Annotated in this window: 51 protein-coding genes, 1 pseudogene and 1 riboswitch (1 of these 53 cut by a window edge); of the genes and pseudogenes, 26 read left to right on the forward strand and 26 right to left on the reverse strand. The window is 63.3% G+C overall.

Translation table 11 applies throughout. From position 1 onward, the window contains the following. Positions 1–71 precede the first annotated feature (71 nt). Complete coding sequence (locus tag WA070_RS20645) at positions 72–1,220, forward strand: M20 aminoacylase family protein (RefSeq protein ID WP_422635784.1); 1,149 nt, start codon at positions 72–74, stop codon at positions 1,218–1,220. A 3-nt stretch (positions 1,221–1,223) separates the two neighbouring features. Here the strand turns inward: WA070_RS20645 and WA070_RS20650 are convergent, their stop codons facing one another. The 6 genes from WA070_RS20650 to WA070_RS20675 all read right to left on the reverse strand — a co-directional run bounded on the left by WA070_RS20650 (position 1,224) and on the right by WA070_RS20675 (position 5,989). Continuing rightward, positions 1,224–1,727, reverse strand: coding sequence for a copper resistance protein B (locus WA070_RS20650; RefSeq protein ID WP_422635785.1), 504 nt, complete (start codon positions 1,725–1,727; stop codon positions 1,224–1,226). 325 nt (positions 1,728–2,052) lie between these two features. Then, positions 2,053–2,970, reverse strand: a complete 918-nt coding sequence (locus WA070_RS20655) for a copper resistance protein B (protein ID WP_422635905.1) — start codon at positions 2,968–2,970, stop codon at positions 2,053–2,055. Further along, entirely contained in the window at positions 2,970–4,709 is a 1,740-nt protein-coding gene (locus WA070_RS20660; RefSeq protein WP_422635786.1) for a copper resistance system multicopper oxidase, read from the reverse strand. The genes WA070_RS20655 and WA070_RS20660 overlap by 1 nt, the downstream gene beginning before the upstream one ends. A gap of 25 nt (positions 4,710–4,734) precedes the next feature. Then, positions 4,735–5,298, reverse strand: a complete 564-nt coding sequence (locus WA070_RS20665; protein ID WP_422635787.1) for an RNA polymerase sigma factor — start codon at positions 5,296–5,298, stop codon at positions 4,735–4,737. Next, the gene (locus WA070_RS20670; RefSeq protein WP_422635788.1) at positions 5,295–5,732 is read right to left on the reverse strand and encodes a periplasmic heavy metal sensor; all 438 of its coding nucleotides are present in this window, start codon (positions 5,730–5,732) and stop codon (positions 5,295–5,297) included. The genes WA070_RS20665 and WA070_RS20670 overlap by 4 nt, the downstream gene beginning before the upstream one ends. Then, on the reverse strand, positions 5,729–5,989 hold the full coding sequence (locus tag WA070_RS20675) for a hypothetical protein (protein ID WP_422635789.1): 261 nt from the start codon (positions 5,987–5,989) through the stop codon (positions 5,729–5,731). The genes WA070_RS20670 and WA070_RS20675 overlap by 4 nt, the downstream gene beginning before the upstream one ends. Positions 5,990–6,138: 149 nt before the next feature. Between WA070_RS20675 and copC the strand changes: the two genes are divergently transcribed. Together copC and copD are read left to right on the forward strand one after the other, a co-directional pair. After that, positions 6,139–6,519: a copper homeostasis periplasmic binding protein CopC gene (gene copC, locus WA070_RS20680; protein ID WP_422635790.1), complete on the forward strand. Its 381-nt coding sequence runs from the start codon at positions 6,139–6,141 to the stop codon at positions 6,517–6,519. Between the two features lie 5 nt (positions 6,520–6,524). Beyond that, complete coding sequence (copD, locus tag WA070_RS20685) at positions 6,525–7,388, forward strand: copper homeostasis membrane protein CopD (RefSeq protein ID WP_422635791.1); 864 nt, start codon at positions 6,525–6,527, stop codon at positions 7,386–7,388. 25 nt (positions 7,389–7,413) lie between these two features. On the opposite strand, the gene WA070_RS20690 is transcribed toward copD, so the two are convergent. The 3 genes from WA070_RS20690 to WA070_RS20700 all read right to left on the reverse strand — a co-directional run bounded on the left by WA070_RS20690 (position 7,414) and on the right by WA070_RS20700 (position 11,478). Continuing rightward, positions 7,414–8,139, reverse strand: a complete 726-nt coding sequence (locus tag WA070_RS20690) for a cupin domain-containing protein (RefSeq protein WP_422635792.1) — start codon at positions 8,137–8,139, stop codon at positions 7,414–7,416. A gap of 115 nt (positions 8,140–8,254) precedes the next feature. Further along, positions 8,255–10,780: an ABC transporter permease gene (locus WA070_RS20695; protein WP_422635793.1), complete on the reverse strand. Its 2,526-nt coding sequence runs from the start codon at positions 10,778–10,780 to the stop codon at positions 8,255–8,257. Next, positions 10,777–11,478: an ABC transporter ATP-binding protein gene (locus tag WA070_RS20700; RefSeq protein ID WP_422635794.1), complete on the reverse strand. Its 702-nt coding sequence runs from the start codon at positions 11,476–11,478 to the stop codon at positions 10,777–10,779. The genes WA070_RS20695 and WA070_RS20700 overlap by 4 nt, the downstream gene beginning before the upstream one ends. On the opposite strand from WA070_RS20700, the gene WA070_RS20705 reads away from it, so the two are divergent. The 5 genes from WA070_RS20705 (at position 11,477) to WA070_RS20725 (ending at position 17,163) form a co-directional block, all read left to right on the forward strand. Continuing rightward, entirely contained in the window at positions 11,477–12,199 is a 723-nt protein-coding gene (locus WA070_RS20705) for an arylesterase (protein ID WP_422635795.1), read from the forward strand. The two genes, WA070_RS20700 and WA070_RS20705, sit on opposite strands and share 2 nt — an antisense overlap. Beyond that, positions 12,192–13,241, forward strand: a complete 1,050-nt coding sequence (locus WA070_RS20710) for an oxidoreductase (RefSeq protein WP_422635796.1) — start codon at positions 12,192–12,194, stop codon at positions 13,239–13,241. The genes WA070_RS20705 and WA070_RS20710 overlap by 8 nt, the downstream gene beginning before the upstream one ends. Positions 13,242–13,614: 373 nt before the next feature. Continuing rightward, complete coding sequence (locus tag WA070_RS20715; protein WP_422635797.1) at positions 13,615–14,805, forward strand: AAA family ATPase; 1,191 nt, start codon at positions 13,615–13,617, stop codon at positions 14,803–14,805. Next, a complete protein-coding gene (locus tag WA070_RS20720; protein WP_422635798.1) occupies positions 14,802–15,824 on the forward strand; it encodes a ParB/RepB/Spo0J family partition protein in 1,023 nt (340 codons plus the stop codon). The genes WA070_RS20715 and WA070_RS20720 overlap by 4 nt, the downstream gene beginning before the upstream one ends. 148 nt (positions 15,825–15,972) lie before the next feature. Then, on the forward strand, positions 15,973–17,163 hold the full coding sequence (locus WA070_RS20725) for a replication initiator protein A (protein ID WP_422635906.1): 1,191 nt from the start codon (positions 15,973–15,975) through the stop codon (positions 17,161–17,163). 439 nt (positions 17,164–17,602) lie between these two features. Here the strand turns inward: WA070_RS20725 and WA070_RS20730 are convergent, their stop codons facing one another. Together WA070_RS20730 and WA070_RS20735 are read right to left on the reverse strand one after the other, a co-directional pair. Continuing rightward, positions 17,603–18,622, reverse strand: a complete 1,020-nt coding sequence (locus tag WA070_RS20730) for a hypothetical protein (protein ID WP_422635799.1) — start codon at positions 18,620–18,622, stop codon at positions 17,603–17,605. Positions 18,623–18,805: 183 nt separating this feature from the next. Continuing rightward, on the reverse strand, positions 18,806–19,714 hold the full coding sequence (locus WA070_RS20735) for a dienelactone hydrolase family protein (protein WP_422635800.1): 909 nt from the start codon (positions 19,712–19,714) through the stop codon (positions 18,806–18,808). 172 nt (positions 19,715–19,886) lie between these two features. Between WA070_RS20735 and WA070_RS20740 the strand changes: the two genes are divergently transcribed. Next, positions 19,887–20,900, forward strand: coding sequence for an aldo/keto reductase (locus WA070_RS20740; protein ID WP_422635801.1), 1,014 nt, complete (start codon positions 19,887–19,889; stop codon positions 20,898–20,900). A gap of 39 nt (positions 20,901–20,939) precedes the next feature. On the opposite strand, the gene WA070_RS20745 is transcribed toward WA070_RS20740, so the two are convergent. The 3 genes from WA070_RS20745 to ligK all read right to left on the reverse strand — a co-directional run bounded on the left by WA070_RS20745 (position 20,940) and on the right by ligK (position 23,663). Then, positions 20,940–21,830, reverse strand: coding sequence for an amidohydrolase family protein (locus WA070_RS20745; RefSeq protein ID WP_422635802.1), 891 nt, complete (start codon positions 21,828–21,830; stop codon positions 20,940–20,942). After that, on the reverse strand, positions 21,827–22,888 hold the full coding sequence (locus WA070_RS20750; protein WP_422635803.1) for a 4-oxalomesaconate tautomerase: 1,062 nt from the start codon (positions 22,886–22,888) through the stop codon (positions 21,827–21,829). Before WA070_RS20750 ends, WA070_RS20745 begins: the two co-directional genes overlap by 4 nt. 100 nt (positions 22,889–22,988) lie before the next feature. Then, positions 22,989–23,663 (reverse strand): 4-carboxy-4-hydroxy-2-oxoadipate aldolase/oxaloacetate decarboxylase, encoded by a 675-nt coding sequence (ligK, locus tag WA070_RS20755; protein WP_422635804.1) that lies wholly within the window; start codon positions 23,661–23,663, stop codon positions 22,989–22,991. 108 nt (positions 23,664–23,771) lie between these two features. On the opposite strand from ligK, the gene WA070_RS20760 reads away from it, so the two are divergent. The 6 genes from WA070_RS20760 (at position 23,772) to WA070_RS20785 (ending at position 29,344) form a co-directional block, all read left to right on the forward strand. Further along, entirely contained in the window at positions 23,772–24,923 is a 1,152-nt protein-coding gene (locus tag WA070_RS20760) for a LysR family transcriptional regulator (RefSeq protein WP_422635805.1), read from the forward strand. A 64-nt stretch (positions 24,924–24,987) separates the two neighbouring features. Then, on the forward strand, positions 24,988–25,875 hold the full coding sequence (locus WA070_RS20765) for a DUF1932 domain-containing protein (RefSeq protein ID WP_422635806.1): 888 nt from the start codon (positions 24,988–24,990) through the stop codon (positions 25,873–25,875). Positions 25,876–25,908: 33 nt separating this feature from the next. Beyond that, positions 25,909–26,931: an amidohydrolase family protein gene (locus WA070_RS20770; protein ID WP_422635807.1), complete on the forward strand. Its 1,023-nt coding sequence runs from the start codon at positions 25,909–25,911 to the stop codon at positions 26,929–26,931. Continuing rightward, a complete protein-coding gene (gene ligA / locus WA070_RS20775) occupies positions 26,928–27,383 on the forward strand; it encodes a protocatechuate 4,5-dioxygenase subunit alpha (protein ID WP_422635808.1) in 456 nt (151 codons plus the stop codon). Before WA070_RS20770 ends, ligA begins: the two co-directional genes overlap by 4 nt. Continuing rightward, a complete protein-coding gene (locus WA070_RS20780; RefSeq protein ID WP_422635907.1) occupies positions 27,383–28,279 on the forward strand; it encodes a class III extradiol dioxygenase subunit beta in 897 nt (298 codons plus the stop codon). Before ligA ends, WA070_RS20780 begins: the two co-directional genes overlap by 1 nt. A 126-nt stretch (positions 28,280–28,405) precedes the next feature. Then, positions 28,406–29,344 (forward strand): Gfo/Idh/MocA family oxidoreductase, encoded by a 939-nt coding sequence (locus WA070_RS20785; RefSeq protein WP_422635809.1) that lies wholly within the window; start codon positions 28,406–28,408, stop codon positions 29,342–29,344. A gap of 11 nt (positions 29,345–29,355) precedes the next feature. Here the strand turns inward: WA070_RS20785 and WA070_RS20790 are convergent, their stop codons facing one another. Then, on the reverse strand, positions 29,356–30,531 hold the full coding sequence (locus WA070_RS20790) for an AAA family ATPase (protein WP_422635810.1): 1,176 nt from the start codon (positions 30,529–30,531) through the stop codon (positions 29,356–29,358). A gap of 105 nt (positions 30,532–30,636) precedes the next feature. Here WA070_RS20790 and WA070_RS20795 point away from each other — a divergent pair, with 105 nt between their 5' ends. Together WA070_RS20795 and WA070_RS20800 are read left to right on the forward strand one after the other, a co-directional pair. Further along, the gene (locus WA070_RS20795; RefSeq protein WP_422635811.1) at positions 30,637–31,272 is read left to right on the forward strand and encodes a glutathione S-transferase; all 636 of its coding nucleotides are present in this window, start codon (positions 30,637–30,639) and stop codon (positions 31,270–31,272) included. A gap of 179 nt (positions 31,273–31,451) precedes the next feature. Then, positions 31,452–31,712 carry a hypothetical protein gene (locus WA070_RS20800; RefSeq protein WP_422635812.1) on the forward strand — a complete coding sequence of 87 codons (261 nt, stop codon included), beginning with the start codon at positions 31,452–31,454 and terminating at the stop codon, positions 31,710–31,712. 85 nt (positions 31,713–31,797) lie between these two features. Here WA070_RS20800 and WA070_RS20805 read toward each other — a convergent pair whose 3' ends face one another. Together WA070_RS20805 and WA070_RS20810 are read right to left on the reverse strand one after the other, a co-directional pair. Next, complete coding sequence (locus WA070_RS20805; protein WP_422635813.1) at positions 31,798–32,025, reverse strand: hypothetical protein; 228 nt, start codon at positions 32,023–32,025, stop codon at positions 31,798–31,800. A 32-nt stretch (positions 32,026–32,057) separates the two neighbouring features. Continuing rightward, positions 32,058–32,948: a helix-turn-helix domain-containing protein gene (locus WA070_RS20810; RefSeq protein WP_422635814.1), complete on the reverse strand. Its 891-nt coding sequence runs from the start codon at positions 32,946–32,948 to the stop codon at positions 32,058–32,060. 328 nt (positions 32,949–33,276) lie between these two features. Next, a riboswitch (TPP riboswitch) is annotated at positions 33,277–33,386 on the forward strand. A gap of 33 nt (positions 33,387–33,419) precedes the next feature. Here WA070_RS20810 and WA070_RS20815 point away from each other — a divergent pair. Genes WA070_RS20815 through pnuC form a run of 3 tightly spaced genes read left to right on the forward strand, consistent with a single transcriptional unit; the run spans position 33,420 to position 37,446 of the window. Beyond that, on the forward strand, positions 33,420–35,714 hold the full coding sequence (locus WA070_RS20815; RefSeq protein ID WP_422635815.1) for a TonB-dependent receptor: 2,295 nt from the start codon (positions 33,420–33,422) through the stop codon (positions 35,712–35,714). Positions 35,715–35,716: 2 nt separating this feature from the next. Then, positions 35,717–36,868, forward strand: coding sequence for a phosphotransferase enzyme family protein (locus WA070_RS20820; RefSeq protein ID WP_422635816.1), 1,152 nt, complete (start codon positions 35,717–35,719; stop codon positions 36,866–36,868). Then, the gene (gene pnuC / locus WA070_RS20825) at positions 36,868–37,446 is read left to right on the forward strand and encodes a nicotinamide riboside transporter PnuC (RefSeq protein ID WP_422635817.1); all 579 of its coding nucleotides are present in this window, start codon (positions 36,868–36,870) and stop codon (positions 37,444–37,446) included. The genes WA070_RS20820 and pnuC overlap by 1 nt, the downstream gene beginning before the upstream one ends. A 6-nt stretch (positions 37,447–37,452) precedes the next feature. On the opposite strand, the gene WA070_RS20830 is transcribed toward pnuC, so the two are convergent. The 5 genes from WA070_RS20830 to WA070_RS20850 form a co-directional block, all read right to left on the reverse strand. Further along, positions 37,453–38,751 carry an MFS transporter gene (locus tag WA070_RS20830; RefSeq protein WP_422635818.1) on the reverse strand — a complete coding sequence of 433 codons (1,299 nt, stop codon included), beginning with the start codon at positions 38,749–38,751 and terminating at the stop codon, positions 37,453–37,455. 80 nt (positions 38,752–38,831) lie between these two features. After that, entirely contained in the window at positions 38,832–39,401 is a 570-nt protein-coding gene (locus tag WA070_RS20835) for a DUF3237 domain-containing protein (protein ID WP_422635819.1), read from the reverse strand. Further along, a complete protein-coding gene (locus WA070_RS20840; RefSeq protein ID WP_422635820.1) occupies positions 39,398–41,560 on the reverse strand; it encodes an acetate--CoA ligase family protein in 2,163 nt (720 codons plus the stop codon). The genes WA070_RS20835 and WA070_RS20840 overlap by 4 nt, the downstream gene beginning before the upstream one ends. A 72-nt stretch (positions 41,561–41,632) precedes the next feature. Next, positions 41,633–42,478 (reverse strand): p-hydroxycinnamoyl CoA hydratase/lyase, encoded by an 846-nt coding sequence (locus tag WA070_RS20845; protein WP_422635821.1) that lies wholly within the window; start codon positions 42,476–42,478, stop codon positions 41,633–41,635. A 35-nt stretch (positions 42,479–42,513) separates the two neighbouring features. Next, on the reverse strand, positions 42,514–43,965 hold the full coding sequence (locus WA070_RS20850) for an aldehyde dehydrogenase (protein WP_422635822.1): 1,452 nt from the start codon (positions 43,963–43,965) through the stop codon (positions 42,514–42,516). Positions 43,966–44,037: 72 nt separating this feature from the next. Here WA070_RS20850 and WA070_RS20855 point away from each other — a divergent pair, with 72 nt between their 5' ends. The 4 genes from WA070_RS20855 (at position 44,038) to WA070_RS20870 (ending at position 48,608) form a co-directional block, all read left to right on the forward strand. Further along, the gene (locus tag WA070_RS20855; RefSeq protein ID WP_422635823.1) at positions 44,038–44,505 is read left to right on the forward strand and encodes a MarR family winged helix-turn-helix transcriptional regulator; all 468 of its coding nucleotides are present in this window, start codon (positions 44,038–44,040) and stop codon (positions 44,503–44,505) included. Positions 44,506–44,658: 153 nt separating this feature from the next. After that, a complete protein-coding gene (pobA, locus tag WA070_RS20860) occupies positions 44,659–45,828 on the forward strand; it encodes a 4-hydroxybenzoate 3-monooxygenase (protein WP_422635824.1) in 1,170 nt (389 codons plus the stop codon). Between the two features lie 108 nt (positions 45,829–45,936). Beyond that, complete coding sequence (locus tag WA070_RS20865; protein WP_422635825.1) at positions 45,937–47,088, forward strand: FAD-dependent monooxygenase; 1,152 nt, start codon at positions 45,937–45,939, stop codon at positions 47,086–47,088. 8 nt (positions 47,089–47,096) lie between these two features. After that, complete coding sequence (locus WA070_RS20870; protein ID WP_422635826.1) at positions 47,097–48,608, forward strand: aldehyde dehydrogenase family protein; 1,512 nt, start codon at positions 47,097–47,099, stop codon at positions 48,606–48,608. A 9-nt stretch (positions 48,609–48,617) separates the two neighbouring features. On the opposite strand, the gene WA070_RS20875 is transcribed toward WA070_RS20870, so the two are convergent. The 4 genes and pseudogenes from WA070_RS20875 to WA070_RS20890 all read right to left on the reverse strand — a co-directional run bounded on the left by WA070_RS20875 (position 48,618) and on the right by WA070_RS20890 (position 55,111). After that, positions 48,618–49,241, reverse strand: a complete 624-nt coding sequence (locus WA070_RS20875) for an isochorismatase family protein (protein ID WP_422635827.1) — start codon at positions 49,239–49,241, stop codon at positions 48,618–48,620. A gap of 3 nt (positions 49,242–49,244) precedes the next feature. After that, complete coding sequence (locus WA070_RS20880; RefSeq protein WP_422635828.1) at positions 49,245–51,128, reverse strand: hydantoinase B/oxoprolinase family protein; 1,884 nt, start codon at positions 51,126–51,128, stop codon at positions 49,245–49,247. Positions 51,129–51,139: 11 nt separating this feature from the next. Then, positions 51,140–53,197 (reverse strand): hydantoinase/oxoprolinase family protein, encoded by a 2,058-nt coding sequence (locus tag WA070_RS20885; protein ID WP_422635829.1) that lies wholly within the window; start codon positions 53,195–53,197, stop codon positions 51,140–51,142. A 405-nt stretch (positions 53,198–53,602) separates the two neighbouring features. Next, positions 53,603–55,111 (reverse strand): annotated as a pseudogene (locus tag WA070_RS20890) (aldehyde dehydrogenase family protein). Between the two features lie 245 nt (positions 55,112–55,356). Here WA070_RS20890 and WA070_RS20895 point away from each other — a divergent pair. Next, on the forward strand, positions 55,357–56,145 hold the full coding sequence (locus WA070_RS20895; protein ID WP_422635830.1) for an IclR family transcriptional regulator domain-containing protein: 789 nt from the start codon (positions 55,357–55,359) through the stop codon (positions 56,143–56,145). A gap of 87 nt (positions 56,146–56,232) precedes the next feature. Next, positions 56,233–56,959 carry the 5' portion of an alpha/beta hydrolase family protein gene (locus tag WA070_RS20900; RefSeq protein ID WP_422635831.1) on the forward strand. The gene runs 167 nt beyond the window's last position, so only the first 727 of its 894 coding nucleotides appear in the window; it begins with the start codon at positions 56,233–56,235; its stop codon lies beyond the right edge, outside the window.

A 56,959-nucleotide genomic window follows, 5' to 3' on the forward strand; every position in this document is an offset into this window, starting at 1 on the left:
CGTCAGGGCTACGCCCTGCCACCTCCCCTACAAGGGGAGGATCGATTATTGCCATAGTTTAGGGTGCTGCCATGACCGACATATCCGACCTGCTCGAACCGTTGATCGCCTTTCGCCGCGACATCCACGCGCATCCGGAACTGGGCTTTTGCGAACATCGCACGGCGGGCCGCATCGCCGAGCAACTGCGCGCGCTTGGGCTGGAAGTGCATGAAGGCATCGGACGGACCGGCGTCGTTGGCGTGCTGCGCAACGGCACGTCGGAACGCAGCATCGGGCTGCGCGCGGACATGGATGCCCTGCCGATCGAGGAACAGACCAACCTGCCCTATGCCAGCCGCACGCCCGGCACGTTTCACGGGTGCGGGCATGATGGCCATGTCGCCATGCTGCTGGGAGCAGCGCAGCACCTGACCCGCAGCCGCCATTTCGATGGTACGGTCAATTTCTTCTTCCAGCCCGCCGAAGAAGGATATGGCGGCGCGCGCGAAATGGTGGATGAGGGGCTGTTTGATCGCTTCCCCTGCGATCGCGTGTTCGGCCTGCACAATTGGCCAGACCTGCCCGCAGGCACCATCGCCACGCGCCCCGGCCCGATCATGGGCGCGGCCGACAAGTTCGAGATCAGCCTGGAAGGGCGCGGTGGCCATGCCGCCATTCCGCAGGATACGCCCGACGCCATCCTCGCCGCTGCCAGCCTCGTCACGCAACTCAATGCCATCATATCGCGCCGGATCGCCGCAACCTCGTCAGCCGTGTTGTCGATCACGCAGATTCATGGCGGCCATACGCACAATGTCATTCCTGCAATGGTGAAGGTCAGTGGCACCGTGCGCACATTCGACCCAAAGGTTCAGGACCGTATCGAACAGTCCATCCGCGACATCGCGGCGGGCGTCGGCATTGCCAGCGGCGTGACCGCGACCGTCGATTATCAGCGCTATTATCCCGCGACGATCAACGATGCGCAGGCCGCGCAGGAAGCATTGGACGCCGCCGCGACCGTCGGCATCGCGCAACTGGCCCCCGACCCTGCCTTCACGTCGGAAGATTTCGCCTTCATGCTGCAGGCGTGCCAGGGTGCCTATATCTGGCTGGGTCAGGCGAAGGCGGAAGGATCAGCGCCGCTGCACAACCCGCATTATGATTTCAACGACGATGTGCTGGGCCTTGGCATCCGGCTGCATGTGGCATTGGTCGAACGGCATTTGTCGCTCTGACCGTCACAGGCTGAAACCGAAGCCGATGGCTACCACCGTCGATTGCACCGCATCACCCTGATCGCGAACGAGACGGCGAGTGCCGCCGAGCAGCCGTTCATGGACCAGCGCGGTGTAGATGTTGGCTTTTTTGGTCAGGCGGTAACGCAGGCGCAGCGTCCCTTCCCCGGCCGTAAAGCCTGATCGCACCGCATCGGCCGCCACTGCCTGCGCCGACCAGCCAAGGCCGACGCGCGGTTCCAGATAGAGGCGGGACGTGATCGGCAGCTGATAGATGACCTGCGCCTCACCAGTCAGATCCCCTTCCTTCGACACGAAGGCATAGCTTTCCCAGCCAAGGCGCGTGCCGACATTGCCCTGCACGCCGATCACCGCATATGTGTCGCTGTGCGGCGAAATATCCTGGCGTATGCCAGCCAGCAGCGTGGCATTGCCCACCGTCCGCCCATAAACGCCCCTGCACTTCGTCGATCGGGTTCGCCAGTGCGCCGCCACCCTGCGTGACAAGCATCAGTTGGTCGGTCGCATTGCCAAGGGAGAATGTGCCGTCCAGCAGAACGGCGTCCCCGTCCCTGTCCTTGCGCAGTTCGATCAGGTCGAAGCCGCCGCTCAATGCCCAGCGTTGCGCATCGGCAGCGCGCGCCGCCGTCGGCGCAACGACAGCCCATGCGGAAAATATGCCCAGACAGGCGTAACGCGACATCGACCCTGATCCGTTTTAGTATCAGCTACAAGATTAGCCGTACAACGCGGCGCTATTACGCGAAGGATCACAGCCTCCGTCGCTTTGATGCCACATTATTGCTGAATTGCAGCAGTTCTTGCCGTCGGGTCAGAACCAGAAGCGGATACCCATGACCACACTGGTCGCCGATGCGCTATCCCCGGCCATGCGGGCATAGCGGGCCGTGTCGCCCAGCTTGCGTTCCCAGTTTACGCCGACATAGGGCGCAAATTCGCGCGCGATTTCATAGCGCAATCGCAGGCCCAGTTCGATGTCGGACAGGCCCGAACCAATCCCCAGTTCCGGCACGTCCTGCGCGGCAATGTTTACTTCGGCCGCCGGTTGCAGGATCAGGCGCTGCGTGATCCGCTGGTCATAGCTGCCCTCCACCCGCAGATGCGCGTCGCCCTTGTTAGACAGGAATGCCTGGGCATCGACCTCGAACCAATAGGGTGCCAGTCCTTCGATCCCGACGACGGCATAGGTGCGTTGCGGGTCGGGGCGGAAATCCTGCCGCACGCCGGCATGGACGTTGAACCACGGGTCGATGGCGCGGCTGTAGAGCGCCTGCACTTCGGCCTTTTCCAGCGGGCCGCCAACTTCGCCCTCCCCTTCCGTCTTGACGGCAAAGCGGTTGATGTCGCCGCCGATCCAGCCTTCCCCTTCCCACGCATAGCCGTCCGCGCCCTTTTGCGCGCGATATTCCAGCCGGTCGAGCATCCATTGCGACAGGATCATGCCGCCATGTTCCTGCGTCATCGCTGCGCGTGCGCGGGCCATGACGGCGGGGTTATACACCGCTTCGGCGGCATGGTCGGTGGGCAGCGGCGGCGCGACGCCGTTGGGCACGCCATCGTCCGCCGATGGCATGGCATGTCCGGCATGGGCATCGACGGCCGTTGCGTCAGGTGCAGGTTCGGGCGTGGACGACGTGCCATGGTCCATCTGGCTGTGGTCCATCTGCGCCAGCGCGGGAACGGACGTGCCCGCCAGCAAGAACGCAGCAACAGCAGCGATCGAACGCATCATGCCGCGTCCTCCGCATGGCGCACGGTGACGACGCGCATCATCCCGGCATGCATGTGCATCAACATATGACAATGGAACGCCCAGTCGCCGATCGCATCGGCGGTCAGGTCAAAACTGACCTTGCCGCCCGGCAGAACGTTGACCGTATGTTTGCGCGGATTATTGGCCGCATCGTCGCCGGTCAGAAGCTGGAAAAAATGGCCGTGGATGTGAATGGGGTGCGGCATCATCGTGTCGTTGATGAGCGTTACGCGCACCCGCTCCATATGGCGGAATGCGATGGGGTCCGCGCCGTCCGACAGCTTCACCCCGTCGAACGACCACATATAACGTTCCATATTGGCGGTCAGATGGATGTCGAGCGATCGCGTCGGCGCGCGCACATCGTCATTGGGTTCGAGCGACCGCAGATCTGTATAGGTCAGCACGCGATGATCGACATCCTCCAGCCCCGTTGGCCGATCCGCCGTGCGGTCCGCAGGCATGGACGAGAGCGTCGCCACCCCCGGCCCCATCGGCACGTTAGGCGCAACAGACGGGTCGAGCATCTTCATGCTATGTCCCGACATGCTCTCATTGGCCGGTTGGCTGAGGTCAATCACGCCGCCCTGCCCCATGTCCATGCCCGCCATGTCCATCCCCATGTCCTTCATGGTCAGCAGCGGGCGTGCGCGCAGCGGCGGGACAGCGGCGACCATGCCGACCTGCGGCGCCAGCGTCGCACGGACGAGGCCGGAACGGTCGATGGCTTCGGCGATCAGGGCATAGGCGGCGGCATCGGTCGGCTGGACGATCACGTCGTATGTTTCGGCGATGCCGATCTGGAACTCGTCGGTCTCGACTGGCTGAACATGCTGGCCATCGCACTGGACCACCGTCATGGGCAGGCCCGGCAAGCGCACGTTGAAATTGGTCATCGCCGACGCATTGATGATGCGCAGCCGCACCCGCTCGCCCGGCGTAAACAGACCCGTCCAGTTTTCCGCCGTGCCATGGCCGTTGACCAGATAGCTGTATGTCGATCCGGTGACGTCCGAAATATCGGTGGGGTCCATCCGCATCTTGCCCCAGTCCATCCGGTCCTTGAGCGGCTGGTCCTTGCCCTTCAGCAGACCGGCCAGCGTCTGCTTTTGCATATTATAATATCCGCCCATCTGCTTCAGGCGCTTCATCAGCACATGGGGATGGACCGGCGACCAGTCGGACAGGACGATGACATGCTCGCGCGTCGCCTGCACCGGATCGACGCCTGCTGGGTCGATGACGATGGGACCATAATGCCCCATCGCCTCCTGCATCCCCGAATGGCTGTGATACCAGTAAGTGCCGGACTGGCGGATCGGAAACTGATAATCGAACGTCTCGCCGGGGCGGATGCCCGGAAAGCTGATGCCCGGCACGCCGTCCATCTGGAACGGCAGGATCAGTCCGTGCCAGTGGATCGACGTATCCTCTTTCAGTCGATTGGTGACGGACAGACGGACATTCTGCCCTTCCTTCAGCCGAATGAGCGGGGCGGGCAACGTGCCGTTGATCGTGATGGCATGGGCCGATCGCCCTCCAGTGGAGAAATGGCTCTCTCCCACGGTCAGCGCGATACTCTCCCCCGACAGCACACCGGGCGAGGGCATCAGCCCGTGCGACCCGCTCTGCGCCCATGCGGGGAAAGCGTTGGCCAGGCCAAGCGCGGCGGCGCTTTTGAACAGGGTGCGGCGATCAAGGGAAAAAAGCGTCATGCCCCATCATACGCGGTGGACGGCATCATCCCTCAAGCATGTCCGATAATTTCCGGCGTGCGCGATACAGCCGGGTTTCGACCGCCTTTTCGCTGACGCCCAGCACCTGCGCGGTTTCCGCCTGGCTCATCCCCTCGATCGTGCGGAGCAGCAGCACCTGGCGCAGCGTCATGGGCAGCATGGCGATGGCGGCATGAATACGCGCCAGTTCCCCCTGCGACTGCAACGCCTCTTCCGGGGTTGCGCCAATATCGGCGATCGACAGCGCGTCGTCGATCGGCCGGGCAAAGGCAAAGAAGCGCCGCACCGTCCGCCGCCGTCCCCAGTCACGGCATTTGTTGAGCGCGATTCTGGCGATCCACACGCGAAACGGGCGGGCGCCGTCATAACGGGCCAGCGCGGCAAAGGCGGACACGAAAGTTTCCTGCGTGATGTCCAGCGCTTCGTCCGCATCGCTGACATGCCCCCGCGCCAGCCGCCAGACCGTATCGCGATGCCGCCGCATCAGCGCGCCATAGGCCGCCTGCCGCCCGGCCAGCGCCAGCACGGTCAGTTCCCGGTCGTCCAGATCGGGTGCGAGGGATGTCACCGGGCGGGGTCGGTCAGCGCCTTGACCACCGCCGCGTCGAACTGCCGCGCCTGATCCGGGCGCAGCACCGCCCGCATCGCAAAGATGTGCTGCAACGTCTCCTTTTGCAGCGTGCCCATCACATGATGGGTCCGGTCCACGGCCTGCGCGACTTGCGGGCCATAGCCATGTTCGGCGGCGATCGCAGCGGCGAGCCGTTCATTATCGGCCCGCATTTCGGATTCCAGCGCGGTCCGCCGGGCCGCAAAGGCGGTTTCGAGCGCATGGATGCGCCGGTCCTGATCCGCGTCGAGCGTCAACCGCTGGTGCAACAGCGCATGGACTTCGCTCTCGACGCGCGGTTCAGGGGCGAGCCAGACGCGCCCCACCAGCACCGCCGCCAGTGCTGCGGCAAAGGCGACCAGCGCAACGAGCGCATAGCGTCTGACCGTCATTGGCCAAGCAGGCGCGATGGCGCATATTGCGACATGCCCAGCGGCATGGGCGCGGCCTCCGCCGGGGTGCCCGGCACGATACTGCCTGCCCAGCCTATGCCGATGGCGACGATGCCCGCCAGCATCAGGCTGCGTCGCGCGGCCGTCCGGTCCCGGCGCTCGCCAACGCCGCGCATCACCGCCGCGTCTAGTGTGTCCAGCCGCGCATCGGTCGGCATCGCCGCCAGTCGCGCCAGCAAAGGGTCCAGATCGGTCATGTCCATAGTCTCCATCCTCATCGCCACATACGCGATTGGCAAGCGCATCCCTCATGCCAGAGCATCGTCATAAAAAATATGCCGCGATGGTGAGGGGTCGGGCAAGCCCCCGCGTAACGACGGTAACGATCACTCAAAGGAGAAACCCGATGTCCCGTTTCCTATTCGCCGCCGCCGCGCTGGCCATGACCGTCATGCCCGGCGTCGCTCTTGCCCATACCAAGCTGCTGTCGTCCAACCCGGCGGCCAACGCCACCGTCACCAAGCCCACGAAACTGTCCCTGGGCTTTTCGGAAAAATTCCTGGCCCCCATGAGCGGCGTGGAACTGACGATGACCGGGATGCCGGGCATGGCCGACCATGCGCCGATGCCGATCAAGGGTTTCAAGACCAGCGTAGCGGCCGATGGCAAGACGATGATCGTCACCCTGCCCCGCGCACTGCCAGCCGGCACCTATGACCTGAAGTATCATGTCGTGGGCGCGGACCAGCATAAGATGGAAGGCGGATACAGCTTCACCGTCAAATAAACATCATGGCCCCGTTCCTGCTTGATCTGGCGCGATTTGGCCTGATGACCGATCTTGCCCTGCTCATGGGACTGCCCCTGTTCTGGTGGTCCATGGGCATGGCGGGACGGGGTTTCGTGCTGGCGGCGCTGGCGCTGGGCGGCATCGCGCTGTCGGCGCTGTGGCTGCTGGCCAGCACGGCGATGATGACGGGCACACCGCTGCTGCCACCCGACTGGGCGAGCATGCAGATATTGCTGACCATGACGCCGATCGGCTCCGTGCTGGCGGTGCGGATCTTGGCGCTGGTCATCGTTCTGGCGGCATTACCGTTACCGGGGAGCCATCGGGTCGCACTGATCCCCGCCGCCATTGCCGCCGCAACCCTGGCATGGACCGGCCATGCCGGGGCGACCGAAGAAATGGCGGGCACGATCCACCGCGCCGCCGATGTCGCCCATATCTGGGCTGCGGCGGGGTGGATCGGCGCGCTCGCGGCGCTTTGTTACGCCGTCATGGCGCGCAATCCTGATGTGCCACGGGTTACGCACATGCTGGCGCGCTTTGCCACGTTTGGAACGATCTTCGTCGCAACGCTGATCGTCAGCGGGCTGGTCAACGGGGCGATGATCGTGGGATGGACGGACCTGCCCGCGCTGACCGGCAGCCGCTATGGCTGGCTGCTGGCGGCCAAGCTGGCGTTGTTTGGCGTAATGCTGGCCCTTGCCGCCGTCAATCGCTGGCGGCTGACCCCGGCGCTCGAACGGACAAAGGGTAACGACCCCACGGCCATCGCCCATCTGCGCCTGTCGCTGGCGGTCGAAACGGCGGCGGCGCTGGCGATATTGGGGCTGGTGTCCGTCATCGGTACGCTCGACCCGCTGACCTGAAAGCCAGCGGGCCGCGTAGCCATGTTCAGACCGGGCGGTAAATGGCGTAGATTTTCTTCACGTCGACCTGGCTGTCCCAGCTGCACGAAGCGCCCTGCTCCACCAGAAATATGTCGCCCCTGCTGAACGTCCCTTCCGCACCATCGCCATCGACGAAGGTCACGCTGCCGTCGAGCAGGTACATCAGTTCATAATGACCATAGGTCATGGGACGGCGATGATAGGGCGTGGAGTCCCAAGTGCCGGCCATATATTCGCCATCCTCCGACTTATAGTCGGTGAAGTTCCGGCACGACGGCGTCGGCCCGACCAGCAGTTCAGCCAGCGGCGCACCCGATGGCGCGAGCGGAGCGTGGATGTCGATCGGGATGATCGTGCCGTCACCAGCCGACCCGCCGGTGCGGCGCATGTAGATCAGACGGCTTTCGGACGACGCCGTCCAGCCAAAAGCCGCGCCGCCGCGCAGCACTATGCTGTCGCCTTCGGTCATCGCGATGACCCGGCCATCCTGCTCTATCTCCACGGCGCCCGATTCCACGATGACGAACTCGTCGGCGGGCATAGCATCGACCCGGCCTGTGCCAGCGGGCAGCGCGATCAGCCCGACGGTGATCGGTCCGCCAGCCAGCGGCAGCGATGCGCGTGCCGACAGGAATGCGTCGCCGCTCGCATCGGCGGCGGTCGCATCGGCGACCCACGCGCGCAGGTCGATGAAGGAACGGGTGCGCGTTGGCGCGTCGATGCTGGTCATGGCGGGCTTCCTTGTCGAATAGGCTAAGCGGTCATGGTAACCCGACCCCGCAGCAAAATGCGCCGTGCCTGCACGGACACGCCGCGCACCATGCCGTTTGCCATGCGACCGACCGCTATAACTGCCGCAGGGCAGCCGCTGGACGCACCGACATGATCGGGATCGATCCGGCCAGCCCGATGCCCAGCGTCAGCAATGCACCGCCGCCCAGCGTGGCAAGAACGATCAGCCAGTCAGGCGACCAGCTAAATTCAAACACCTGCACGATGACGAACCACGCCGCACCGGTGCCAAGACCCAGCGCCACCAGCGCCAGCATCGCAGCCAGCAAACCATATTCGATTGCCTGCCCGCCCAGCACCTGCCACCGGGTCGCACCCAGCGTTTTCAGGATCACGCTGTCATAGCTGCGCGCCTGACGCGACGCCGCGATCGCGCCGACCAGCACGGCGACCCCAGCCAGAATCGCGACCGACGCGGCGACGACGATGGCCGACGACATCTGCGTCATGATCTGCCCGACCTGATCGATCACATCGCCCACCGAGATCACCGACACGCCGGGAAAGGCCGCCAGCAGCGCGCGAGTCATGGCGCTGTCATGGCCCTTGTCCATCGTGATGGTCGCGGTCATGCTATGGGGTGCGCTCACCAGCGTGCGGGGCGAAAAGACCAGCACATAGTTGAAGCCCATCGTGTCCCAATTGACCTTGCGCAGCGACGCGACGCGCGCGGTGATTTCCCGCCCCAATATGCTGACGGTCAGGCTGTCACCGACGCCGATGCTCATGACCTTGGCTGCCGCCTCATCCAGCGAGACGAGCGGTGGCCCGGCATAATCGCGCGGCCACCATCGCCCCGCGACCAGATCGCTGCCCTGCGGCAGGACGTCGCTATAGGTCACGCCGCGTTCGCCGCGCAAAAACCATGCCCCTTCGGGCAAAGTCTTCAGGTCCGCGACGCGCTGGCTGCCATAAGCAACGATCGTCCCGCGCAGCGACGGCACGATATTGAGCTGCGCTTCGGGTGCCTGACCACGCACGACCTGACGGAACCGGTCGACCGCGCCCGATGGAATATCCAGCACGAACTGGTTGGGCGCCTTTTCCGGCACGACGTTGCGGATTTCGCTGTTCAGGCTGGTCTGGATGCCCGCCAGCGTCACGAACAGCGTGAGCGCCAGCCCCAATGCGACGATCAGCGCCGCCGTCTGCGCACCGGGGCGGTGCAGATTGGCAACGGCCAGCCGCAACAATGGACGGCGTGGGCGTGGCGCAAGGCGCGCCAGACGCGCAACCGCCCAGCCAAGACCCAGCAGGAGCAGCAGCACGCCCGCTGTCGCGCCCAACACGGCAGCCGAAAACAGCGGTTCGCGCGCCGTGAACAATGCGAGCGCGATCAACAGCGCCCCTGCCCCGCCCATCGCCGCCAGACTGCGCCGGTCGATACCGCCGCGCGTTTCCACTACCCCGCGAAAGATGGCGGCGGCAGGCTGCGTCCGCGCCCTGCCCAGCGGCGGAAAGGTGAAGAGAAAGGCGATCAGCAGGCCATAGGCCGCACTGGTCAGCAGCGGCAGGGGATAGAGCCGAAAACCGGGACTGACCGGCAGCACGTCGCCTGCCAGCGTGACGATCAGCGAGGGCAACAGCGCCCCGACGATCAGCCCCGCGACGATGCCCAGCAGCGCAACCGCACCCACCTGCATCCGATAGATGCGACCAATGTCGGCGGATGTCGCGCCCAGTACCTTCAACGTAGCGATGCCGCCGCGCTTGGCAGCAAGGTAGGAAGCGACGCCATTACTGACGCCGATCCCCGCAATCACCAGCGCGGCGAGGCCAATGAGCGAGAGAAATTGCCCCATCCGCTCTATGAAGCGGTTCGCGCCCGGCGCGGCATGATCGCGATCCTTGAATGTCCAGCCATCGGCATCATGCGCCTTATCCATATCCTTGACGACGGTGGCCGCATCATATTGCGGGGCAAGGCGTATGCGATATTTGCTGGAATAAAGGCTGCCCGGCTGGATCAGCCCGGTGCGGCGCAGCCCGTCGAGCGACACGATCGCGACTGGTCCCAGGGTAAAGCCTTCCCCCAGACGATCGGGTTCATCGGCGACGATGCCCGTTACGATGAAGCTGGCCGTGCCATAGCGCAACCTGTCGCCGCGACCCACGCCCAGCCTTTGCGCCAGCGCGTCGCCAATCACGATCTGGTTCGGATCGAGCGGGCGATAAACGCCCTCCCGCAGCGTCAGCGCGCCATAAAGCGGATAGAGCGTATCGACGCCCTTGAGTTCGGTCAGCACGGCGGGCGGCGCATCCCCTGCCCCGGTTCCGCCAATCCGCTGCGCCATCGCACGCAGCCGGATGGTTTCACTCAGCGTGCCGAGCAGGCGAAATGCTTCCTTGTCCCCAAAACGCGCTTCCCGCTGCGTCATCGCGATTTCGATGTCACCGCCCAGCAGCGCTTGTCCCCGGCGGCTCAATTCCTTCGTGATCGCAGCCGTCAGGCTGCCGATCGCCGCCAATGTCGCCACGCCCAGAAACAGGCACAGGAACAGCAACCGCAATCCCCGGAAACCGGCATGCAGGTCACGCCGGGCGATGCGCCAGCTTTGCGCCCAGCCCAGATCGTTCATGCCGCGCGATCCGATATGATTTGGCCGTCGCGCATTTCAACGATACGCCCGCATCGGTCGGCCAGCACCGGATCATGGGTAATGACGACCAATGTCGCCCCCGCCGCCTGCTGGCGGTCGAACAACAGGTCCATGATGGTAACGCCGGTGGTCGCGTCCAGATTGCCGGTGGGTTCGTCAGCGAACAATATCGTCGGGCGCGGCGCGACTGCGCGGGCGATGGCGACCCGTTGCTGCTCTCCGCCCGACAACTGGGTGGGATAATGGTCGATCCGGTGGCCCAGCCCGACCGCGCGCAATTCCTCCGCCGCCCGGTCGAACGCATCCGCCTCGCCCGCCAGCTCCAGCGGCACGGCGACATTTTCCAACGCCGTCATGGTTGGCAGCAGGTGGAAACTTTGCAGCACGATGCCGATCCGCCCCCGCCGCGCGCGCGCCAGCGCATCCTCGTCCAGCGCCCCGAAATCGACGCCGCCCACGCTGACCGTACCGCTACTCGCGCGCTCCAGCCCGCACAACACCGCCATCAGCGATGATTTGCCCGATCCCGAAGCGCCCAATATGGCGATGCTTTCGCCCCGCGCGATGGACAGGTCCACCCCTTTGAGGATCTGCACGGGCGCCTCGCGCGTTCCGAGCGAAAGCGTGACATCGCGCGCGCGGATCGCGATAGTGGCGTTATCTATGGGTCGATGCATGAAAAAGGAGCGCTCCTTGGCGGGCAAGTGGAAGCAATATGGGGCGTTGACGCTGATTGTCCAACTGGTCGTCGCCTGTTCGGGGCAAGGCACCGCCCCGCCCCCCGCAGACAATGGCGCGCAGGCGACCAAAGCCAGCGCCGCGACGACGCCGGTTACGGACGGAAAGCTGATCGTCGCATTCGGCGACAGCCTCTATGCCGGTTATAATCTGGACCAGGGCAAGGGGCTCGCCCCAGTGCTGGAACAACTGCTCAATGCACAAGGCCTCAAGGCGCAGGTCGTCAATGCCGGAGTGTCCGGCGACACGACGGCGGCGGGGCTTGCCCGGCTGGCCTTCACGCTGGACGGATTGCCGCGCAAGCCCGACCTCATGCTCGTGGGCCTTGGCGGCAACGACATGCTGCGCGGCCTGGCACCCAAGGAGACACGCGCCAATCTTGATGCGATCCTGACCGAACTGAAGAAGCGCGGCATTCCCGTCCTGCTGACGGGCATGATGGCATCACCCAATATGGGGCCGGACTATGCCAGCGCGTTTAACGCCATCTATCCCGACCTCGCCAGAAAATATGACGCAACGCTTTATCCGTTCATGCTGGACGGGGTGATCGGCAATCGCGCCTTACAGTTACCCGACGGCATCCATCCCAATGATAAGGGTGTGGCGATCATTGCCGCGCGGATCGCGCCGCTGGTCGAGGCACGGCTGGATGAGTGATCGTCTCCGTGTCGGGCTGATCGGCTATGGCATGGCCGGTCGCGTCTTTCATGCGCCGCTGGTTCGCGCAGTGCCGGACCTCGATCTGGTCGCGATCGCCACCAGCCGACATGACGAAGTGGCCGCGCTTGATCCGGCAATTGGCTGTGTAGCCGACCCACAGGACATATTCGCCGACCCCACCATCGATCTGGTCGTCATCGCCACGCCCAGCGCAACGCATGCCCCCCTCGCCGCGCAGGCCTTGCAAGCAGGCAAGCATGTCGTGGTGGACAAGCCCTTTGCCCTGACACTTGCAGATGCACGCAGCCTTGCCACGCTGGCCAAAGCGCACGGCCGCCATCTTGCCGTCTTCCACAACCGTCGCTTCGACAGCGACTATCTCAGCATCGCGCATCATATCGCCAACGGCGCGATAGGCCGCGTCACACATTTCGAATCGCACTTCGACCGTTTCCGCCCGGAAATCCGCGACCGCTGGCGCGAAGACGGGTCGGCTGGGTCGGGCGTGTGGTTCGATCTTGGCCCCCATCTGGTCGATCAGGCGATCGCCCTGTTCGGAACCCCTTTGGGCGTGAGCGCGGATATAGCCGGATTGCGCGCCGGGTCGGCATCCGACGACTGGGCGCATGTCATCCTGCGCTACCCCGATCTGCGCGTCATATTGCACGCCAGCCTGAATGCCCCTGACGGCACAGCCGGGGGAAGCCCCCGCTTTGCCGTCCACGGCACCGGGGGCAGCCTCATCAAACAGGCGCTCGACCTGCAGGAAGCGCAACTGATCGCTGGCCTGCGCCCCGGTGACGCAGGCTGGGGCCATGACCCCGATCCCGTCCGACTATTCGACGGCAATGGCGCGATGCGGGAGTGTCCAGCCCTTGCGGGATGCCAGGACCGTTTCTACCGCCAACTCGCAAGCACCATCCGTTCCGGCACCGCCCTCCCCGTCCCGATCAATGATGCCTTGGCCGTGCAGGCGGTGATCGATGCAGCCATGACATCCAGTCAAAAGGGGCGATATATCGATATGATGGGGGACTGATCGGCGCTGCAATCCATCGTGTTATCACTCTGTGTTCAACGTGGTTTCAAACCGCTCCGATCGTGTTTTCGCACCGATTTGATCGTGTGATCACTTTTGGCCCTGATGCTCCGAATCGGTGATTTCGCGTGCGTTCGCTCAGGCAAACGCCGCCCTAACAATCCTAATCCATGGAATAAAATCACTAAGCGCCGCTAGGGGCAGGGCAGACGAGAAACAGGCTGCTCCCATCACCCGGTTATAGTCCTCCTTCCAACGGGGCGTTCAGAAGGCTATCAGCAGCGGTAAGGCGGCATGGTTTGACTTTAATGCAAAAATAAGCGCATTAAACACCAACTTTGAAAACAGCATCTGATTCGGCCATGGGGGCGTCATGTCGTTTACCGTCAACACATTGCGTAACGTCACGACCGCGTGTCAGCAAATGCGCGATCATATCAAGGCGATCGTCTTCCGGCCCGACGATCACAAGCGACTGGACATCAGCTTTGGCCCGACCGTCGCGGCTCAACTGATCGGTCGTACGCCTGAAGCGCTTGCCAAGGCGGAAGCCAAGGGCAGGCTGGCGCAGCCCAAGCAACTTCCCAATGGCCGCCGCTACTATAATCTTGAGGATTTGACCAAGATCCGCGAGGCTTTGGGCATCCATGTCGGCAAGCAGCCCGACGAGGACGCCGTCGTTCTGGCTGTCCAGAATTTCAAGGGCGGCGTCGGCAAAAGCACGATCACCAAGCATCTGGCGGATTATCTCGCCTTGCATGGCTATCGCGTGCTGGTGATCGATTGCGACCCACAGGCATCGACCACGACAATGTTCGACATCCAGCCCGAAACGCTGATCGACGACGAACAAACGCTCGGCGCCTTTCTCTCTCCGCGCAGCACGTTCAGCGATTTTGCCCTGACTATCCGCGACACCCCATGGCCGACGGTCAAGATCGTACCGTCCAGCCTTGGCCTTCAGGACGCGGAATGGGACTTGACCTCCACCCTGCGCGAAGGCGGGCAAGCCGTGCGCGAAAGTCTGCAGGCATTGCGCATCGGTATCGCCAGCGTGACCAAGGATTTCGACGTCATCCTGCTTGATCCCCCGCCAGCCATGGGCTTTCTGGGCCTCAACGTCATGGCTGCGGCGACCGGCCTGCTCATTCCCGTGCCCGCGCGCCAGCTCGACTATCTCTCCACCATTCATTTCATGGATACGATCGCCGACAATATCGAGATTCTCGAACAGAATGGCACGCCTGTCCAATATGGCTTCATCCGCGTCGTGTGTTCGGCTTTCTCGCCCAGCAAACCAGGCGAGAATGACATGTGGCGCATCATGCAGGCCACCTATGCCGGGCTATTGCTGGGCCAGCCCATCCTTGCGTCTGAAGAGATCAAGAACGCCACGCAGGCGTTCCGATCCATCTATGAATCCAAGCCCTCGGCTTCTCACCAGACCTATACGCGCTGCCGCGACAATCTGGACGCTGTGTTCGCGGAGGTCGAACAACAGATCCGCCAGCAATGGCCCTCCACCAGTCTGACCGCGGACATCAGTGTGAGTGCTGCAGCATGAGCCGGCGCTCCCTGATCAGCGAAGCGCTGGCGGCGGTTCAGAACGAACCGGCCCCCGCTCCGCCCCTTCCCTTGGACGAGCAGGCCACGCCTGCCCCCCCGCGCACCAATTACACCAACAAGCGACTGGAGGCTTTTGGTGAGGCCGCGCGTATCGTCAAGCGACCCACCATCCGTTTGAAGCCTGCGGAATGTTCGGTCTGGCCTGGCAATGCGCGCGACTATACTTTGCTCGACGAATATCGCCTGCGCAGTCTGATCGATTCCATTCTCGCTGAGGGCGGCAATCGTATCCCCGCAGTCGTACGGCGAACACCACAGGGCGAACTCCCCTACGAACTGGTGACCGGCACGCGCCGTCACTGGGCGATTGCCTGGCTCAACGCCAATCATTACCCCGACATCGAACTCGTCGCGATCATCGAAGACCTGGATGACGAAGCGGCCTTTCGTCTCGCAGACATCGAAAATCGCGAGCGCGAGGATATCTCCGATCTTGAGCGCGGCGCGAATTATAAGGCCGCGGTGGACCGCTTCTATGGCGGCGTGCAGTTACGGATGGCCGAGCGGCTTAAAATCTCCAAATCGCAACTCTCCCGCTATATCGCCCTCACCGAAATTCCGCCCCTGCTCGTCAGCGCTTTTCATTCGCCGATGGATATGCAGGCGAAATATGCCGAAAAGCTGCTGCCCCTGCTGCGTGATCCCGCCGCGCGCGCAAAGCTGGAAGCTGTTGCCGACGAAATCGCATCGGAACAAAGTTTTCGCCGGTCAGGTGACGAACAGCCGATCAGCGGCGCCGAGGTCATGGCGCGGATGATCAAGGCGACCACCGTCAAAGGTCGTGTTCAGAAAACCCGGATTGCCGCATCCAGTGGCGCCTCGCTAGGGCAGGTGGACAAGGATCAGCAAAAGATGCTGACGCTTTCCCTGGTCCCATCGGATCTGTCGACCGATGCAATCCTCGAAGCCTTGCGCCCAATCATCGAACAGGCGCGGATCATGCGTGCGCGACGATGATTGAAAAGCTGAAAATAGCGTAATTATCGTTATATTTCATACGCTTATACTGATTTTCCCCTCGGAGGGAATGCAAGGATGGGATGATTAGGTGGAGACTGAGGGCGAACTCAAGGCGACGCTGAAAGAGCGTAAAGTCCAGTTCGAGATGTTCTTCACCCTGCCTGATTTCAGCGACATCTCCCTGCGTGACTATCAGGAAACGATGCAGCGCCCCTTCTTCAGCCTCTCGAAGCGCAAGCGCATCAAACCCATAGACTATGTCAGTCCTGACAAGTCCGTCAGCGTCCATGTCTCCCCCAACCCGGCCTATGGGATGGCAACGATCTGGGACGCCGACATCATGATCTATCTCGCCTCTCATCTAAATGAGTTGCGCGAGCGCGGGGAGAATGACCTGTCCACGGTCATCCGCCTGCAACCGGGCGATCTGCTAAAGCGGATATGCTGGGGCACGAGCGGTCGCGCCTATGAGCGACTAGTCAGCGCGCTTGACCGGCTGCAGGCCACCACCATCAAGACCAATATCCGCGCCAGTTCCAAAACCCGCGAGACGACCTTCTCCTGGATAGACAGCTATACCCATCTGGTCGATGAACGCACTCAACGGTCGTTGGGTATGGAAATCACTTTGTCGAAATGGTTCTTCGACGGGGTAATGGACAAGCGCAACGTGTTATCGATTTCACCGCTTTATTTCGAAATCACCAGCGGCCTTGGCAAATGGCTGTATCGGGCATCGCGTAAACATGCCGGTGGCAATGGCGCGGAAGGCTTCACGATCGGGTTCGAAACGCTGCATCAGAAGAGCGGCAGCGAAAGCCTCTATCCTGTCTTCAAGCGCAAGCTGCTCGACCTTGCGCGTGCCAATGATCTGCCGGACATCAGCCTCCAGGTTCTGGACCGCGACGGACCGCGCCCAAAGATGAAGATGGTTATGCGCCGTCATCTGGTTGAGGGGGCAAAGCCACGTCGCACTCCCCTCCCCTCCCCCGCGTCCCCATCCGCACCGGACGATATGATCGATCCGGCGATCGCATTGAACATGATATCTGGCCTGTCCAGATCAATGCGAGCGGGCGCGCCATCGATGGCGGCTTCCTCAAACCCGCCTCCCCTGCGAGAACGGTCCGTCCGGCGCGTTACAGCGGCAGCGGTTCTGGACGCCGACGTCTATGCATCGATCCGTTCGGATTTTCCGGGATGGGATTATGACGAACTCATCCGCCGCTTTGATGCCTTCCTTGGCTCCAACCCAAGCGAACTGCCGCGTAACTATTCCAAACGCTTCTATGGCTTCGTTAAAGAGCATCACCGTCGGAATAAATATCGGCTGTAGGCCGCTCCCACATATTGCAGCTCACCTATAACGCCCTGCGAACGTGTTTTCAGAATCAGTCTTACCTTAGCGTTTTATCCGACGTTCTTGGTTGCGCGCCGGACGTGACGGATCGACCTCGCTTTCAAACATCAATGTTTTGGGGGCGTCGGATCGGGATATGGCTCGTTCCAACGCCCGAGCCGCTATATCGCCGGATCAACGACCCGAAAACTACGTGATTCTGAAAACACGTTGCCGACATGTTTTCCGCAAATGGCTGACATCTTTGTGAGCGCCCTGCCCTCGCGCTTTTAGAGTCACTGCGGTCCCCTGCTCGATCGCGACGTGCTTTCAAAAATGGAACAAACCACGAAATCGCATCAGGGCCTCATAGCGGGCTTCTCACGCGCATAGGCTCGCCGACGATGATTAGTATGGCGCAGGGCTGAAATGGCGCTCAGGAAGCCAATTTCGGACCCGAAATTTGCGCGTCGTCGCACCAAAAATTGGGATCATCGGTGCCAGCCATGCCGATATCGTGGCCTGCGCGGGTCATGGCGACGGGAATCGCATAACTGCGGTAGCTGGCCTGGCCTGACTGTTCGATCAACAGGCCTTCCTCCACTGCGATCGTGAGCAGCTTGATGGCGCCTGCCGATGTCAGGCTCAACATCTTTGCCACCCTATTGCTCGTCAATCGCGGATGGATCATCGCCAGCATGATGACATCCTTCAAACGACCCGGCCGACGCCGTTCCGCAATCCTGTGCGCTGCTCTTCCGGCATAGGCCCGCAGCCGCATTTCCAAATCCAGATGGCTGCGTGCGCCTGCGATGATGGCATCCAGCCACAGGCGGGAAAAGGCCTCCTGCCCGGCACCTTTCCAGGCTGCTTTGCGATGTTCGAAGCCCAGCGCGACCAGCCCACCTGTAGGAACATGCCAGCGTCCGGGTCCCCAGCGCCCCCCGATCAGCATAGCTGCCACCCGGTCGCCCTCGCCTATAGGCGCAATCTGGAGCCACGAATGTGTCAACAGCGCGCTGTGCAGCAGCGGCGGGGCAGGGGGGGCTGCTGTCACTGCCTGCCGCCACGCGCCGATCGCAGCGATGATGTCTGGCCTTGGGCGATGCGGACGCGTCAGGACGCCTTCGTCAGGCATATCCAAATCTATGCCAAGCCACGCCAGCAGCGCCGCGCTGTCGTTCAACAAGGCGTCGAGCGTAATGCGCTCGCTCAGCGCATGGCTCCAGCGTGTCAGGTCGAATGGGGACGGGATAATCGTTCCCCGACCATCGATCCTGATGTCCGCATCATCGATGCTGGTGCCGTCCAGTCTGGCCAGAGCCTGCCGCTCGACAATCGCCATTCGCTTTAACCAGGGCTGGCGTATCGGGCTGAGCCGCGCCCGCTCCGACAATTGCACAAGCCCTGACTGCGCATCGGCATAAGCAGCAATCAGCGCAAAATCAGGGGTCATAACGGGCCAATATGAAAATTATCTTTAAACTCGAAAGACCGTCTAATATCATAGATATAGCCGCTATAATTCAATGATAAATATAATATAGAAAGCCAGCTTATATATATTTCTCGTCTTCAAGGCAAATGGTGCGGCAGGCCGTCGTTATCGCCCCGCCGCATTCTCATTCTCGAACCCTTTTTACACCAGCGTCCGCCGAAACAGCGCCATCGTTCGCGCCCACGCCAGATCTGCGGCAGGCTTGTTGAAACGCGGAGTGGTGTCGTTGTTGAACCCATGCTCCGCGCCTTCGTAAATATAGGCTTTGTAGCGCGTCCCAGCCTTCTTCAACGCCGCTTCATAATCGGGCCATGCCGCATTGGTTCGCGTGTCGTTGCCGCCATAATGGATCAGCAGTTCCGCCTTGATCTTTGGCACATCGGCCAGCATTGGCGGGCTGCCATAGAAAGGCACCGCCGCACGCAGGTCCGGCACGCGGGTCGCCAGCATATTGGCGATCCATCCGCCAAAACAGAAACCCACGGTCGCGATCTTGCCATTCCCGCCCGCCATCGTGCGCGCATGGTTGGTCGCCGCGACGAAATCCTCACCGATCCTGTTGCGATCCAGCGTGGCGAAAGCGGCCCGTGCCTTGTCCTCGTCACCGGGATAGCCGCCCAACGTTGTCAGCGCATCAGGCGCCACCGCCATATAGCCCGCCACGGCCAGACGTCGGGCAATATCCTCGATATGCGGGTTCAGCCCGCGATTTTCATGCGCGACGATGATGATCGGCAGCCTGGCGCTGGTCTTGCCAGCGGGGCGGGCGACATAGGCGCGGATCGTGCCGTTGCCAGCGGGGGAAGCGATATCGACATGGCTGATCGTGATCCGCTTGTCTTCCGGCTTGATGACCTGCCCGCGCGCGAAATCGGGGCTGAGCGCGGCCAGCGTTGCCGTAGCAGCCACCGTCCCGCCTACCAGCAACGCGCACTGGCTGACGAACCCGCGCCGGTCGATCGCGCCATGGACATAGGCGTCGAACAGTTCGAGCACAGCGCGGGGATGGGTCACGCTCTGCTGCGCGTCGATTTCCTTCTCATTCGTCATCGGCTCGTCCCTTCCAAAAATATCGATGTGGACAATCTATCGGCCGCTTCACCGTCAACGCCACCATAATCGACGGGATGATGGATGGGGCAGGGGGCTGCGACTGGCGTCGATGCGCACGGGGCGTTAGGGAAGGCGCATCCAAGGACCAATCAAGGATCACCGCTCGCCCATGACTGCAAAGCTGTCACCCCGCACCATCGGCCCCTTCACCGTGTCGCCAATCGGCCTTGGCTGCATGAACTTGAGCCACGCCTATCTGCCGCGCCCAACGCCGGACCAGGCCGAACGGCTGTTGCGCCATGCGCTCGATCAGGGCGTCGATTTCTTCGACACCGCCGCGCTCTACGGCTTTGGCGCGAATGAGGAGTTGCTGGGCCGCACGATCATGGACCGGCGCGATGCGTTCGTGCTGGCCAGCAAATGCGTGCTGGGCGGCCAGAACGGCCAGCGCGGCATCGACGGCTCACCAGAGGCGATCACCGCAACGCTGGAAGATTCGCTGCGCCGGCTCAAGGTCGATCATATCGACCTTTATTATCTCCACCGCCTCGACCCCAAAGTCCCGATCGAAGATTCGGTCGGTGCGCTCTCCCGCGCAGTGGAGGCGGGCAAGATCGGCGCGATCGGCCTGTCGGAAATGTCCGCCGCGACGCTGCGCCGCGCCCATGCCGTGCATCCGATCGCCGCGATGCAGACCGAATATTCACCCTGGAGCCGCAATGCGGAAGTCGCGGTGCTCGACGCCTGCGGCGACCTGGGCGTCGGCTTCGTCGCCTTCTCTCCCGTCGCGCGCGGGGTGCTGGCGGGCGGGGTAGGGCCGCAGGGCGTGGACAGGGAGGATGTGCGTTCGGGCATGCCCCGCTTCCACAATCCGCATCTCGACCATAATCTTGGCCTGGCTGCCCAATTCCGCGCCATCGCGCAGGATGCAGGCTGCACCATGGCGCAACTCAGCCTTGCCTGGGTGCTGTCACGGCGGCCTTTTGTCACGGCCATTCCCGGCACGACCAGCATCGCGCATCTCGATGAGAATATGGCGACCCTGTCGCTCGACTTCACCGATGCGACCTTTGCAAAGGTCGATGCGCTCTTCGCCTTTGGAGCCGTATCCGGCCCGCGTTATAGCAAGGCCGCGCAAGCGCAGATCGATACGGAAACCTGGGACGGCGAACCGCTGGAATGAAGCAAGAGGGGCGGGCGGCCTTCACCGTCCGCCCGCTCGTCAGCCCGCTTCTTCGGGCCAGTAAAGCCGCATCGGATTGTCGATCAGCAATTTGCGTTGCAGCTCGGCGGTCGGCGCAATGCGGGGGATCATGTCGACCAGATGGCCGTCATCGGGGATCGCATCCTGCATATTGGGATGTGGCCAGTCAGTGCCCCACAGCACGCGATCCTGATAATCGGCTACCAAGGGCGCAACCGTATCGGCAAAGGCGTTCCAGGGATCGCCTGTCGGATCCAGGCGGTCGGGGCAGGTCGCCTTGAACCAGATGTCGTCCCGGCTGTCGAGGAAGGCGCGAAATGCCTTCATATCCGCGCCGTCCGGTCCCTGTGTCACATCCGGGCGGCCCATATGGTCAATCACCAGCGGCACGGGAATCGCATCCATGAACGGGCGCAACTCGTCGAGAATATCCGCTTCGAAATAGATGACGACATGCCATCCGGCGGGCAACCGTTTCGCCACGTCCAGAAACTTGTCTTTGGGCGCATCATCGACCAGACGTTTCAGGAAATTGAAGCGGATACCGCGCATCCCGCCTTCATGCAGCGCGGCGAGGTCCGCATCCGAAATCGCCGGATCGACCACCGCGACGCCGCGCGCCTTGCCCTGCGATTTGGCGATGGCGTCCAGCGTGGCGGCATTGTCGGTGCCATGGCAACTGGCCTGCACGATGACGTTGCGTGCAAAGCCCAGATGATCGCGCAGCGCGAACAGCTTTTCCGGCCCAGCATCCTCCGGAAGATATTTCGCCTTCGCGCTGAACGGAAAATCCGCCATCGGCCCAAACACATGGCAATGCGCATCGATCGCGCCTGCTGGCGGGGTGTAGCGTGGCTTGGACGGATTGCCGTGCCAGCTTGTGATGCGCGGGTTGCCAACGTCACTCATGCGAAAATCACTCCATCCATCAACTTGCGCGCCGTGCGCAGCATCGCGGCGCTGACGACCGCGCCGCTCTCGTCCAGTTCCATGACGCAGGTCGTTTCCCCGGTGGGATGTTCGACGGACAGCGTCTTGCGCGCGCCATCGGGGATCGACGCGACTTCGGCTGCGGGCGATCCATCGACCAGACAGGCAGTGGCGACGCTGACCGCGCCCAGCACGCCGATCGACGCATGGGCGCGATGCGGGATGAAACTGCGCACCGTCACCGCGCCGCCGTCGCGGGGTGGGGCGACCAGCATCATCTTTGGCACCGACTTTTCGCGCACATCACCCAGGTTCATGCGCTCGCCCACGGCCAGACGAATGGCTTCGATCCGCGCCTTCAACGCCATATCCTTGTCCAGCGTATCGCGATCCTCATAACCGGTGACGCCAACGTCGCTCGCCTTCATCACGACGCAGGGCATGCCATTGTCGATCAGTGTGACGCGCACCCCCTCCACTTCGTCAAAGGCGTTGCCCGTGGGCAGCAGCGCGCCGCAGGAAGACCCCGCAGTATCGCGAAATTCCAACGGAATGGGCGCGGCGCTGCCCGGCACGCCGTCGATCTTCGCGTCCCCGTCATAGCGAACGATGCCACCCGCCGTCTGGACCGACGCGATGGCGATCTGACCGGTATTTTCCATGAAGATGGCCACGCGCGTTTCGTCGCCCGTTGCCGTCACCAGCCCGCGCTCGAGCGCGAATGGGCCGATCCCGGCCAGAATATTGCCGCAATTCTGCGCATCGCTGACGATGGCCTGATCCACGAACACCTGCAGGAACAGATAGTCGACATCCACGCCCTCGCGCTCCGACTTTCTGACCACCGCGACCTTGCTCGTCAGCGGGTCCGCGCCGCCCATCCCGTCGATCTGGCGCGGATCGGGCGACCCCATGACCCGCAGCAAAAATGCGTCGCGCGCGGCCGTGTCCGACGGCAGGTCTTCGGCAAGGAAATAGCCCCCCTTCGACGTGCCGCCGCGCATCCACATGACGGGCGATTGGGTATAGGCTGTCATTGGAAACCTCCGTTCGCTTCGAGCGAAGTCGAGAAGCGGTTAGGGTAGTTCATGCGTTTCTCGACTTCGCTCGAAACGAACGGTCGTTGATGATGGACCATCAAATATATTTCAGCCCCATCTCTTCCAGACGCGGCCGCATATTATAGATGTCCAGCCCCAGCTCGCCCGCCGCCAGACGCACCCGCTTGGCTTCTTCGGCCGCCTCGCGCGCCTGCGCTTTTGCCAGCACGGCAGCGGCATCCGCGCGCGGCACGATGCACACGCCGTCATCGTCGGCGATCACCACGTCGCCCGGATTGACCAGCGCGTTGGCGCAGATCACGGGGATGTTGACCGAACCGATGGTGTTCTTGACCGTACCCTGCGCATGGACGGCCTTCGACCATACCGGAAAGTTCATCTGCGTCAGGTCGCGCACGTCGCGCACGCCTGCGTCGATGATAAGCCCGCGACATTTACGCGCCTGCGCCGATGTGGCCAGCAGATCGCCGAAATAACCGTCGGTGCAGGGGCTGGTGGGGGCCAGCAGCAGCACATCGCCTTCCTGCAACTGTTCGATCGCGACATGGATCATCCAGTTATCGCCCGGCGCGGCAGATATGGTGACGGCATTGCCCGCGATGCGCGCGCCCGCATAAATGGGGCGCATATAGGATGCCAGCAGGCCGGTGCGCCCCTGCGCTTCATGCACGGTGGCGACGCCGCATTGGGCGAGGCCATCGACGACGGACAAGTCCGCCCGTTCGATATTCTGGACGACGATGCCGGACATGGCGCTGCTCCTGCTCCTGAAAATATGATCCTATGCCCATGACGGACGCAGTGCCACTACGCCAATCCGAACTGGCGCTGACCCATAATTTTTTGCTAAGTGTCATTGATGCAGGCCGACCAGTTCAATATCCGGCATCTGGCTGCTCTGGCGGCAGTGGTCGATCAGGGCAGCGTCAGCCTGGCCGCGCGCGCCGTCAACCTGACGCAGCCCGCCGTGACGCAGGGCATTGCCAAGCTGGAGGCGCAACTGGACGTCAGCCTGTTCGACAGGCGACCCGGTGGCATGGTCCCCACGGAGGCTGCGCTGCGCCTGAAGCCCCGCGTGGACGTGGCGCTACGCCTGATCGGCAGCAACCGCGTGACCGCCGCGCAGATTCGCGCCTTCGTCGCGCTGGCGCAGGCGGGCAGTTATGGCGGGGCGGCGGCATTGGCTGGCGTCGCCGAACCCTCGCTGCACCGCGCGGTCGGCGATCTGGGGCTGGCGCTGGGCGTGCGGCTGGCGGAGCGGCGGGGCAGGGGGCTGGTCCTCACCCGCTCCGGCCTCGCCCTCGCGCGACGCCTGCGGCTGGCGCTCGCCGAACTGCGGCAGGGGCTGGCCGAAGTCGCCGCGCTGCGTGGCGAGGAAAGCGGACGTATCGTCGTGGGCGCCATGCCGCTCAGCCGCGCACGCCTGCTGCCGATGGCGATCACTGCCTTTCGCCGCGATTTTCCGCTGGTCGATATCTCGGTGGTGGAAGGATCGCATGCCGAACTGGTCGGCCCGGTGCGCGATGGCGAAATCGACATGATGGTCGGCGCGTTGCGCGACCCCGCGATCGAACAGGATCTGACCCAGACGCCCCTGTTCGAGGATCGTCCGACCATCTTCGCCCGCGCGGGTCATCCGCTGCGCGCCGGGTGGGACGGCGACGCGCTGCGCCGCTACCCATGGATACTGCCACCCGAAGGCACGCCGCTGCGCCAGCTATGGCGCGCGATGTTTGCGGAGGTCGGCGGTGATCTGCCTGCCGTGCCGATCGAGTGCGGTTCCGTGATGACGCTGCGCCAATTGCTGATGAGCGACGATTATCTGACGCTCCTGTCGGTGGATCAACTGCGCGTCGAGATGGAAAGCGGACTATTGGCCGATATCGGTCCCGCGCCCGGTGCGATCAGCCGGACGATCGGCATCACCAGTCGCGCCGACTGGCGGCCCACCCGCTCGCAACAGCAGTTCATGGCAGCCATCGGGCAGGCGGCACAGGACATGAATTCGTAAATTCTTATACACCGCCCCCGGATTCGATTGGCGGGCGTCGGCCCCCTTCGCCATGTCTTTGCGCATGGAGCAGGAAGTTGGTCTGATCGGGTTTGGCGAAGCAGGGTCCACCTTTGCACTGGCAGGGGACTGGGCGGAGGCCGCTCATGTCTTTGACAGCAGCACGGACAGCCCCGCCACGCGCGCGGAGATGCTGGCGGCCTATGCGCAGGCGGGCGTGTTGCCAGCCCGTTTTCTGGAAGATGCGCTGGACGGCGTGCCGATCATCCTGTCGCTGGTCACGGCGGATCAGGCCTTGGCCGTCGCGCAATCCGCCGCCGCGCTGATAGCGCCCGGCGCGCTCTATTGCGACATGAACAGCGTTGCGCCCGGAACCAAGCAGGCGGCGGCCCGCGCGATCGAAGCGGCGGGCGGCCATTATGTCGATGTCGCGGTGATGGCCCCGGTCGATCCTGCACGCCTCAACGTGCCGCTGTTGCTGAGCGGGGGCAGGGCAGGGCAGGCGCAGGACCGTCTCGCTGCGCTGGGCTTCGCCAATATCCGCGTCGTCGGCCCCGATGTAGGCCGCGCCTCTTCGATCAAGATGATCCGATCTGTGATGGTCAAGGGGATGGAGGCGCTGACCGCCGAATGCGTCCTGGCCGCCGGGCAGGCCGACGTGCTGGACGAAGTGCTTTCATCCTTGGATGCCAGCGAAAAGGCCAAGCCCTGGACCGCGCGCGCCGACTATAATCTCGACCGCATGATGGTCCACGGCCTGCGCCGCGCCGCCGAGATGGAGGAAGTTGTCAAGACGCTCGAAACGCTCGGCACGGGTGCCGCCATGACCCGCGGCACGGTCGAGCGCCAGCGCGCGATCGGCGCATTGGGCGCAAAGACACCGCCCGATGGCCTGACCAGCAAAATAGCCGCGATCGTTGACGCCGCCCGCCCGGCCCAAGCGGCGGAATAGCCAAAATATGTGGTCCTCACTCAGGAAATTGCGATGAGTCTGATTATCGATTGCCATGGTCATTACACTGTCCTGCCCAAGGGGCATGACGCCTGGCGAGAAGAGCAGAAGGCGGCGTTCAAGGCCGGTGTGTCGGCGCCACCCTATCCCGATATCACGGACGCGGAAATCCGCGAGACGATCGAGGCGAACCAGTTGCGTCTGATCAAGGAACGCGGCGCGGACCTCACCATCTTCTCTCCCCGTGCGTCCGCCATGGCCCCCCATGTCGGCGACGCCGCGATGGCGCGCGAATGGGCGATGCGCTGCAACGACCTGATCGCGCGGGTCGTGGGCCTGTTCCCCGACATTTTTGTGGGCGTGTGCATGTTGCCGCAATCGCCCAAGGCCGACATGGCCGCCAGCATCGCCGAACTGGAACGCTGCGTGGGCATGGGCTTTATCGGCTGCAACCTTAATCCCGATCCGGGTGGCGGGCATTTCACCCATCCACCGCTGACCGACAAATATTGGTATCCCTTCTACGAAAAGATGGTCGAGCTGGACGTCCCGGCGATGATCCATGTGTCGGGCAGCTGCAATCCGGCGATGCACGCGACCGGCGGCTATTATATCGCGGCCGACACCATCGCCTTCATGCAACTGCTGGAGGGCGATCTGTTCAAGGATTTTCCGACCCTGCGCTTCATCATCCCGCATGGCGGCGGCGCGGTGCCCTATCATTGGGGGCGCTATCGCGGCCTGGCCGACATGCTCAAAAAGCCTGACCTGTCGACCCATCTGATGAACAACATCTTCTTCGACACCTGCGTCTATCATCAGCCGGGCGTCGATCTGCTGGCCGATGTCATCGACAACAAGAATATCCTGTTCGGTTCGGAAATGGTTGGCGCGGTGCGCGGGATCGATCCGACCACCGGCCATTATTTCGACGACACCAAACGCTATGTCGATGCGCTGGATATCAGCGATGCCGAACGCGCCGCGATCTTCGAAGGCAATGCTCGCCGCGTCTTCCCGCGCCTGGACACGCAGCTAAAGGACCGGGGATTATGATTACTGAAGATCCCAGACATCAGGACATTCACGAATATCTCGCCGAGCTGGAGGATATTCCCGGCACCCGCATCTTCACCGCCAAGCGGGCGCGGCAGGGCTATCATATGAACCAGTTCGCCATGAGCCTGATGACCGACGAAAGCCGCGCCCGGTTCAAGGCGGACGAGCGCGCCTATATGGACGAATGGCCGCTGACCGAGGATCAGAAGCAGGCCTTGTTGGCGCGTGACTATAATCGCTGCATGGAACTGGGCGGCAACGTCTATTTCCTCTCCAAACTCTTCTCGACCGACGGCATCCCCTTCGCCGAAGCGGTCAGCACCATGACCGACATGGCCTTCCCCGAATATCGCGAAATGATGATGCGGGGCGGTCGTTCGCCTGAGGGGCTTCGTTCGATCAAGGCGAATGCCGCCGCGCGCGATGCAACTGATAAAGGAGCGCAATGATGGCGCGGATTACCGCTGGCGTGGCGTCGAGCCATGTTCCGCTGCTGGGCGTGGCGTCGGATTTCAACAAGGATCGCGACGATTATTTCGGGCCGATCTTTGCCGGGTACGACTGGACCCGCGCATGGGAAAAGGCGGAAAAGCCCGATGTCGTGATTTTGGTCTATAACGACCATGCCTCCGCCTTCGACATGAAGATCATTCCCACCTTCGCGATCGGCTGCGGCGAACGCTACAAATCTGCCGACGAAGGCTGGGGACCACGCGCGGTGCCGGATGTGGAGGGGCATCCCGACCTCGCCTGGCATATGGCGCAAAGCCTGATCCTCGACGAATTCGACATGACCATCATCAACGAGATGGACGTCGATCATGGTCTGACCGTGCCGCTCAGCATGATGTTCGGCAAGCCCGACGTCTGGCCATGCAAGGTAGTTCCGCTGGCCGTCAACGTCGTCACCTATCCCCCGCCAACGGGCAACCGCTGCTGGGCGCTGGGCGAGGCGATTGCCAAGGCTGTGGCGAGCTACCCTGAGGATCTCAACGTCCAGATCTGGGGCACCGGCGGGATGAGCCATCAGTTGCAGGGACCGCGCGCTGGCCTGATCAATCGCGAATGGGACAACCGCTTTCTCGACGGGCTGATCGGCGACAGCGACCATCTGCGCCGTATCCCCCATATCGAATATCTGCGCGAAACGGGCAGCGAAGGCATAGAGATGGTGATGTGGCTCATCATGCGCGGCGCGCTGGGCAAGGCGACCCGTGCCCTGCACCGCCATTATCACGTCCCCTGCTCCAACACTGCGATTGGCCATCTGGTCCTGCGCCCTGACAATGGCGAAGGGCTGGACATGACTGGCAGCGATGCAGGCATGCCTGTGGCAGCGGAATAGAAACATAAGCCCCTCCCGTTCAGGGGAGGGGTTGGGGTGGGGGCTGTCCTTCAACAACCATATGGGTCGGCGCGAGAGACAGCCCCTCTCCCCGACTCTCTCCCCAAGGGGAGAGGGAGATTATATATGCGTATTGCACTCGCGGGCGCGGGCGCCTTTGGCGAAAAGCATCTTGATGGCCTCAAGAATATCGACGGCGTGACCGTAACGTCGCTGATCGGCCGCAATCTGGAACCGACGCAGGCGATCGCGGCGAAATATGGTATTGGTCATGCGACCACGGACCTTGCCGAAACGCTGGCCCGCGACGATGTCGATGCGGTGATCCTTTGCACACCCACGCAAATGCACGCGGATCAGGCGATCGCCTGCATGAACGCGGGCAAGCATGTGCAGGTCGAAATCCCGCTGGCCGACAGCTGGGCCGATGCGCAGGCGGTACTGGCCAAGCAACAGGAAACCGGCCTTACCTGCATGGTCGGCCATACGCGGCGGTTCAATCCCAGCCATCAATATGTCCATAACCTGATCACGGCTGGCGAGCTCAACATCAGCCAGATGGACGTTCAAACCTATTTCTTCCGCCGCAAGAATATCAATGCCAAGGGCGAAGCGCGGTCCTGGACAGATCATCTGCTGTGGCACCACGCCGCGCACACGGTCGACCTCTTCGCCTATCAGGCGGGGAAGATCGTGTCGGCCAATGCGATGCAGGGACCGATCCACCCCGAACTGGGCATCGCGATGGACATGTCGATCCAGCTAAAGAGCGAAAGCGGCGCGATCTGCACCCTGTCGCTCTCCTTCAACAATGATGGGCCGCTTGGCACCTTCTTCCGCTATATCGGCGACACCGGCACCTATATCGCCCGCTATGACGATCTGGTGAACGGCAAGGAAGAGGCGATCGACGTCAGCCAGGTGGCGGTGTCGATGAACGGCATCGAATTGCAGGACCGCGAATTTATCAGCGCAATCCGCGAAGGCCGCGAACCCAATAGCAGCGTTGCCAAGGTGTTCGACTGCTACCGCGTGCTGGGCGAACTGGAACAGCAACTGGCCTGACGCGCGGCGCATCAGTCAGCGGGCATGACCCGGCGCATGAACGCGTCGAACAGCGGCACGGTGAAAGCCGTGTCGCCATGTGCTGGGCTGTAGAGCATGCCCTTGGCGATCAAACTATTGCGCGTGGGCGCGACGCTCGACACCTTGACGCCCAGTGCATCGGCCACGTCGCCCGACCGGTGCGGCCCCGGCCCGATCCCGGCCATGGCGCGCAGATAACGTTTTTCCGCCGGGGTTAGTCGATCGAAACGCACGCGAAAAAAGCTGGCGTCCAATTCCGCCAGCGCGCTGCGGGTCGCCGCTTCTATATCGTCGGCGCTGATCGGCGACGCATCGGCCGCGTCCCATCCATGCTTGCCCCATTCCTGCAGGAAATAGGGATAGCCCTGCGTCTGCACGATGATGGCGTCCAGCGCCGCTTCGTCTATGGCTTCCTCCTCCCGCTCTATGGGCAGGCGGATGGCGTCGCGCGCCGCCGCTTCGTCCAGCGGACCGACGCTGACGAATTCGAACAATCGTTCGGCATAGGATTTGGCGCGCCCCATCTGGCCCAGCAATTGCGGCAGGCCTGCGGCCAACATGGTGATCGGCAATTGCTTCTGGGCCGCACGGTGTAGCGCGCTGATCAACGCGGCCAACTGTTCCTCCGGCACATATTGCAGTTCGTCGATGACGAGGATGACTGCGCTATGTCGTTCTTTCGCTGCCTCCCCTACTGCGACGATCAGGTCGGCCAGATCCGCTTCCAGATCGCCGCTGTCGGCCAGGCCCGGTTCCGGGTCGAAATCCAGCGCGACCTCCAGATCGTCATATTTGACCTTGAGCTTGGCAAAGCCCGCCAGCGCTGCAAGCGCGCGCCGCACCCCGGCGGACGCCTGCTTCATCCGGTCGAGCCGCAGCAGCGCAGCGCGCAGGGCAGGCACCAATATCCCCGGCAGCGACCGGTTCTCCGGCGCTTCGATCGCGACGATCGTCATGCCCTCGCCCTCCGCCGCATCGCGCATGGTGGACAACAGCACCGTCTTGCCGACCCCGCGCAGGCCATAGAGAATGCTGGGCCGCGCCGCCCGGCCCATGCGGATGCGATCAAGCGCGACGGCATTGCGTTCTAGCAGGGCATCACGACCGGCCAGTTCGGGCGGTGGCGTCCCGGCACCGGGGGCGAAGGGGTTTCTACGAGCATCCATAGCAATGTTATGGCAGTTTAGCATTTTCTTGTAAACTTGCTAACTTCGCTTGATATGGGCCACGCACAATCGACTTGACGCTTTGATTGCAGATAAGGGAGATGCATGCCCATACTCCCCATCCTCTATAGTTTCCGCCGTTGCCCCTACGCCATCCGCGCCCGGCTGGCGCTGCTGATCAGCGGGCAGGGCGTCGAACTGCGCGAAGTCGTTTTGCGCGCCAAGCCCGACGCCATGCTGCATGCCTCGCCCAAGGGCACGGTGCCAGTGTTGGTGCTGCCCAACGGGCAGGTGATCGACCAGAGTCTGGACATCATGCGATGGGCACTGGCGGCATCCGACCCGGAAGGGTGGCTGACGCGGCGGGACGACGCGCTGATCGCTGCCAATGACGGCCCGTTCAAACATCATCTCGACCGCACCAAATATCCCGACCGCCATGGCAGCGACCCCGCCACGCATCGCGAACAGGCGCTCGCCCTGCTGCAGGGGCTGGACGCGCGGCTGCGCGACAGCGATCAACTCTGCGGCGCTCGTCGGGGGCTGACCGACATGGCGATCTTTCCCTTCGTGCGTCAGTTTGCCGCGATCGACCCCCCATGGTTCGCGGCGCAGCCCGTTCCAGCCCTGCGTCGCTGGCTCGCCGGTCATCTGAAAAGCGATCTCTTCGCTCAGGCAATGCGAAGGGTCTCACCATGGCGCGAAAGTGACACGCCAAAGCCATTCAGGCACGATACATGATATATTTCCCGCTAAGTCGGGAAATATCCCAATCTTCGGCGAAAATCCTATTTCGATAAATAGTTCCACATCCAAAATCGCCGATTTTCCGGGCTTTCTGCAAACTGGCACGGTCCCTGCAATGCTGTCGGCATGATCCACAACGGATCGCCAGACACATTCAGGGAAGGACCAACATCATGAAGACCATCGCATTTGCCGCCGCCGTCATCGCCGCCACCGTCGCCGTTTCGGCTGCTGCCACCCCCGCCTTCGCCCAGTCGCACGGCAGCTTCGGCAAGGCCCATGTGACCTACAATCAGAAGACCGACCGCTACTGCTTCCGCGAAACCGTCCCCTCGTCCCTGGTCCCGGTCGTTCAGTGCCGCTCGAAGGATGAATGGGCGCGCAACGGCCTGACCATCACCCACAAGACGAGCGTGCAACTCGCCCAGCGTTGATCCGCTCAGCCAGCCCCTGCGCTGCCGCCCAACCGCGATCCCAAGGCCGCCCTTCAAGGGCGCTGCGGGACGCGGTTTTGCGCGTTCAGGCCGTGAGCAAAGGGTGACGCATGCGCAGATCGTCGAGCAGATTTTCAATCAGTGCGACGTCCTGAAAACTACCCGTGGGATTGGCGTTCCAGTTACAATGCGGGTGGGTGGCCGGGCTGTAGAGCCGCAACGTGCCGATCGCCTTGCGCCAGTGATGCTTGCTCTTGCCATGGTCGCGCAGCAATCGCGCGACGAGCAGGTCGATGAGCTTTTCGGCGGTCATGGCGTCCCGCATAGGCGGGGTCGTGCGCGCCTTCAACCCTCACCCTTCATCATGCCGCGCGTCTGACCGGCGCGGTAGGCGCGGGGTGGCTGGCCAACATGACGGGTGAAGAAGCGGGAGAAATAGGCCGGATCTTCGAACCCCACGGCATAAGCGATATCAGCCACGGTCATCTGCGAATACAGCAGCAAACGCCGCGCCTCCAGCAGCGCACGGTCGTCCAGCATCTGCGCAGGCGCGCTGTCGGCGACATGGACGCACGCCTGCCGCAGCGCCGTCAGGCTGACGCCCAGCGCGCGCGCATGGACCGAGACCGGCTCGCGCAGGCGAAAGCGCTGCTCGATCCGCTCCCGCAACCGTGCGACGATCGCGGCCTGGCGGGTGGTGCCGGGGCTGGCTTCCCGATTCAGCGAGGCGTGGCGCAGGGCCAGCACCATCAGTTGCAACAGCGCGGATTCGATCGCCGCGCGCTGGCCCGGCCCGACCCAGCCCAGTTCCTGCGTCACGCGAGCGATGGCGGATTGCGCGGCGTCGCTATCGTCTGCCAGCGGGACGGCGTGCGGGCGGGCAAAGAGGGACGCAAGGTCTGCGTCGCGGGCCATAAGATGGCGCAGGTAGCTGTCGGATATGGTGGCGACATGCCCCGACGATTCGCGATGCCACAGGAAGCCGTGGACGATACCCGCCGGGATCAGCAGCAGGCAGGGCGCGTCGAACGCAACATGGCTGCCCTCCACCTGCATCGCCCCGCCGCCGTTGGCGATCAGGATGATGTGGTTCAGGTCGCGGTGAACGTGTGGGCGGATCGTCCATTCGCTGGGGCGGGACCGATCGTCCAGGCTTTCGACATGCACGAACCCCTCCGCCACGCTGCGCTGTGGTTCGCCATAGAGATAGAAGCTGGGGACGGCCGCGTTCGACATGATGGATCATCCATCTACGAACTCAGATCAACGCCGTAAACCCTGTTGAAATTCGGGGATTTCCGTTAACGTGGACATTCGCCCGGCTTGTTTTTCTGGCGCAAGATAAATCGCGATAAACAGACTTTTCCGATCCTGACGATAGTGTTGGGGGAAACCACTTCAGCCATGCCGTCTGCGAACATAAGGGGCGCTATCGGGACATGGCGGCAGTAATCTTGAATCCCATCTCAACCGGGCAGGCTTTGGCTGATCCGCCTGGACCGCCATAAAAGCTGATATCTTGTCTCGATAATGCTTCCCACCACCCGGTTGACCGCCTAGAGGCTCCTGATCCCCGGGGGGCCGCTTGTGCGCGGCTGAGAGGTGGTCTGCAGACCACGACCCGCTGAACCTGATCCGGCTGACACCGGCGTAGGGAGGGCATGGCGGCCTGTCCGTTGTCCCTCCGTGTGGAGTGGACGAGAGACGATGACGATTGCTTTGATCTGGGTTGCGCGCGCCGCAATGGCTGCTCCGCTTTTGCTTTTTACATCCCCGGCTGATGCGAGGGAAGGCGACGATGGGGATCGCCCAACCATCCAGGTGACTGGCCATCCCGATCCCGAAGGGCTGCTGCCCGATCAGACCGCACCCAAGGCCGTCAGCGCCATTTCGGCTGACTTCATCATCAAGCAGGCGCCTACGCTCAACGCGTTCCAGCTGGTCAACCTTCTACCGGGCGCGAATGTCTCGTCGAGCGATCCTTATGGCCTGTCCGCGACGTCTAGTCTTACGCTGCGCGGCCTGGGCCAGGATCAGATCGGCGTCCTGCTGGAAGGCGCGCCCCAGAACGACATCGGCTATTATTACGCCTATCCCTCGCAGTTCGCCGATGCCGAAAATGTGCGGCAGATCGACCTTGCGCAGGGATCGGCAGACATCGACGCGCCGGTCGTGGCCGCCGCAGGCGGTGTGCTGTCGTTGAAGCTGGATGATCCCAAGGCCGAACGGAGCGCACTCGTCAATCTTTCGGCTGGCAGCTATAATGAACGTCGCCTTTTCGCGCGCCTCGACACCGGCACTCTTGGGGCGAGCGGGATGAAGGCCTTTGTCTCCTATTCGAACAACCGCGCGGACAATTGGCGCGGGGCCGGATACGACAAACGTCAGCATGTCGACGCCAAGCTGCTGCACGAATGGGGAGCGGGTAACCGCGCCAGCATCGCCGTCTCCTACAATGATGCGATCACATCGACCTATCCCAGTCCCACGCGCGCCGATTGGCAGGCCAATGGGCGCGGCTTCAACTTCGACAAAGACTATAGTGCGGGCAATACCAACTATTGGCGCCTCTATCGCGGCCCGTTCCGCAGCCTGTATTTTGCCGCCCCCGTGCATCTCAACCTCAACGATCGGCTGACGTTCGACAGCACGGCCTATCTCCAGTTCGGCCATGGCAACTCGCCCTACGGCACGCAATTGGCCACGACCGGCAATTATCTGGGCACGGAAGAACTGGCCCGGCCGATCGCGCTGCCCGGTGCCGTGGACGGGGTGGCTACCGTGCTCGGCAACTATACCGGCAAGCAGGTGCGCCTGGGCGATGTGGGCAAGCTGACGTTTCAGGCGGGCGTCCACCGCATCACCGCCGGCCTCTGGTTGGATTACGGGACCGATCGCGTCACTCAATCCTACACGTCGATCAATGCCGATGGTCGCCCGTTCGACAAATGGGGCTATCAGGACGAGGCTATCCATACAGCCGATGGCCGATTGCTCGCTTATGAAAACCAGCGCACGGTCACGGTCACCAAGGGCTTTTTCTTCGCCGACAGTATCGCGGTCACGCCACGTCTGGGCGTCGATATTGGGTTCAAGGGCGTGAATGTGCTGCGTCGCGGGCGCAATTATCTGCCAGGTCCGCAATCGGACGTGCGCCGGAGCAGCTATGCCGCACTGCCCCGAGCGGCGGTGCATTATCAACTGGACGACCGGCAACAACTCTTCGCCAATGTCACGACCAATTTCCGCACGCCAAACGAATTTACGCTCTACAACAGCTATTATGGTGGCGCGCTGGTCAGCCAGGGGACGAGCGGGATCAAGAATGAATATTCGGTCTCGCAGGAACTGGGCTATCGCTATATCGGCCCCAGCCTCTCCTTCTCGCTGACCGCCTTTCATTATCATTTCCGTAATCGCCAGGTCGGGACCGTGATCGACAGCGGCGGCGCATTGGTCAACTCCACCATCAACGCTGGCAGCCAGACTTCCTACGGGCTGGATGGTGAAATCGACTATCGGCCGGCAAAGGGTGTCAGCATCTATGTTTCGGGCGAATATCTGCATGCGCGGCTCAATGACGATCTTGCCGTCAATGGCGATTATCTGCCGACCCGAGGCAAGCATGCCGTGTCCAGCCCGACTTTCCAGTTCGGTGCAGGCAGCACCTATGATGACGGGCGACTGTTTGGCAGCACCGCCCTTAAATATGTCGGTCGCCAATATGCGACCTTTATGAACGACGAGAGCATCAAGGGCTATGCCACGCTGGACCTGTCGATCGGCGTACACCTGGCCGGACTGATCGATGCGCAGCGTATGGATGTGCGTCTCAACGCCATCAACGTCACCAATCCGCATGTGCTGTCCGGCGTTCAGGCGATCAGCAGCAACGCCGTGGATAGCATCGGCACAAACGGCACGGTCATTCCCGGCGCGGCACCGACCTATTATATCGGGAGCGGGCGTGCCGTCGTGGCGACGCTATCGCGCGCTTTCTGAACATGACGGGCGCGGCATCCCCTGACCGACATCTGGTCCACGGCATGGGCACCGCGCTCGAAGCGCCGACATGGCCCGCGATCACGGCCGCAGAAGCCGGGCAGGTCATTGCCTGCTTTCCGGCTGCAGGGCATCTGTCCGCCCTGCAATGGCATTCACCGCGCCCTTTTTCCGCCGCGACGCTGGTCGAAACGGATCGTGGAGCTTTTATCCTCAAGCGCCATCACCGGTCTGTCCGCACACAAGCGGCGCTGGCGGAGGAGCATGGCTTCATCGCGCATTTGCGGCGCGCGGGACTGACTGTGCCAGAAATAGTGATGGCGACGGATGGTACAGGCGTCGTCGCACAGGGCGAATGGAGTTATGAACTGCATAGCCTGGGCATTGGCCTGGATCTCTATCGCGACAGACTGTCGTGGACGCCTTTCCTGTCGCATCATCATGCCTTTCAGGCTGGCACAGCGATCGCGCGGCTGCATCTGGCGGCACGGGGCTTCACCGCTGCCCCGCGTGGCCCCCATCCGCTTGTGGGCAGCTTCACTATCCTGCCGTCGCGCGATCCCATCGCTGCAGCGGGCGCCTATGTCGCCGCTCATCCCGCGCTCGCTGCTTTCCTGGTCGACAGGCCGTGGCGGACGGAACTGGCCGAACTGTTCGCATCGCTCGACGACAGTTTGTCCGAACGGCTGGAAAGCCAGCCGCCCCTGTGGACGCATAACGACTGGCATCCCTCGAACCTCCTCTGGTCAGCTGATGGCACGGTCAGCACGATCTTCGACTTCGGGCTGGCGACGCGGACTTGCGCGCTTCACGATCTTGCCACCGCGATCGAGCGGACCGCCATTGCCTGGCTGGATTTGGGGGAGGGGCGTGATGATGCGCCGGCTGACGCGGACGCGGCTCTGGCGCTGCTTGCTGGGTATCGCACGCTGATCCCGCTTTCGCGGGCCGATGTCGAAACCCTCATCTGCCTCCTTCCGCTGGTCCATATCGAATTTGCGCTGTCGGAGATCGACTATTTCGCGGGCATCCTGAATGACCGCGATCAGGCGGACCTTGCGTGGAACGCCTATCTCATTGACCATGCCCGCTGGTTTCTTTCCCCGCCCGGACAGGCCTTTCTCCGGTGCCTTGAAAGGGGATCGTCGGTGTGATGTCGAGTTTGGAAATCATCGCCGTCACCATCAGCTTCCTCGGCATCTGGCTGACCGCACAGCGCAAGCTATTGTGTTGGCCCGTCAATTTCCTGGCGTGCGCGCTCTACTTCAAACTGTTCCTTGATGTACGGCTATATTCCGACATGATGCTTCAGGCGTTGTTTGGTATTGCCATCATCTATGGGTGGATCATTTGGGCGCGGGGTAAGGACGATGCCGGGGAAGTCGTCGTCAGGCCATTGTCACCCGTGCAGGCGGGGGCTGGTCTGGGCGGCGGCGTTGTCGGCGCCGTCACCATCGGTTGGTTCACCAGCCACTATACCGACGCAGCGCTGCCATGGATGGACGCGACCCTGAGCAGCTTTAGCCTCGTCGCCCAATATTGGACGGCCCGTCGACATGCGGCCAGTTGGCTGCTGTGGATCGTGGTGGATACATTGTACGTCGGCATGTTTGCCTTCAAGGGACTGTGGCTGACCGGCGGGCTTTACGCCGCGATGATTGTGCTGGCTGTAGTCGGCTATAGGCGTTGGCTACGGGCGCAACAGGAAGTTGAGAGTGGGCCGACGCTCTAAAAGCGATCAGGCGGCTCTGCCGGGCCGTAGCATCAGCAGCAGTCCCGCGCCCAACAGCGAACCGCTCGCCATCGCCAGCGCAACGATGGGCAGGCCAAAGTCGAGAGAGAAAAGAAAGCCGGCCAATATGGGGCCAAGCGCCGCGCCGCCCCGGCCCACGCCAATGACGATCCCGGTGCCGCCCGCGCGCACGGCGGTCGGAAAGGATTGGGCGATCAGCGCATAGATGCCGACCACCGCCGCATTGGTGCAAAAACCGCCCGCTGCCGCGATGAGGCTAAGCCCTGCCAGCGTCGTTTGCGCCTGTCCGAACATCGTGACCATGACGGTCGACAACAGCATCGCGCCAACCACCAGCGTGCGGACCGGAATGCGCAGGCTCAGGACGCTGAGCAATAGTGCGCCGATCAGGCCGCCCACATTGGCCCACACCAGCACGCCGCCTGCCGCCGATGGCGCGAAGCCCATGTCCACGACGATTTTCGGCACCCACTTCAGGATGAAGTAAAAGGTCATGATGTGGCAGAAATAGGCGAGCGTCAGCACGATCGTGGTGCGGGCAAGGCCCGGCGCGAACAGCGCGGCGAAGCTGGGCTTGGGCGCGGCGCTGTCCAGCGGGGGCAGGGCGTCGGCAGGCGCATGACCCATGCGGCTAAGCAGGCGATTGACCCGCACGAGCGCATCGGCTGGCCGTTTTTGCAGCAGGAAGCCAATCGATTCGGGCAGCAGGACCAGCGCCAGCGGCAGGAAGATCGCCGTGACGATGCCACCGAACAGAAATATGTCGCGCCAGTCGCCCGCGACCAGAAGATAGGACGCGACTGATCCGCCCAAAATCGCGCCGACCGGATACCCCGCCGCCATGATCGCGACCGCCAGGCTGCGGGATCGGGCATTGGCGAGTTCGGCGACCATCGCATTGGTGCAGGCCAGCATACCCCCGATGCCAAGACCGGTAATCAGGCGTATGGCAGAGAGCGACAGGACGCTCCACGCCTGCGTCGCGGCCGCCATGCCGGTTGCCATGACGACGAGGCACAGGATGATGGTCGGGCGGCGTCCGATCCGGTCGGCCAGATTGCCCAGCAGCACCGACCCCACTGCCATGCCGATCAGTTCCATCGACAGGACGAGGCCCAGCGCCGCGCGATCGATCCCCCATTCCTTTGCGATGCCGGGCGAGGCAAAGCTGATCGCCAGCACGTCGAACCCGTCGAGCGCGTTGAGCAGCACGCACAGAATGATCGCGGCGATCTGCAGCCGACCCATCGGTGCATCATCCAGCCTTTGCCTGATGTCGGTCATCGGTGCGATCCTGTCCTGGACGATTATGAATATGAGCCGGGTTGGCATGGGACGGAGGAAGAGGGAAGGGGGCAGGCCAATTATCCGACCGCGAAAATGTCCAGTGCGACATGATCGGCAAAGCGGGCGGCGGTGCAGAGAAAGATGGTTTGGCCCAGCCACGCGTGCGGACCATCGCTCGCTACCTCGAACCGGGGCGTCGTACGGAAATAATAAAGCGCAGGATCGACCATCTCACCCTTGGCGATCCGCGCCAGCACCGGGGCGGGGCCATGGCGGTATCCGCGATTGACGATGGAAATCAGCGCGCCGTCGCTCGCCTGTATCGTGTAGCGCGCCAATATGTCGGCGGTGCCATCCGCGCGGATCGATTGCCAGTCTGCCCCGCCGGGCAGGATCGTGCCGGACAGGCGCGGGCCGGAAACCGTGCCGCCGGTGATGGGAATGACGCGCTTGCGCACCCCATCCACCATGCCGAGTTCCTGCGGCGCGCCGATCAGCACGCGCACATGCATGGCGAGCGTCAGGGACGGGACCGCCAGCGCCGGATCGTCCGGCTGTTGCGCTGCCTTCGTCGGCGTCGCCGCGCCCGCCAGCGCGAGCAATGGCATGGCCTTGAGCAGGCTGCGGCGGCGCAGGTCGTCGGTCATGCCGCGTCCGATGCCGCAGTCAGCATCAACGCGTCGAGCGCGACTGCGCCCTGCCCCTGCGGATAGACGATGACGGGGTTCAGGTCGATTTCGCGGATGGCGGGTTCGGCGATCATGATCCGGCCCAGCGTGGCGATGATCCGCGCGGCGGCCTCCACGTCCAGCGCAGGCGATCCGCGAAAGCCGCGCAGCAGCGGCGCGCCCTTCAGCTTATACAGTTCCGCGACAATCGCATCGATCGTCAGGTCGGGGGTCAGCAGCCGGACATCCTGATGAATTTCCGCCGTAACGCCGCCAAAGCCCGCCAGAATGACCGGACCCCATTCAGGATCGCTCTTTGCCCCGATGATGAGTTCGACGCCGCGCGCGCCCATCCCTTCGAGAAGTACGCCGTCGAGCGCAAGGCCCGCATCATAAGCCGCGACATTGGCGTACAGCCGGTCCCATCCCGCGCGCAGTTGATCCGCATCGCCCAGATGGAGGACCACGCCACCCGCATCGCTCTTGTGGCTAAGGTCGGGGGACTGCGCCTTGAGGGCGACGGGATAGCCGATGCTGTCGGCAGCAGCGATTGCCTGTTCTACCGTGACGCAGAACGCGCCGGTGGGAAAGGCTATGCCCAGAGGGGCCAGAATTGCCTTTGCCCGATATTCGGGAATGACGCCGCCGTCTTCGGGCAGGCCCGTCGCGGGCAGGGGTGTAACGTCCCCTTCCGCAAAATTGCGCCGCGCATGGTCGTTCAGCCGCTTGAGCGCACGCAGGGCGCGCTCGGTCGATGGAAAATAGGGAATCCCGAAACTGCGTAACTGGTCGATATAGGCGCGCGAAATATCCGCGCCTTCGTCCAGCCCCGCGAAAATGACGGGCTTTGTCGGCTGCAACTCGCCGACTGCGCGCAATATGGGGGGCAGCTTGATGCCGACCGTCACCGGATCGGTCTGAATGATCCCCGCCACGATGCTGCCGAAGCGGACGTCATCGAACAGCGCGGTGAGCGTGCGATAATAAAGGTCGGGATCGACCAGCCCCTGCGCGGTGATGTCGAGCGGATTGGATACGCCAACGAAGTCGGGCAGTGCGGCGCGCAATGCAGGCGCATTGCCATCGTCCACCTGCGGCAGGTCGAGGTCGAGCGCTTCGCACAGGTCCAGCGTCAGCGCCTTGAACGCGCCGGATTCGCCCAGCACTGCGACCCCGCCCGCCGGAATGGCCGGGCATCGCAGCGCGATTTCCGCGATGTCGCCCAATTCTTCCAGTGTTTCGGCAAAGACCACGCCCGCGCGCTCCACCTTGACCCGCATCAACTGATAATCGCCCGCCATCGCGCCGGTATGGGTGGCTGCGGATTCGCGTGCGGCGCTGCTCTTGCCGGGATGCAGCAGGACGATGGCCTTGCCCAGCGCCCGCGCGCGGCGTGCGGCGGCCAGGAAGCGGGCGGGCTTGCGGAATTGCTCGACGATCATCGCGATCACCTGCGTCGATGCGTCATCCAGCAGATAATCGACATAATCCTCGACCCCGCTGGCGGCCTCGTTGCCGGTCGATACGGAAAAGGAGAGGCCAAGATCGCGCGAGGCAAGCGTGGTGGACAGCACACAGGCCATCGCACCGCTTTGCGACACGATGCCGATGCCGGCCCGATCGTCCAGCGCCTTCGCGTCGGTCTCCACGAAGGTCAGCGGCACCCGGTCGATATAGTTGGTGAGGCCCAGACAATTTGGCCCTTCGACCACCATGCCAGATGCCGCCGCGATGCGGCCGATCTCACGCTGTTCCGCCAGCCCCTCTTCGCCGCCTTCGGCAAAGCCTGCGGAAAAAATGATCGCCGCGCCCACCTTGCGCGCGGCCAGCGCCCGCACCGTATCCAGCACTGCGACGCGCGGGATGGCCAGAACGGCGACATCGACGTCGTCAGGCAGGGCATCGACCGATGGCAAACACGGGCGCCCGCCAATCTCCGCCCGCTTGGGGTTGATGAGGTGGATGTCGCCGGCAAAGCCGTTGCGCGCCAGGTTGGACAGCACCGACGCCCCCAGAGCGCCGGGCTTGTCGGACGCGCCGACGATCGCAACCGACCGGGGACGCAACAGCCGGTCGAGCGCCGCACGCGTCGGCGCGGCTGACGGCATGGAAGGGGGTGTCATGGTATCGACCGTCATGCTGCGGCTCCGTGGGGCGTCGTCAGTGGAAATGGCATGGGCCGCTGCACTGCAACGGCCCGGCAGTGGCTGTCAGGCGCCGTGCTTCGACTTGTCATATGCGCCGAGGCCCGGCTTGTACGTCTTGTCGTCGATGAACTGCTTGATGCCTTCCTTGCGCCCTACATTGTCGAAGCTGTTGGCCGCTTCCTGCGCGCGGATCAGATAATCCTCGGCATTGTCGTAGGTCATTTCGCGCACGCGGCGGATCGAATCCTTGGTTGCCTTCAGCGCGACCGCGTTCTTCTTGAGCAGGACGTTGGCGACCTCGGTCACACGCGCCTTCAGGTCAGCCAGCGGCAGGGATTCGTTGACGAAGCCCCATTGTGCGGCAGTCTTGCCATCGACATTCTCGCCCATCATCGCGTGATACATGGCGTTGCGGAATCCGGTCAGTTCGGTCGCAACCTTGGCCGCGCCGCCGCCCGGCAGGATGCCCCAGTTGATTTCCGACAGGCCGAACTGCGCTTCATCGGCGGCAAAGGCGAGGTCGCAGCCGAACAGCGGGCCATAGCCGCCGCCAAAGCACCAGCCATTGACCATCGCGATCGTTGGCTTCTGATACCAGCGCAGGCGCCGCCACCAGCCATAGCTTTCGCGCTGCGCGCCACGCGTCCCGCGGAGGCCCTGCGATTCGGTTTCGCGGAAATATTCCTTCAAATCCATGCCCGCCGACCAGGCGGTGCATTCGCCCGAAAGGACCAGGACGCCGACATCGTCGCGAAATTCCAGCTCGTCCAGCACGCGCATCATCTGCCGATTAAGGCGCGGCGACATGCAGTTGCGCTTGTCGGGGCGGTTGAAACTGACCCAGGCGATGCCGTTTTCGACTGTGCAGGCAACGGTGGCGAGTTCGACGGGATCGATGTCGGTGGTCATAGTGCGGTATCCTGAATGTTGGGAATGAAGATAAATCAGATCGGATAATGGCCCGGCTGCGTTTCGATGGTGATCCAGCGCAGGTCGGTGAAGCTGTCGATCCCCGCCTTGCCGCCGAACTTGCCGTAGCCCGATGCCTTGGTGCCGCCGAAGGGCATCTGCGCCTCGTCATGTACGGTAGGGCCGTTGATATGGCAGATGCCCGACTGGATCTGCCGCGCGACGCGCAGTCCGCGCGCGGTGTCGCGCGTGAAGACGGATGCGGACAGGCCATATTCGGTGTCGTTGGCGAGGGTAATCGCATGCGCTTCGTCCCACGCACGGATGATGCCGACGACCGGGCCGAAACTTTCGTCGCGGAACAGCTTCATGTCCGCCGTCACGCCGTCGATGACATGGGCGGGCATCAGCACGCCGTTGGCGGTGCCGCCATTGACCTGCGTCGCGCCGTTGGCGATCGCATCGTCGATCAGCGACTGGACATGGCCGACGGTCTTGGCATCCACCACAGCGCCGAGCGGCGTTTTGCCTTCACGCGGATCGCCCACGGCCATGGTGGCGACCTTCGCCTGAAATTTGGCGACGAAGGCATCGGCGATGGCATCGACCACGATGATCCGCTCGGTCGACATGCAGATCTGCCCTTGATTCATGAACGCCCCGAACGCGGCGGCCTTGACCGCTTCGTCCAGATCCGCGTCGTCCAGCACGATGAGCGGCGCCTTGCCGCCCAATTCCAGCAGCACGGGCTTGAGATGTTCGGCGCAGCGTTTGGCGATGATGCGCCCGACGGCGGTCGATCCGGTGAAGTTCACGCGGCGGACGGCCGGATGATCGATCATCGCGCCGACGACATCGGCGGCATCCTGCGGCGCATTGGTGATGAGGTTGACGATCCCGCCGCCCAGCCCGGACTCCACGAACGCCTCGACAATCAAAGCGTGGGTGCGCGGGCATTGTTCCGACGCCTTGAGCACGACGGTATTGCCGCATGCCAGCGGCACGGCGATGGCGCGGGTGGCCAGGATGATCGGCGCGTTCCACGGCGCCATCGACAGCACGACTCCCGCAGCCTCGCGCACGGCCATGGCGATGCAGCCGGGCTTGTCGGACGGAATGACTTCACCGCTGATCTGCGTGGTCAGCGATGCGGCTTCGCGCACCATCGAACTGGACAGCATCAGGTTGAAGCGCGCCCATCCTTCAGTCGCGCCGATTTCGCTCATCATCGCGTCGATGAAATCGTTCGCCTTCGCGTCGAGCGCATCGGCGGCCTTCATCAGCGCGGCACGGCGGGCATTGGGACCAAGCGCGGACCAGGCGGGGAAGGCGGCCTTCGCCGCTTCGACAGCAGCAATGGCATCGGCGGTGCTGGCCGCAGCGGCCTGAGTCGCGATCGTGCCGGTGACGGGATCGATACGATCGAAAGTGGCTTCAGCGCGCTTTTGCGCTCCGCCGATGGACAGGAGGACTTCTGATGCAGGCATGTTCCAACTCCTATTATTGTTATGACGCATAGCAATGTTGATTGTGCCGCGCAAGGGCGATAGGCTTGGGCCATGTCCGATGCTGCAAAAACCCTCGCCCCGACCGGCCCGCTGACCGATCCGATCGCCTCGCGCCTGGGCTATCTCCTGCGCCGCGCCTCATCTGTCATGATGGGCAATCTGGGCGCGTCGCTGGCGCAGATGGGCTTGCGCCCGGTGGAGGCGACGATTCTGATCGTGGTGGCAGCTAACCCCGATTGCAGCCAGAGCGACATTGGCCGCATGCTGGGCATCAAGCGCGCGAACATGGTGCCGCTGATCGCCGGGCTGATCGGCAAGGATTATGTGCGCAAGGCACGTGTGGATGGCCGGTCGCAGGCCTTGTCGCTGACCGACGCCGGGCAGGCGATATGTCATCAGGCCGATGCAGTGATGACCGCGCATGAAGAACGGTGGGAGGAATTGCTCGACGAATTCGACCTCACCCGCCTGCGCGCCACGCTGGCGGAGATTGCCGGGCAGGGGAATGCGGACGGATAATCCATCCCTTCAGCCCGATTGTCTCTGCATCTTTGACATCGATCCCATATTGACCTGTTCGATCGTCCAACTCTTCGGTTGGTCCAGCCATATCGCAATCGCCCGCCGTTCCCCATGATCGCTCCAAAGCTGTCAATGTTGGAGAGGCATGTCATGAAAACGCAGGTTGCCATTATCGGTGCCGGTCCCGCCGGTCTGCTGCTGGGCCATCTTCTGCGCGCCGAGGGCGTGGACGTCGTCGTTGTTGAGCGCGCCGCGCCCGATTATGTGCTGGGGCGTATCCGGGCCGGCGTGCTGGAACGCACCACGACCGATCTGATGGACCGGCTGGGGCTGGGCGCGCGCATGCATGCCGAAGGGCTGCCGCATGACGGCTTTCACCTGGCTGACGGCGAACGGTTGATCCACATCGACATCGGCGCGCTGACCGGGCGGAAAGTGATGGTCTATGGCCAGACAGAACTGACCCGCGACCTGATGGAGGCCGCGCCCGAACGCGGGCTGGAGGTTATCTATGAAGCGAGCGACGTCGCCCTGCACGACGTCGATAGCGACGCCCCCTATGTCACCTATGGCAAGGATGGCGCGACCCACCGCATCGACGCGCAATTCCTCTGCGGTTGCGACGGTTTCCACGGTCCCTCGCGCAAGGCGATCCCCGCGTCGGTCGCCACCGCTTATGAAAAAGTCTATCCGTTCGGCTGGCTCGGCATCCTGGCCGACGTGCCGCCCTGCAATCATGAACTCATCTACGCCAATCACGACCGGGGTTTTGCGCTCGCGTCGATGCGTTCGGAAACGCGCAGCCGCTATTATATTCAGGTGCCGCTCGATGAAAAGGTCGAGGAATGGCCCGACGATCGTCTGTGGGATGAACTGGCCGTCCGCTTGGGGCCAGAGGCTGCAGCGAACATCACGCGCGGCCCTGCGCTGGAAAAATCAATCGCGCCGCTGCGTTCCTATGTGTTCGAACCGATGCGGCACGGGCGGCTGATGCTGGCAGGCGACAGCGCGCACATTGTTCCGCCGACCGGGGCCAAGGGGCTGAACCTGGCGGCGTCCGACGTCTATTATCTGTCCGAAGCGCTGATCGGCTATTTCCGCAGTGGCGATGCCGATGCAGTCGCGGGCTATTCCGACCGGGCGCTGGCTCGCGTGTGGAAGGCGGAGCGCTTTTCCTGGCAACTCACCCGCCTGATGCATCGCTTCCCCGATGGCGATGCGTTCGACCGGCGCATGCAACTCGCCGAACTCGACTATATCGCCTCATCGGAAGCGGCGCGCACGGCGATCGCCGAAAATTATGTGGGCCTGCCGCTCTGATCCGGACGGGCCGCCATTAACCGCATGCCGGATAGTATCTCGTCCATCATCGTGGCACTGGAAAACAGCGTTCAAATGGCGTCTGATCCTCTGCTATATTGGTGAGAAATGGTTGCTTCCAAACATGTCGTGATCGTCGGTGGCGGGATCGGCGGCATGACCGCCGCCACCGCCATCGCCCAGGCGGGCCTGCCCGTCACTCTGCTGGAAGCCGCACCGCAGTTCGGTGAGATCGGTGCGGACGTCACTCTGTCGCCCAACGCGATGAAGGGGCTGGACCATATCGGCGTGTGCGAAGCCGTTGCCGCCGTGGGCATCGAACCTTCGCGCCAGCGCATCCAGCACTGGCAGGACGGACGCACGCTGATCCCCATCAACCGGGAAAGCCAGCGGGACAAATATGGCGCGCCTTACGTCACCGTTCACCGCGCCGACCTGCACATGCTATTGCTGGACGCCGCCCGTGCGGCTGGTGTGACGCTGCGCACCAATGCCGCCGCCGTGGCGACTGAAGGCACCAGCGTCATCCTGAAGGATGGCAGCCGGATCGATGGCGACGTGATCGTCGGCGCGGACGGCGTGAAGTCGGTGGTGCGCGAACGGTTCGAAACGAAACCTGCCCAGTTCACCGGCCATGTCGCCTGGCGCGCGCTCGTCCCGGCGGAGGGCGCGGTCAAGCCGCTCGCTGATTATCCGGGCATCCACATCGGGCCGGGACGGATGGTGACGCGCTACCCGGTGCGCGGCGGCACCTTGCTCAACATCGTCTTCTTCGCGCGCCAGTCTGGCTGGACCGACGAAGGCTGGGCCATCCCCGCCGACGCCGCCGATCTTGGCGCAATCTATGCCGACTGGTGCGACGACGTACAGGCGCTGATCGGCGCAGCGGCGCAGGTGCCCCTGTTCAAATGGGCGATCAATGCGCGACAGGCTCTGCCGGACTGGGTCGTGGACGGCAATGTGACGCTGCTGGGCGATGCGGCCCATGCGATGACGCCGTTTCTGGGCCATGGCGCCGCCTGCGCGATCGAGGATGCGATCATATTGTCCCGCGCGCTGGTCGCGGGCGATAATGTGGAGGACGGCCTGCGCCGCTATGTCACCGCACGCCATGATCGGGCCAGCTTCATCCAGGCAGAATCCAACGCCAATGCCGATCGCATGCAGGGGCAGGAAACCAACAGCTTTGGTCTGGGTGAAATGCGCGACGAGGAATCGCTGGGATTGTTCGACTATGATTGCCGGACGGTGCCGGTATGAACGCAGTCATGAATGATAGCGTGAAGCCCTTCGATGGCCATGCGACCGCGCCGGAAACGGCGGCGTTCCTGAACGGGCCGCACCGGCTGCTGATCGATGGCGCATGGGTGGATGGCCATGGCGGCACGCGCGTGACCACCGATCCCGCCACCGGCCTGCCGCTCGCAACCGTGCAGATGGGCGACGCATCGGACATCGACCTGGCCGTCGCCGCCGCACGCCGCGCGTTTGACGGGCCATGGCGGCGCATGACCGTCTCGGAACGTACCGCGCTGCTGTTCCGCCTTGCCCGCATCATGGAGCGTAACAGCCAGTTGCTCGCCGAACTGGACGTGCTCGACAATGGCATGCCGATGTTCATCGCGGGCCTGACCGTCGCCAACTGCGTCGAGATGGTCGATTATTATGCCGGCGCAATCATGCGGATAGAGGGCACGACCATTGCCCCGCCGCGCCATGTCGCCGCGCAAGCCGAGGCGCTGACCTATACGCTGCGCGAACCTGTCGGCGTTGCGGGCCAGATCGTGCCGTGGAACGTGCCGTTGTCCACCGCCATCCTGAAACTCGCGCCTGCGCTGGCCGCCGGATGCACCGTGGTCATCAAGCCGTCGGAGGAAACCCCGCTGTCGGTCCTGGCGCTGGGCGCGATGATCGTGGAGGCGGGCTTCCCCGCTGGCGTCGTCAACATCGTCAATGGCCTGGGCACTACCGCAGGCGCGCGGTTGGCCGAACATCCCGACGTCGACAAAATCAGCTTCACCGGCTCCACCGCGACCGGCAGGCGAATCGTGCAGGCGGCGCTGGGCAACCTCAAGAAAGTGTCGCTGGAACTGGGCGGCAAATCGCCGGTCGTCGTCATGCCCGACGCGGACCTGTCGCTCGCCATCCCCGGCGTCGCACTCGCGACTTTCTTCCTGCAGGGTCAGAACTGCATGGCCGGCACGCGCATCTTCGTCCACGATGCGATCCACGACCAACTGGTCGAGGGGCTGGCCGCCTTTGCCGGTTCGATGGCGACAGGCCATGGCCTGTCGCTGGCGACGCAGCAGGGACCGATGATCTCCGACGCGCACACGGCCAAGGTGATGTCCTATATCGACGGCGCCGTCGCGGCGGGCGCCACGCTGGTAGCGGGCGGCGAGCGCATCGACCGGCCCGGCAACTTCATCCAACCGACCATCTTCACCAACACCACCCCCGACATGGCGGTGGTACGGGAAGAGATTTTTGGCCCCGTCATGACCGTGCAGCGCTTCGCCACCGACGATCTGGACGCGATCGCCGCGCTGGCCAACGACACGCCTTTTGGCCTGTCGGGCAGCGTCTGGACCCGCGACCTGTCCACCGCGCACCGTCTGGTGGCGCGCATCCGCGCGGGCCATGTGTCGATCAACTGCCATGGCGCGGTTGGCACCAACATCCCCTTCGGCGGCTATGGCCAGTCCGGCTGGGGCCGCGAATTTGGCAAGGAAGGGCTGGACGCCTATCTGGAGACGAAGGCCGTCACGGCGCGGCTGTAACGTTTCACATCACCCGCCGATCAGCGCGATCGCCTTCGCCTCACTCACCACCTCGGCATATTTCGCCTGAAGGTCGAACAGATTGGCTTCGTGCGGTGCGGGATGCCGGTCGCCGCATGCTTCGCGCACCACGAACGGCACGAACCCGTGCTGAAGCGCATCGAGCGCCGTCGCGCGGACGCAGCCCGATGTCGAAAAGCCGGTAATCAACAAGGTATCGATCCCCTGTGCCGCCAACGTGGACCCCAGCGACGTGCCGAAAAAGGCCGACGCATATTGTTTCGACACGATCGTATCGGCCTCGCCCGGTTGCAGCGTATCGGGGAAAGCCCCCATCGCCGACCCGCGCTGAAAGGCGGACAGGGCAGGCACCTTGCGGTAGAACAGCCCGCCATCCGCGCCGCCCGGCTGATAGACGACATTGGTGAAGATCACCGGCAGCCCGACAGCACGCGCCGCTGTCACCAGCCGCTCGTTGGATTCCAGCGCACCCTGAAACGCCGGGTCGTACAGCGGTGATCCCGGCGTCAGATAGGCGACGACCACGTCCACGATCAGCAGCGCAGGCCTGGCCCCGAACCGGAGCGCGCCATCGAACGCACCCCGATAATTGTCAGTAAGATCCTGCGCCATCGCTTATTCCGCAGCGATGGCGTCGGGCGTCGCCCACAGCCGCTGGTGCGGCGCAGGCAGGCCGGTTTCCGCTTCGCAATTGGCGCGCAGCGTTTCGATGTCCGGGCCGAAATCGAACACCATGTCGGGATCGCGCACGCTGGATGCGACCATGCTGGCGCGCAGTGCGGCGGTCGCGCCTTCGTCGACGCACCCATCGACGATCACCACGCCATAGGATCGCGCACCCTGCACCGTCACCAGCCCCTGGCGGATTTCCGTGGCCACCAGCGCCGGATCACGCTTGAGCGGATCGCCCCAACCGCCCCCGCCCCAGGTGATGAAGTGCAGCACGTCACCGGCCTCGACCTCATAATCTTCCAGCTTGTTGCCCACGATCGTCTGGGTGCCGTTGGGTTTTTCCAGTATCTTGCGCGCCCGCGCACCCGGATGCCCGCCATTGACGCCCCATGGCGGCACGAACCAGCGATCGTCATGGATGGCGATCGCGCCGGCTTCCAGAAAACGATAGGACACCTTGATCCCGTTCCCTCCGCGATGCAGCCCCGCGCCGCCCGAATCCGCTACCGTTTCATAGGCTTCGATGACCAGCGGGAAATAGCGTTCCAGAAACTCGTTGGGTACGTTGGTGAAGCCGGGGAACAGCGAATGACCATCGGGTCCGTCGCCCATCGGCCGACCCGGTATGCCGCCAAAGCCGATCTGGAACAGCTGGAAATATTTACCGTTCCGGTCCGTCCCCGAATAGAAAAGATGCGGCGAGGAAGAGAAGCCCGCCGCGTTCAGAAACTCGGGCGTCTTCTGCCCCAGCAGACCGCCCAATATGTCGAAGATACGGCCCAGCGCATGGGTGCGCCCCGACAGCGCGGCAGGGAAGTCGGGCTTGAGCAGCGACCCTTGCGGAATCCGCACGTCGATAAGGTCATAAAAGCCGTCGTTGAACAGGATCTGGGGGTCGAACACCATGATCATGTAGATGCCAAAAAACATCTTGAGCATGTTTTCATTGAGGAAGAAGTTGATCGACGCGGGGCTTTGCGGGTCCGTCCCGTCGAAGTCGAGGATCACCTTCTCGCCCTCGCGCCGCATGGTGCAGCGGATGCGATAGGGACCATAGCCCATGCCATCGTCGCAGATATAATCCTGGAAACTAACCGGCTCCTCGCCGACCGACGTCGCGATCAGATGCTTCATCGCGCGATAGTTGCGCGCCAGCAGTTCGTTGGTCGCCGACACGAACACATCGTCGCCAAAGCGCTGCGCCATTTCTACCACGCGGCGGGCAGCCACGCGGCACGCCGCGATCAATGCGTTCAAATCGGCCGAACACCATTGCGGCGTGCGCAACTGCGTCATGATCAGCTTTACCAGATCGGTGTTATACACGCCCTGTTTGTACAGCTTGATCGGCGGAATCCGCACGCCTTCCTGAAAGATCGACGTTGCGTCGATCGGCATCGATCCGGGCACCTTGCCGCCGATGTCGCTCATATGACCGAACATCGATGTATAGGCGATCAGGCGGCCGTCCTTGAACACGGGCAGCAGCACCAGCCAGTCGTTGCAATGGCTGACCGCGCCGCCGACCGAATAGGGGTCGGACAGCATGATCATGTCGCCTTCCTCGACCGTGCCTTCATAGCCTTCGAGGAAGGGGCCGATATAGGAGCCGAACTGGCCGACGATCATGCGGCCCTTATGATCGGCGATCAGGGGAAAGGCGTCCCCCTGTTCGCGGATGCCGGGCGACATGGCGGTCCGGACCAGCGTGGCGTCCATTTCGACGCGGGCGTTGCGCAGGGCGTTCTCGATCACCTCCAGCGTGACCGGATCGATCGCGCTGGGGTTGAAGGGGGCGTCGTTGCTCTGAATGATGGTTGCGGGCATCGCTAAGTCCTTCAGGCCTGAATGGTCGGGTTGATGAGGATGTTGCCGACACGGTCGACAAGTCCGGTGCAGTCCGCTTCGATCAGTGTCGTCGAATCCATTTCGATGACGATCGCGGGTCCGGGGATGATGTCGCCCTGGCACAGTTTGGCCCGGTCGTAGATGACGGCGGCGCGCAGCGCCCCGTCGATCCACAATTGATGGTCGCGGATCCTGGCGTTGACCGGATCGCCATTGCCTATGGGCAGGTCGGCGGCGGGCAGGTCGGGCGCCTGACCCAGCGCCACGGCGCGCAGGTTCACCAGTTCATGTGCGGACTCCATGTTGAACGTGAACAGCCGCTTATGCTCCGTATCGAAACGGGCGGTGATCCCGGCCAGCCCGTCCTTCGCCAGTGTTTCGGGGTCGATCGACAGCGGCACTTCGAACGCCTGGCCTTCATAGCGCACGTCGATTTCGAACAGGCTGGTGATCTCCGCTTCCGGCACGCCATCGGCGATCAGCGCGTCGCGCGTATGCTTGGCCATCTCGTCCAATATGCCGCGCACTTCGGACTCTTCCGTTTCGCTGAACCGGCGAGAGAAGGAGCGGGCGGTTTCGGCGCGCATCTGCGTGGTTGCATCACCCAGCGCGCACAGCACGCCGGGGCTGACCGGCGATACGGCAGGCCAGCTTCCCATCAGGCGCGCGACCGCATTGACGTGCAGCGGACCTGCCCCGCCAAAGCCCATCAGCGCGAAGTCGCGGGGATCATAACCCTGTTGCACCGAAATCATCCGCAGCGCGCCGAACATATTTTCGTTCACGATGTCGATGATGCCGCGCGCCGCTTCATACAGGCCGATGCCCAGCGCGTCGGCGATGGTCTGCACCGCCTTTTCCGCGCCTGGCTTGTCCAGCTTGAACGTGCCGCCCAGCAAGGCTTCGGGCAGATAGCCCAGAACGACATTGGCGTCGGTCACGGTCGGCAACGTGCCGCCCTTGCCATAGGCGACCGGTCCCGGCACCGCGCCGGCCGATTGCGGCCCGACCCGCAACGCCTTGGTCAGTTCCGGCACATAGGCGATGGACCCGCCGCCCGCGCCCACCGTCTTGACGTCCAGCGCCGACGCGCGAACCGACAGATGCCCCACTTCCGTGGTGCGCACCCGCCGCGCTTCCAGATTTTCGATCAGCGCGACATCGGTCGATGTACCACCCACGTCCAGCGTCAGGATATTGCGGATACCGGCATTCTTGCCGACCCACAAAGCCCCGGTCACGCCGCCCGCCGGACCCGACATCAACAGCGCCACCGGCTGTTCTTCAGAACTTTCCGACGACATCAGTCCGCCGTCGGATCGCAGCAGCGACAATTGCCCGTTCATCCCGGCGTCGCGCAGGCGGCTGCGCAGGTTGCTGACATAGCGGCTGACGATCGGGCGGACGGATGCGTTGGCGACGGTGGTCAGCGTGCGCTCATATTCCTGCATTTCGGGCAGCACGACATGGCTCAATGAAATGGGGATGCCGGGCAGAATTTCTGCGGCCAGTTCGCCGACCCGCTGTTCATGCGCGCCGTTGATATAGCCGTTGATCAGGCTGACCGTCAGCGCCTCGACGCCACGCGCCTTCAATGTTTCCAGAACGGTGCGGATGTCGGCATCGTCGATCGGCCGCAACTCACGGCCTTGCGCGTCCATCCGCCCCTTGATCTCGAACGTATCCTCCAGCGCGGCGAGCGGGACGGGCTTGGGCCATACGATCCACCCGGCAAGGCCACCGGGCACGAAGCTGCGCGCAATCTGCATGACCTGACGATAGCCCTGCGTGACGATCAGGCCGACGCGCGCGCCTTTGCCTTCCAAGATGGCGTTGGTTGCAACCGTGGTGCCGTGCAGGAAAATCTCGATATCGGCAGGCGTGATGTCCGCCTTTTCGCAAATGGCGGTCACACCATTGAGAATGCCCTCGGAACTGTCATGCGGGGTCGACGGCGTCTTGTGACGCCAGAACGACCCGCTTTCCTGTTCGAACAGCAGCAGGTCCGTGAAAGTCCCGCCAACGTCAACGCCCAACCGATAGGCCATAAGCACCCCATGTCCAACGGCCACCGGGCATGCGCGCCTCCATCGGGGGAGGGGCCGCAATGCCGCAGGGCCAGATTACCGAAATATCGTCGCGGTCCCGCGGGACCATCGCCTGACCCCAACCCACCGCATTGCCCGCCCCGGAACCAGTCCCCGCCACCATTTGACCGCCATGCGAGCAAGCAGGGCTTTTTGGCAGGGGGGAGAGTATAGCCGAGGTCTCTCACCCACCCCGTTCGTTTCGAGCAAAGTCGAGAAACCCAGGCCCAGCGCTATCCGCTTCTCGACACGCTCGAAGCGAACGGATCCTGGTAGTCAGGTTTTAGGACGCGCCAAACAACAACGGCCCGCGCCTCCCTTCCAAAGAAGCGCGGGCCGCAAAGGCCGATCAGCCCAGATTGCCGATCAAATCACTGCGCAGACCGTCTTCCATTCCAGATAGCTGTCGAGCGCCTGCTTGCCGCTGTCCCGGCCCCAGCCCGATTGCTTGACCCCGCCGATCGGCAGGCTGGCGTCATACATGGCGTGACAATTGATCCACACCGTCCCGGCGTGAATGGCGCTGCTCATCCGATGGGCAGTGGACAGCGATTCCGTCCACACGCTCGCGGCCAGGCCATATTGACTGTCATTGGCGGCGGCGATCACCTCGTCTGCATCGTCGAAACTTTGCGCGACCAGCACCGGGCCGAACACTTCCTCCTGCACGATTGCCATGTCCTGCCGCACGTCGGTGACCAGCGTCGGCGTGATGAACGTGCCTGCCTCGCCCAGCCGTTCGCCGCCGGTGACGATGGTTGCGCCATCCGCGCGTGCGCCCTCGATAAAGCCCGCCACCCGTTCGGCATGACGCGCCGATACCAGCGGCCCCATCTGCGTCGCGGCGTCCAGCCCATGGCCCAGCGCCAGTCCCTGCGCATAGGCGGCGACGCCCTCGATCACCTGATCGCGGATGCTGCTATGCACATAAAGGCGCGATCCTGCGATGCACACCTGCCCGCCGTTGAAGAAGATCGCATTGGCGACGCCGGCTATGGCGAGGCTCAGGTCCGCGTCGGGCATCACGATCGTTGGCGACTTGCCGCCCAGTTCCAGCGTCACCCGCTTGAAGTCGATCTTGGCGGCGTCCAATATGGCGCGGCCCGTGGTGGTGGAGCCGGTAAAGGCGATCTTGTCGACGCCGCGATGGGCGGCCAGCGCCGCACCGGTCTTGGCACCCAATCCGGTGACGATGTTTAGCACGCCTGCGGGCAACCCCGCTTCCTGCATCAGCTCGCCCAGACGCAGCGCGGACAGCGACGTATCTTCGGCGGGTTTCAGGACGAGGGTGCATCCCGCTGCCAGCGCCGGGGCCAGCTTCATCGCCGTCAGCACCAGCGGGGAGTTCCACGGCACGATGGCCGCGACAACGCCCACCGATTCGCGCAATGTCTATGTCGATACCTGCTTGCCCTGCGGCTGATAGTCGATCGAGCTGTTGAGCGTCTGCCCCTCGATCGCCATCGCCTGCCCCGCATAGAAGCGGAACTGGTTAACCGCGCCGGGAATCTCGGCCCAGCGGCCTACGAACAGCGGCTTGCCCTGGTCCAGCGTTTCCAGTTCGGCCAGCTCATCGATATGCGCTTCGATCAGGTCGGCGATCGCCCACAGGATGCGGGCGCGGGCCACCGGGGTCGTCGCGCGCCAGCCGGGCAGCGCCCTGCGCGCGGCCGCCACCGCATCATCCACGTCTGCCGTCGACGCATCACTGATTCGCGCCAGTTCGACGCCCGTCGCCGGGTCCAGCGTGGCGAGCGTCGCGCCATCCTGCGCCTCGCGCCATGCGCCGTCGATCAGCAGGCCGCTGCCCGCGCCGCGCCGCGCGATGAACGCCTGCGTATCGGGGCGAAGAGGTGGGCGGTTAATGTGCAGCATGGGCATGTCCTTGCAGATAAAGCGAAAAGAGCGCGGGTCGGGCCATAGCCGCGACAGGCACGCACTCGTCCGTAGGGGGCCGAGCGTTACGAAGCCGCGTGCGACCAACAACCCCCTTGGTTCCCAGATGACCGAAAAAAGAGCAAAACTATCCGACAGGCGGATAAACATTGCCGCACTATCCGATCCATGAGAATTTCATGGTCCCTTATCCGCAACGCAAATGTCACGAGGGAGTCGCAATCATGGAAAAGGGCGTACCTATCCGGTCGATCAGCCGATCGATCTCTGCACTGCGGGCCATCAACCAGCATGGTTCTCTGTCGATGATGGAAATTTCCCGTGCATCGAAAGTGCCTTACCCCACCGCCTGCCGCATCGTGCAGACATTATTATATGAAGGCCTGATCGAGCAGGAGCCATCGCGCAAGCGCTACCGGGCCACTGCCATGGTGCAGACGCTGGCGCAGGGGTTCCAGCATGGCGACCATCTGGTCAACATCGCACGGCCACATATATTGGCGCTCACTCAGGAAGTCGGCTGGCCTATCTCCATCGCCATCCGCGTCGGCCGCCGCATGATGCTGCGCGACAGCACCCATGCCAACACCTCGCTGACCTTCGAAAACTATTATCCCGGCTTCACCCTGCCAATCCTCGACAGCGCATCGGGCAAGCTGTCCCTGGCCTTCGCGCCTGATGAAGATCGCGACATGATCCTCAACTGGATGCGCGTATCGCAGGATATCGACCTCGATTATCTGACCACGGCGGAAGCCAGCCTGGACGTGGAAAAGATCCGCCAGAACGGCTTTGCCGTGCAGGGCCGTAACCATTTCAACCGCACGCCGGGCAAGACCAGTTCGATCGCCGTCCCCATATTTTGCGACGGCATATTCGAAGCGGCGATGACGATGGTCTTCTTCGTTACCGCGATGAAGATCGACGCCGCGCTGGAAAAATATCTGCCCGTCCTCAAATCCTATGCCGCCGCCATCAGCCGCGACCTGAGCGAACCTGCGGGGCAGGCTTAAAGCCTAAGGTGCGCGGCCCATGCTCGCCTGCCGGACAAGCATTGCGTCCCGCTATGGTCGATCGGTCCGCCCGATAGGCTGTCGGGCATGAGCTTCACCCTTTCCCGGCGCGCGATGCTGGCGGTGACCACCGCTGGTCTCGTCTGCACTCTCCCCGCTTTTGCGGCATCGAAAGCCGCGTCCACGCAACTGACGCTGACCACGCCGGAGGGGCGTCCGGTACAGGTGTGGCGCTGGACGCCGCGCGGTCGCCCGATCGGCACCATTGCCTTTTCCCATGGCGCAGCGTCCGCTCCATGGAAATATGATCGTCTGATCGGTCCCTGGGTAAAGGCGGGCTATGCCGTGCTGGCCCCGCTTCATGTCGATTCGACCGATCATCCCCGCACTGCGGATTTCAAGGGTCTGGCCAGCTGGAAAGCGCGGATCGAAGATATGCGTGCGCTCTCGCAGCATATCGGCGGCCCCTATATCGCGGCGGGTCACAGCTATGGCGCACTGACCGCCCTGATGCTGGGCGGCTCGGAAGCGGTCGTGCCCGACGGCGTAGTTGCACCGTTGCGCGATCCAGAAGTGATCGCCGTTGTCGCCTTTTCCCCGCCCGCACCCATTCCCGTCCTCATCCCGGCGGCGGGTTACGGCACGCTCGCCACGCCTGCCCTTATCCAGAGCGGCACGGCGGATTTCCTGCCCGGCATGGACCAAAAGGGTGACGGCTGGCGCGCGCATCTGGCGGCCTATGATGCCGCCGCGCCGGGGGGCGATCGCTATGCGATGGTGCTCGACGGGGTCGATCATTATTTCGGTGGCGCGA

Source organism: Sphingobium sp. (assembly GCF_049304695.1).
In the GTDB taxonomy this organism is placed as follows: domain Bacteria; phylum Pseudomonadota; class Alphaproteobacteria; order Sphingomonadales; family Sphingomonadaceae; genus Sphingobium.

Excerpts from the sequence above, each read along its gene's own strand:
- pobA (WP_422635824.1), top strand. The coding sequence starts at position 44,659 with ATGAAAACGCAGGTTGCCATTATCGGTGCCGGTCCCGCCGGTCTGCTG.
- ligA (WP_422635808.1), top strand. The coding sequence starts at position 26,928 with ATGATTACTGAAGATCCCAGACATCAGGACATTCACGAATATCTCGCC.
- WA070_RS20780 (WP_422635907.1), top strand. The coding sequence starts at position 27,383 with ATGGCGCGGATTACCGCTGGCGTGGCGTCGAGCCATGTTCCGCTGCTG.
- WA070_RS20710 (WP_422635796.1), top strand. The coding sequence starts at position 12,192 with ATGAGTGATCGTCTCCGTGTCGGGCTGATCGGCTATGGCATGGCCGGT.
- WA070_RS20690 (WP_422635792.1), bottom strand. The coding sequence starts at position 8,139 with ATGACCAGCATCGACGCGCCAACGCGCACCCGTTCCTTCATCGACCTG.
- WA070_RS20735 (WP_422635800.1), bottom strand. The coding sequence starts at position 19,714 with ATGACGAATGAGAAGGAAATCGACGCGCAGCAGAGCGTGACCCATCCC.
- WA070_RS20715 (WP_422635797.1), top strand. The coding sequence starts at position 13,615 with ATGTCGTTTACCGTCAACACATTGCGTAACGTCACGACCGCGTGTCAG.
- WA070_RS20805 (WP_422635813.1), bottom strand. The coding sequence starts at position 32,025 with ATGACCGCCGAAAAGCTCATCGACCTGCTCGTCGCGCGATTGCTGCGC.
- WA070_RS20700 (WP_422635794.1), bottom strand. The coding sequence starts at position 11,478 with ATGCATCGACCCATAGATAACGCCACTATCGCGATCCGCGCGCGCGAT.
- WA070_RS20800 (WP_422635812.1), top strand. The coding sequence starts at position 31,452 with ATGAAGACCATCGCATTTGCCGCCGCCGTCATCGCCGCCACCGTCGCC.
- WA070_RS20730 (WP_422635799.1), bottom strand. The coding sequence starts at position 18,622 with ATGACCCCTGATTTTGCGCTGATTGCTGCTTATGCCGATGCGCAGTCA.
- WA070_RS20880 (WP_422635828.1), bottom strand. The coding sequence starts at position 51,128 with ATGCCCGCAACCATCATTCAGAGCAACGACGCCCCCTTCAACCCCAGC.
- WA070_RS20885 (WP_422635829.1), bottom strand. The coding sequence starts at position 53,197 with ATGGCCTATCGGTTGGGCGTTGACGTTGGCGGGACTTTCACGGACCTG.
- WA070_RS20765 (WP_422635806.1), top strand. The coding sequence starts at position 24,988 with ATGGAGCAGGAAGTTGGTCTGATCGGGTTTGGCGAAGCAGGGTCCACC.
- WA070_RS20675 (WP_422635789.1), bottom strand. The coding sequence starts at position 5,989 with ATGACCGATCTGGACCCTTTGCTGGCGCGACTGGCGGCGATGCCGACC.
- WA070_RS20895 (WP_422635830.1), top strand. The coding sequence starts at position 55,357 with ATGGAAAAGGGCGTACCTATCCGGTCGATCAGCCGATCGATCTCTGCA.
- WA070_RS20655 (WP_422635905.1), bottom strand. The coding sequence starts at position 2,970 with ATGCGTTCGATCGCTGCTGTTGCTGCGTTCTTGCTGGCGGGCACGTCC.
- WA070_RS20770 (WP_422635807.1), top strand. The coding sequence starts at position 25,909 with ATGAGTCTGATTATCGATTGCCATGGTCATTACACTGTCCTGCCCAAG.
- WA070_RS20835 (WP_422635819.1), bottom strand. The coding sequence starts at position 39,401 with ATGACCGACGACCTGCGCCGCCGCAGCCTGCTCAAGGCCATGCCATTG.
- WA070_RS20810 (WP_422635814.1), bottom strand. The coding sequence starts at position 32,948 with ATGTCGAACGCGGCCGTCCCCAGCTTCTATCTCTATGGCGAACCACAG.
- WA070_RS20760 (WP_422635805.1), top strand. The coding sequence starts at position 23,772 with ATGCAGGCCGACCAGTTCAATATCCGGCATCTGGCTGCTCTGGCGGCA.
- WA070_RS20695 (WP_422635793.1), bottom strand. The coding sequence starts at position 10,780 with ATGAACGATCTGGGCTGGGCGCAAAGCTGGCGCATCGCCCGGCGTGAC.
- WA070_RS20795 (WP_422635811.1), top strand. The coding sequence starts at position 30,637 with ATGCCCATACTCCCCATCCTCTATAGTTTCCGCCGTTGCCCCTACGCC.
- pnuC (WP_422635817.1), top strand. The coding sequence starts at position 36,868 with ATGTCGAGTTTGGAAATCATCGCCGTCACCATCAGCTTCCTCGGCATC.
- WA070_RS20840 (WP_422635820.1), bottom strand. The coding sequence starts at position 41,560 with ATGACGGTCGATACCATGACACCCCCTTCCATGCCGTCAGCCGCGCCG.
- copD (WP_422635791.1), top strand. The coding sequence starts at position 6,525 with ATGGCCCCGTTCCTGCTTGATCTGGCGCGATTTGGCCTGATGACCGAT.
- WA070_RS20850 (WP_422635822.1), bottom strand. The coding sequence starts at position 43,965 with ATGCCTGCATCAGAAGTCCTCCTGTCCATCGGCGGAGCGCAAAAGCGC.
- WA070_RS20725 (WP_422635906.1), top strand. The coding sequence starts at position 15,973 with ATGTTCTTCACCCTGCCTGATTTCAGCGACATCTCCCTGCGTGACTAT.
- WA070_RS20660 (WP_422635786.1), bottom strand. The coding sequence starts at position 4,709 with ATGACGCTTTTTTCCCTTGATCGCCGCACCCTGTTCAAAAGCGCCGCC.
- ligK (WP_422635804.1), bottom strand. The coding sequence starts at position 23,663 with ATGTCCGGCATCGTCGTCCAGAATATCGAACGGGCGGACTTGTCCGTC.
- WA070_RS20705 (WP_422635795.1), top strand. The coding sequence starts at position 11,477 with ATGAAAAAGGAGCGCTCCTTGGCGGGCAAGTGGAAGCAATATGGGGCG.
- WA070_RS20865 (WP_422635825.1), top strand. The coding sequence starts at position 45,937 with ATGGTTGCTTCCAAACATGTCGTGATCGTCGGTGGCGGGATCGGCGGC.
- WA070_RS20820 (WP_422635816.1), top strand. The coding sequence starts at position 35,717 with ATGACGGGCGCGGCATCCCCTGACCGACATCTGGTCCACGGCATGGGC.
- WA070_RS20875 (WP_422635827.1), bottom strand. The coding sequence starts at position 49,241 with ATGGCGCAGGATCTTACTGACAATTATCGGGGTGCGTTCGATGGCGCG.
- WA070_RS20670 (WP_422635788.1), bottom strand. The coding sequence starts at position 5,732 with ATGACGGTCAGACGCTATGCGCTCGTTGCGCTGGTCGCCTTTGCCGCA.
- WA070_RS20720 (WP_422635798.1), top strand. The coding sequence starts at position 14,802 with ATGAGCCGGCGCTCCCTGATCAGCGAAGCGCTGGCGGCGGTTCAGAAC.
- WA070_RS20815 (WP_422635815.1), top strand. The coding sequence starts at position 33,420 with ATGACGATTGCTTTGATCTGGGTTGCGCGCGCCGCAATGGCTGCTCCG.
- WA070_RS20830 (WP_422635818.1), bottom strand. The coding sequence starts at position 38,751 with ATGACCGACATCAGGCAAAGGCTGGATGATGCACCGATGGGTCGGCTG.
- WA070_RS20740 (WP_422635801.1), top strand. The coding sequence starts at position 19,887 with ATGACTGCAAAGCTGTCACCCCGCACCATCGGCCCCTTCACCGTGTCG.
- copC (WP_422635790.1), top strand. The coding sequence starts at position 6,139 with ATGTCCCGTTTCCTATTCGCCGCCGCCGCGCTGGCCATGACCGTCATG.
- WA070_RS20645 (WP_422635784.1), top strand. The coding sequence starts at position 72 with ATGACCGACATATCCGACCTGCTCGAACCGTTGATCGCCTTTCGCCGC.
- WA070_RS20785 (WP_422635809.1), top strand. The coding sequence starts at position 28,406 with ATGCGTATTGCACTCGCGGGCGCGGGCGCCTTTGGCGAAAAGCATCTT.
- WA070_RS20855 (WP_422635823.1), top strand. The coding sequence starts at position 44,038 with ATGTCCGATGCTGCAAAAACCCTCGCCCCGACCGGCCCGCTGACCGAT.
- WA070_RS20790 (WP_422635810.1), bottom strand. The coding sequence starts at position 30,531 with ATGGATGCTCGTAGAAACCCCTTCGCCCCCGGTGCCGGGACGCCACCG.
- WA070_RS20870 (WP_422635826.1), top strand. The coding sequence starts at position 47,097 with ATGAATGATAGCGTGAAGCCCTTCGATGGCCATGCGACCGCGCCGGAA.
- WA070_RS20750 (WP_422635803.1), bottom strand. The coding sequence starts at position 22,888 with ATGACAGCCTATACCCAATCGCCCGTCATGTGGATGCGCGGCGGCACG.
- WA070_RS20845 (WP_422635821.1), bottom strand. The coding sequence starts at position 42,478 with ATGACCACCGACATCGATCCCGTCGAACTCGCCACCGTTGCCTGCACA.
- WA070_RS20745 (WP_422635802.1), bottom strand. The coding sequence starts at position 21,830 with ATGAGTGACGTTGGCAACCCGCGCATCACAAGCTGGCACGGCAATCCG.